Origin of the sequence: Loktanella sp. SALINAS62 (assembly GCF_018263905.1) — a bacterium.
Taxonomy (GTDB): Bacteria; Pseudomonadota; Alphaproteobacteria; order Rhodobacterales; family Rhodobacteraceae; genus Loktanella.
Genome location: NZ_JAAFZU010000001.1, coordinates 395,456 through 451,847 on the forward strand (window position 1 = coordinate 395,456; position 56,392 = coordinate 451,847).

Below are 56,392 nucleotides of genomic sequence, written 5' to 3' on the forward strand. Positions count from 1 at the left end.
ACGGCAGAGGTGCTGACCGGCGGCGCTGTTTTCAGACCTTCGAACATGGTGGCGAAATAAACGCTCATCAGTGCGGCCAGCACGAAATACCGCCAAGGCGCGCGAAATGCCGACCGCTCGATTTGCCCCGTCGCCGCGGACGCTGCCAGCAGCACCAGCCCTGCGACCCAGAACCGGGCGGCGGTCATCACGACGGGATCGATGTCGTTGGCCGCCAGACTGCCCAGCGCGAAACTGCCCGCCACCAACGCGGAAAAAGCAAGCATTGCCAGATGCCCGGCACGTCCGTCAGGTATCAAGCTTGGCGTCCTTGACCCAGTCTTTCAGAAAGGACACGAAGGCCTGCACCTTTTTGCTGCGGTGCAGGTCCACATGCGTCACGACCCAGACATCGACGGCCCATTCGTCGGGTGCCTCGATCACGGGCACCAGTTCGGGCATCGTCATCAGGTTAAGACTGGCCATGAAACCGATCCCTGCACCCGCCAAAATGCCCTCTCTGATGACGCGGTCGTCAGAGGAACGCAGGATGCGACGATCTTCGGGTACACGGTCGAACAGCCACCGGTAAAACGGCGCGCGATGGTCATTATCGACGTGGGTGACGAAATCATGGTGTGCCAGATCGGCCTCGGACGTGACCGTACCATTTTTTTCCAGATAGCCCTGGGTCGCCACAAGTGCAGGTTTGATGCGAAACAAGGGCTGTACGACGTTGTCGGGTTCGGATGGACGGTTGCCCGCGCGGATCGCGACATGCGCTTCGCCGTATTCAAGCCGGAACACGCGATGATCGGTCAGGATACGGGCACGAATGTCAGGATATTCGACACGGAAATCGGTCATGATCGACGCCAGCACCCCGCCGAAATCAGCCAGCGACGTGACGGTCAGATCGCCGGACACGCCTTCGCCCTGCCCCTTGATCCGGCCCGCAAGCTGCGTGAACTGATCGTCGGTTGTCTGCGCCACCTGCAACAGATCGGTGCCCGCATCCGTCGGCGTATAGCCACGTGCATGGCGCTGAAACAGTTTGACGCCCAGTCGCTGTTCCAGCGCATCAATATGCCGGATCACAGTCGCATGGTGGACCCCAAGTTTTTCTGCGGCACCACTGACTGTGCCCGCCCGCGCCACCTGAAAGGCCGTGCGGATTTCATCCCAACTGTCCATATCGCTCTTTCATTCGCCGTGACATTGCACGCACGCAGGGTCAGGTATTTCGCGGCTTTGCGCAATCACCAATGATCACCCCGCCTTGACCGCATGGCTGGTGTCGCACAGTTTAACGGACATGACGTCGTTCAAGCAACGTATCCTGCGCATTCACGCGTGGACGGTCCAGAAACCGGCGCTGGCCATTGTGCGTCACGTCGGCCTGTTGCGTCAGCTGTTCACGCTAAGCGCGATCATCGCAAACAAGACGCCCCCCGGCCTGTCTGTGACGCCACTCACGCTCGGGGGATGCCGGGCCTATGCCTGCGACACGGGGCACGCCACCCCGAACGGCACCACGCTGTATCTGCATGGCGGTGGATTCGTGATCGGCAACCTGCGGACCTATCAGCATCTTGTCGCGCGGCTGGGCAAGGCTGCGGGCACGCGGGCGATTTTTCTGGATTACAGGCTTGCGCCCGAACATCCGTTTCCAGCGGCCATTGACGATGCAGAAGCGGCTTGGCGCGCCTTGTCCGACGATCCCGACGCCGGGCCGTTGACCTTGGCCGGGGACAGTGCGGGCGGCAATCTGGCGCTGGCGCTGCTGCACCGCATTGTGGCAAACGGGCTGACCCGACCGTGCGCCGTCGCGGCCCTGTGTCCGGTCACGGACCTGCGTTTGCAGAACCCGTCACTGACAGCAAACCGCAAGACCGATCCGCTGGTTTCGGCCCGTTGGGGCCGCCGCAGCGTTGCGGCCTATCTGGCGGGGGCGGACCCGATGCGGCCCGATGCCTCGCCGATCATGGGGAATTTCACCGGTGCGCCACCGGTGCTGATCCATACCGACCGGTCAGAGATCCTGAACGATGATGCGCACCGGATGGCAGAAGTCCTGCGTGCGCAAGGCGTCGATGTCACATTGACCGAAACGGATGGTCTGTATCATGTATGGCACCTGAATGTCGGTCGCACGATAGAAGCAGACCAAAGCATCGCAGAGATCGGCGCGTTTCTGGCAGATGCGGTCAAAGGAGGCTGAATGACACTCTTGATCCTGATCCTGCGGATCGCCCTGACGGTGGCGTTTCTATATTATGGCTTGCGCAAACTTGTCGGCGGCACGGCTGATGTGGCGGTCTATGACGCGCTTGGGTTTGGCCAATGGCCGCGCCCGATCACCGGCAGCGTAGAGGTCATTTGCGCGATCGGGCTGTGGGTGGTGGGGTTTCAGGGCATTGCGGCGCTGGGGCTATTGGTGACGGTGCTGACCGGCACGGCAGCGTTAAGCCTGTTCACGACCCTGCCCCGCGCGCACATGTTTGCACTGATCGCAGGTGCGGCGGTGCTTGTGTGGTACGACATGGCCGATATCCTGCTGTTCCTGCCACAGACTTGACTCTGCGGTGCGACAGCCGTAATCCGCGACCAACACCCGGAAGTCTGATCTTCCGGTCCCCGCTTCAGGGGATCGCCCTCCGTCAGCGCGTTGCGCCCACGGGGGCGCTACCGCATTGAGCGTTCGTACCTATATGGTCCGCAACGCAACCGACGACAGGACGACCCATGTTCGAGAATCTTTCCGACCGGCTATCAAGCGTCTTTGACCGTCTGACAAAACAGGGCGCGCTGTCCGAAGACGATGTAAAAACCGCCCTGCGCGAAGTCCGCGTTGCCCTGCTGGAAGCCGACGTTTCGCTGCCCGTGGTCCGCGATTTCATCAAGGCGGTCGAAGCAAAGGCAACCGGTCAGGCGGTCACCAAATCGATCACACCCGGCCAGCAGGTCATCAAGATCGTCCATGACGAATTGCAGCACATGCTGTCCGGCGACGAAGACCCCGGCAAGCTGAAAATCGACAACCCGCCCGCGCCGATCCTGATGGTCGGACTTCAAGGGTCGGGTAAAACCACGACCACCGCCAAACTGGCGAAACGGTTGAAGGACCGCGAAGGCAAAAAGGTCCTGATGGCTTCGCTGGATACCAACCGCCCCGCCGCGATGGAACAGTTGGCGATCCTTGGCACGCAGATCGGCGTCGATACCCTGCCAATCATCATTGGTGAAACACCGGTTCAGATTGCCAAACGCGCCAAAACTCAGGCGTCACTGGGTGGCTACGATGTCTACATGCTGGATACGGCGGGACGTCTGCACATCGACGCCGAACTGATCGCCCAAGCGGCAGAGGTGCGCGACATCGCCAACCCGCGCGAAACGCTGCTGGTGGTCGATGGTCTGACAGGTCAGGACGCGGTCAACGTCGCAAAGGAATTCGACGACAAGATCGGCGTGTCCGGTGTCGTGCTGACCCGGATGGACGGCGACGGTCGCGGCGGTGCCGCCTTGTCGATGCGCGCCATCACCGGCAAGCCGATCCGGTTCGTGGGCCTTGGCGAAAAAATGGACGCCATCGAAACCTTTGAGCCGCAACGCATCGCGGGCCGTATCCTGGGCATGGGCGACATCGTGGCGCTGGTTGAAAAGGCGCAGGAAACGCTGGAAGCCGAACAGGCCGAACGCATGATGAAGCGGTTCCAGAAGGGCCGTTTCAACATGAACGACCTGAAGATGCAGCTGGACCAGATGCTGAAAATGGGCGGCATGGAAGGCATGATGGGAATGATGCCCGGCATGAACAAGATGAAGGGCCAGATGGACAAGGCCGGGATCGACGACCGCATCCTGAAACGCCAGATCGCGCTGATCAACTCCATGACCAAAAAGGAACGTGCCAACCCCGAACTGCTGGCCGCCAGCCGCAAGAAGCGGATCGCGCAGGGTGCCGGCCTAGAAGTGTCGGAACTGAACAAGCTGGTGAAACAGCACCGTCAGATGGCCGACATGATGAAAAAGATGGGCAAGGGCGGCATGCTGAAGCAGGCGATGAAACAGATGATGGGCAAGGGCGGCGCCATGCCCGACATGAACGATCCCGCCGCCATGCAGGAAGCTGCAAAAGCAATGCAGGGCCGGATGCCGCAGGGTGGCCTGCCCGGTCTGGGTGGCGGTTCGGCATTGCCCCCCGGTCTGTCCGGTTTCGGCAAGAAGAAATAAACCATGACCCCGTCGTCTGCCCTGCCCAGCCGTTTGCTAACCTGCGCCCCGGTGTTGACCACCGGGCGTCTGGTGTTGCGCGGCCCGCAGGACAGCGACCTTGATGCGCTGACCGACATGATGACGCAATCCAGCCGCATGGGCGCTGTTGGCGGCAATGGCACCCCGACCGAAGCGTGGCGCGCGTTCATTTCCGGCATCGGTCACTGGCAGATGCGCGATTTCGGGTTTTTCACGATCACCGACCGCGCGACGGGCAAGACCTATGGCCGCTGCGGCCTGCTGCGCCATGTGGGATGGCCCGAAACCGAACTGGCCTATCACCTGTTCGACGGTGCCGAAGGCCGCGGAATAGCATACGAGGCCGCTGTCGCCGTACGCCACTGGGCTGGCGAGGTACTGGGTCTTGGGCCGCTGGCGTCGTTCATTGGACCGACGAACGCGCGCAGCCGCGCGCTGGCCAGACGGCTGGGCGCCATCGAAGAAGACGTGCAGACCATCGACGGCGACGAAGCGCTTGTGCATCGCCATCTGGCGCATGATGCACCGCTGGCCCGTGCCCAATGGCTGGAGGTGTCGCAATGATCGACGACAATCTGCAGACCGCGCGCCTGATCCTGCGCCGCCCGAATGGGTCCGACTGGCCTGCGTTTCGTGATTTCATGCTGTCTGACCGTGGCGCGCGTTTCGGCCACACGACAGCAGGTGCGGCATGGCGCAGTTTTGCCGCCGAATTGGGACACTGGCAGATTTTTGGCCATGGCATGTGGGCCGTCACGCAGCGCGGGTCCGATGCCATCGTGGCACTGATCGGCCCCTGGACACCACCGGACTGGCCCGAACCCGAAATCGGTTGGATGGTGCTGGACCCCGCCATCGAAGGCCAGGGTATCGCCACAGAAGCGGCCAAGGCCGCGATCCTGCACGCGTTCTCGACGCTCGGCTGGACCACGGCAGTCAGCTATATCGCCACGGACAATTCCCGCTCTGCCGCACTTGCCGCGAAATTGGGCGCAACACCCGATCCATCCGCCACACCGCCCGCCGCTTATCCGGGTCAGGTCGTCTGGCGACACCCCCGGCCAAAGGAACTGACATGACACTACATCCCTGGGAAACACCGCCGCAAGGACAAGCCGCCGTCGCCGTCGAACGCATCGGGCAATCGCTGCCCCGCATCGCATCGGACCATTGCGTTCTGCGCGGCCCCTACATGGAAGATTTCGACGTCTTCGCCGATCTTGTGACGTCGGATCGGGGGCGCTATGTTTCTGGCCCGCTGACACGCGAAGGCGCGTGGGACGATTTCATCCAGTTGACCGCAAGCTGGATCCTGCGCGGGTGCGGGTTGTGGACCGTCGAACATCAGGACGACAAGCGCGTTTTGGGTTTTGTCCTGCTGGGTCACGAAACCGGCGACCCGGAACCCGAACTTGGCTTTTTGTTCACCGCAGAAGCCGAAGGCGCAGGCTATGCGTTTGAAGCGGCTGAAAAGGCGCGCAACAACGCGTGGAACGCACTGAGCTTTGAGACGCTGGTCAGCTATATCGACCCCGAAAACGACCGGGCGATCGCGCTGGCAAAACGTCTGGGCGCCGAAAAGGTGCAAGGCGAAATGCACGACGGCTGCGAAATCTGGCGCCACCCGCGGCCGGAGTATGACCTGTGACCCAAGACGCCGCCAGCCGTGCCGCAGAGCTTTTGAAGGACCACCGCGCCAGCATCGACCGGCTGGACGCGATCCTTGTCTATACGCTGGGCGAACGCTTCAAGCATACGCAGGCCGTGGGCCACCTGAAAGCGCAGCACGACCTGCCACCGTCCGACCCACAGCGCGAGGCGACGCAAATCGCCCGGCTTACCGATCTTGCGAAACGGGCCGATCTGGACCCGGAATTCGCCAAGAAATTCCTGAATTTCATCATTCAGGAAGTCATCCACCACCACGAACAACACAAATCCTGACGGCGCTGCCGTCGACAAAGCCAAGAAAAGGAAAACTCTCATGGCCATGAAAATTCGTCTCGCACGCGGCGGTTCCAAAAAGCGTCCGTATTATTCCATCGTTGCTGCCGACAGCCGCATGCCGCGTGACGGTCGTTTCAAGGAAAAGCTGGGCACCTATCAGCCGATGCTGTCCAAGGACGATGAAAACCGTGTCCGGATGGACATGGAACGCGTGCAGTACTGGCTGGGCCAGGGCGCAGAACCCACAGACCGCGTGGCCCGTATGCTGGAAGCCGCAGGCCACCTGCCCAAGAAAGACCGTGCCAACCTGAAAAAAGGTGAGCCGGGCAAGGCCGCCAAGGCACGCGCTGAAGAAAAAGCAGCCAAGCAGGCCGCCATCGACGAAGCTGTAAACGCCCCCGCCGAAGAAGCACCGGCAGAAGAAGCAGCCGCAGAAGAGTAAGCCGCTTTTCCGCGCTGGATCAGGGCCCGTCGTGCTGATGCACGGCGGGCCTTTTTCGTGGTGAAACCTATTCCGCAGGGTCGGGTGACGCGTTAGGGTGCGGTCGGCCCTTTGCGTGGGGTCGTGGTGCGTAATCGAAAGACCAGACATGACAGAAACGGTAATTGTGGGCCGGATCGGCGGCTCTTTCGGCGTCAAGGGCGAAGTGCGGATCAAATCGTTCTGCGCGGACCCGCAGGACATCGCGGATTATGCGCCGCTGACAACCGAAGATAACCGGGTCTTTGCCCAGATGGTTTTGACGGGGCAGACCAACGGCGGCTTTACCGCGCGGCTGGACGGCGTCATCACGAAAGAAGACGCCGACGCGCTGCGCAACGTCGATCTATATGCGCCACGCGACGCGCTGCCGACCTTGCCCGACGACGAATATTATTACACCGATCTGGTCGGCCTGACCGTGGTGGATACCGGCGGCGTAACGCTGGGCACCGTGGCCCGCGTGGTCGATCACGGCGCGGGGGATTTACTGGATATCGCGGTGTCGGGCAGGTCCGAAACGGTCTTGTTGCCGTTCACCCGTGCAGCCGTGCCGACTGTCGACCTGACAAGCCGCAGGATCGTGGCGGACCCGCCGGACGGCCTGTTCGACGCATGAGGCGGATTTTCGTCCACCCGGGTTTTCACAAGACAGGGACCAGTTCGATCCAACATTTCCTGTGGTTCAACCGCGAAACACTGGAACCTTTTGCCGCCCCCGTCATGCTGCGCCACATGAAACCGTTGCTACAGGTCATCGGTCGATTTTCACGCACGCTGAACCCGCTGGATTTGATGGATTACGTGGCGCGGCTGGACGACGCCTTTGCCGTGGCGGCCCCCCGCGACGATCAGAACATCATCGTGTCCTGCGAAGGCTTGCTGGGCAATCTGCCCGGCGGCCCCGGCGTCACGGGCTATGACGCAGCGCCGACGCTTGCAAGCTATCTGACAGGGTATCTGGCGGAACGGTTTCCAGACGCGGAACAACACATGATCCTGTCCACCCGCGATGCCGATGGCTGGCTGTTCAGCACCTATCGCCACCTTCTGCGCGGGCACCGTATGACGCTGGACCGTGCTGCATTCGCAACGCTTCTTTCCAGCACGGTCGATCTGGACGAAACCGTGGCAGAGGTGTCGGACGCCATCGCACCGATCCCGACGCTTACGCTGCCAATGGCGCAGGCGGCCATGCACCCGCTTGGCCCCGGCGGGGCATTTTGCGCGCGGATCGGCGTGCCGGACGACATCATGGACCGATTGCAGCCCGTCGGCGCAGGCAACGCCGGACCCGATGACGCGCTGTGGCAGCAATTCCTGACGCTGAACCGCAGCACGCTGTCCGACCGCGCCGTGAGCGCCGAAAAGGAACGTCTGGCGCAGGATGCGAACCTTGGGGGCTGGCGATTTGCATGATCCGGTGCGCGTCATCGTTCATCCCGGATTTCACAAGACCGGGACATCCAGCCTGCAAAGCTATCTGCACCGTCACCGTGCCGCACTGGCACCCTATGTCGCGTTTTACGGCAAGGACGATTTCCTGAAGGCGGGCAGCGCCGCGCGCATCTATGCGCAAAAGCCGTTTCCATGGCGGCTGCGTGCGTTCAGGCGGCGGCTGGACGCCTTTTTGACCAGCATCCCGGACGCCCCCGTCATCATGCTGAGCCGCGAGACATTCAGCGGTGCGATGCCGGGACATCGGCGGATGCTGGGCCGTACGATCACCGGCTATCACGGGGTCGCCGTGCCGCTGGGACGCCAGATTATCGCTGCATTGCAGGCGCGGTTCGGGCCACAGGTCCAGATCACATTCGTCTATACCCTGCGCGACCGCGAGGGTTGGATCAGATCCGTCTATGGCCATCTGCTGCGGTCGATCCATCTGACACAGGATTTCGACGCGTTCCGCGCGCGTTTTCCCGACCTGATGGACCCCGCGGCAGAGGCGCGCCGCATCGTGGCCACGCTGGGGGTTGCGGACGCGCATTATTTCGATCTGGCCGACATCGGGTCGCGGCGCGAGGGTCCGGCAAGCGCGATCCTTGATCTACTGGATGTGCCGTCAGCGGTCAGGGCCGCCCTGCCCCCTGCGGGCCGTGCGAACAGCGGCCAGACTGCCCCGATGGAACAGGTCTTTCTGGACATGAACCGGGCGGGCGGCCCAAAGGCCGATCTGAAACGACGCAAAGACGCCATGTTACGCGACGCACGCCGCCGCTGACGGAACCTGCATATCCCGAGCCGCGTTTTGTGTTCAACGAAACGTTATCCAAAGGAATGCATCATGATCGAACTGATCATCACCCTGCTTGTCATTGCTGCTATTGCCGCCCTGCTGGGATTTGGCCGAATCAGCGGGATCGCCCTGTCTGGCGCAAAAATCCTGATCCTTGTGGTTCTGGTCCTGTTCTTGCTGGTGTTGTTCGGCTTCATCGCGCTGGCATAAAGGGACGTGCCAATTGGCCCGCGCCGCGCTATAGCGCCGGCCATGACTGACACGCCCCGATCCGCTGGCCGCAAGACCATCCGCCCGACGCTGCAACCGCGCGAACTGATGACCGATGCGCCTGACCTGTCCGGCGTGTGGACGGCACAGGTGCTGACGCTGCTGCCCGAAGCCTTTCCCGGTATTCTGGGCGAAAGCCTGATCGGACGTGCGCTGAAAGACGATTTGTGGCAATTGCAGATCACCGATTTGCGCACCTATGGCGAAGGCAAGCATCGCAACGTCGATGACACCCCCGCAGGCGGCGGCGCAGGCATGGTGTTGCGCGCTGACATCCTGGACCGGGCGCTGCGCGATGTGCGGGCCGGGTCGCGGGGCCGCAATCCGTTGATTTACCTGACACCGCGCGGACGCGCCATGACACAGGCACTGATGCACAAGCTGGCAACCAGCGATGGCGTCACCCTGTTATGTGGCCGTTTCGAAGGTGTCGATGAACGCGTGATCGAAGCCCACGACGTGATAGAGGTCAGTCTGGGCGACTTTGTCATGACCGGCGGAGAGATCGCTGCAATGGCCTTGATAGATGCGACGGTCCGGCTTATACCCCGCGTGCTTGGGAATCAAGCATCGGTAGAGGAGGAATCCTTCTCTCACGGATTGCTTGAACATCCACAGTACACGAAACCTGCCGACTGGAACGGTCGCGCGATACCCGAAGTGCTTCTATCGGGACATCACGCGAAAATCACCGACTGGCGGCGGGCACAGGCCGAAAGGCTGACAAAGGAACGCAGACCTGACCTCTGGCGGGCTTATTGTGCGGTGCATGGTAGGGACCCGGATGAAGACCGAGAGCTCTGAGGTTCGCATAAACGTCGCGGGAAAACCCGTGCTATCATAGGAGCGCATGATATGGATATCATCGCACAGATCGAAGCGGAGCAAATTGCTGCGCTGGGGAAAACCATCCCCGATTTCAAAGCGGGTGACACCATCCGCGTCGGTTACAAAGTGACCGAAGGCACCCGCACACGGGTTCAGAATTACGAAGGCGTCTGCATCGCCCGCAAGAACGGCAAAGGCATTGCCGGATCGTTCACGGTCCGCAAGATTTCCTTTGGCGAAGGCGTGGAACGTGTGTTCCCGCTGCATTCGACCAACATCGACGAAATCACCGTCGTCCGCCGCGGCAAGGTCCGCCGGTCCAAGCTGTATTACTTGCGCGCACGTCGCGGCAAATCGGCGCGTATCGTGGAAATGTCGAACTACAAGCCCCGCAACGACGCATAAGGACGGACATCATGAAAAAAGACATCCATCCCGATTACCACACGATCGACGTCAAGATGACGGACGGCACCGTGGTTCAGATGAAATCCACCTGGGGCAAGGAAGGCGATCAGATGTCGCTGGATATCGACCCTTCGGTCCACCCCGCCTGGAACGGCGGCACATCCCGCCTGATGGATTCCGGCGGCCGCGTGTCCAAGTTCAAGAGCAAATACGCCGGTCTGGGCTTCTAAGCCAACCGCGCCAGACAAACGACAAACGCCGCCCCACGGGGCGGCGTTTTGCGTTCTGGGAGAGTTTTTTCTAAGGGTGCCTATATGGGGCCTTGCGGTAAAGATCGACCTGTGCCACAAAGCTATCAGCGCAAACGGCCTCAGTCGCAGCGCAAGCGACAAAAGTCGCAGGAAACCTCAATTAAGGAACTCAGCCATGGCAAATCCGATTAACTTTTCCCTTGAAGACCGACACTTGGAGCAGGATCCCAATCTGTCGAAATTCAACTTCGATCCGGGCAGTTTTCGTAACATCTACGAAAGTGAGACTGGCAGAGATATTGAGAAGGCGCTTACATCTCATGTTGGAATAGCCTGCCTGATAGGGGCGATTGCCGCCGCCCCAACAAGGCCAGCAGTAGTTTCCACCGAATGGATCGTCGAGCACAGATGCGATCATATCGCGTTTGAAGACGAGTACAAAAAAATGACAGGTCGTATGATCAGGCAAATCGTCGAACATATTGGTGGAAAATTTGTACGACGCGGCGTTCGGATCAATGTAGAGTCGCGCTATGGATCAGGAGCCATCTACCGGTTCGATTGAATAGGAAAGGATCGCCGCCGTATAACTGGCGGCGATCCATGACGTTACATCGTCCCCAGCGCTTTCCGGCAATCTTCTGCGGTCTCGCGGCACATCTTGGCACAGCGTTTGCAGTGGTCGTCCTCGTGTTGTTCGCACATGGCGGCGCAGGTTTCACAGGCCTGAATGCACAGTTCCAGCGTGGCCTTGATGATGGCTACGTTTTCACCGGTGCGGCGGGTGGCGACGCGGTAGGTGGCGGTGCAAATGTCGGAACAATCCATGCACAGGCGGATGCACTGGCGGCGATCCTCTTCTTCTGCCGAACAGGCATCGGCGCAGGAATTGCAGATCGCGGCGCAATACATGGCGTAACGCACGGCTTGCGTCAGCGGTTCGTTGTCGTGGCCTGCGACGTCGGGATGTTCGGCAATCATTTCCTTGATGGACATTCGATCTCTCCTGTCTGGGTTGTGTTATTCAACACGCCCATCGACAGAGTGTTCCCGAACGAAAAAGGCGCGCCACCGGGGCGCGCCTTGATCAATTATGCGGCAGAGGAACGACCGCCACCGCTGCGACGGCGACGCTGGCCGCCGCCCGGTTTGGCGTTGGTGTGACCCGGCTTGTTCTGGGTCTGGGTCTTGGGTTTGCCCGCACCAGCGGCGCGGGGTGCACCACGACCACGGCCACCGCCGCCACCGCCACCATTCGGGCGTTTTTTCTGGCCCGGCTGGATTTCCCAGCGACGGCCCGTAGCGGTCGGGATCGTGTCCTTCATCGCCTTTTCGATATCTTGCAGTTCGATCATCTCGTCCGGGGCGACCAAGGCGACGGCACTGCCGTCGGCTCCCGCGCGCGCCGTCCGCCCGATCCGGTGAACGTAGTTTTCCGCGACGTTCGGCAGATCGAAATTGTAGACATAAGCCACGTCGGGAATATCCAGACCGCGTGCGGCGACGTCCGTGGCGACCAGCACCCGAACCTTGCCCTGCTTGAACGATTCAAGCGCGCGGTCACGCTGGCCCTGGCTTTTGTTGCCGTGGATCGATGCTGCGGCGAAGCCCTTGTTTTCCAACTGCTTGTAGATTTTTTCACAGCCGTGCTTGGTCCGGCCAAACACGATGGCCAGCTCGTCGCGGTGTTTGTCCAACAGTTCGACCAGCAGGTCGAATTTCGCAGCCTGCGCCACAAAATGCACCGATTGTTCGATCTTCTTGACGGCCTGACCCGGCGGGTTGACCTGCACGCGGACCGCATCCTTGAGGTAGGTATCCGCCAGCTCGCTCATCAATTTGGGCATGGTTGCGCTGAACATCATGGTCTGGCGATCTTTTGCCAGCAACGGGGCGATCCGGCGCAACGCGTGAATGAACCCCATGTCCAGCATCTGATCGGCTTCGTCCAGAACCAGGTAAACCGTTTCGTCCAGACGCACGGCGCGACGGTCCAGCAGGTCAATCAACCGGCCGGGGGTCGCAACCAGCAGGTCGACACCATTTTGCAAACGCTTTGTCTGCGCGGTGATCCCGGCACCACCGACGACCAGCGCGACCTTCAGGTGCGTGCCTTGGGTGTAGTTGGTCAGATTGTCGGAAATCTGCTTTGCCAATTCGCGTGTCGGCGCAAGGATCAGGCCGCGCACGGTCTTGGGTGCGGGTTTGGTGCCCGTTTTCATCAATGCGTCGATCATCGGCAGACCAAAGGCTGCCGTCTTGCCGGTGCCGGTCTGGGCCAGGCCCATGACGTCGCGGCCCTGCATGGCGTAGGGGATCGCCTGTTTCTGAATGGGGGTGGGATCGGTGATGCCCTGTTCGGCAAGCTTTTCCACCAGACGGGGCGCGAGGCCCAACATGTCGAAATCCATAATAACTCTTTCCGGGACCGAACGGCCCCTTGCGGCACACGACGGACGTGTGCGGCGCAGATGGGTCGCTGCAAGAGTATCGTCCACGCCGAATTGCCCGGACGCCGCTTGCGGCGCTGGACCCCCTGCGTGACCGTGGGAACCTGAAAATACGACGGCGATCTTGCGGGGCATTGTGCGCCCGGCCCTGCTCACGCGGCAGGATCAACCGTCTGCATGCCACATGGCCTGTCGCACACGATATGTCAACAGCCACGACAAAAGCGGATGCGCCTGCCTGCTTGCGCTTTTATTGCATCGACACACAAGATAGGGTGCGATCAACCAACAGAAGGGCAGAGACGTGGCGCATATCATCGTGGTCGGCAACGAAAAGGGTGGTGCCGGCAAATCGACTGTCGCGATGCATGTCGCCACCGCGCTGGCGCGGATGGGGCACCGGGTCGGCACGCTGGATCTGGATATGCGGCAAAAGTCGCTGGGCCGCTACATGCTGAACCGGCAAACCTATCTCAAAGACGAAGGTCTGGACCTGCCGTCACCCACCTATGCCGAGCTGCCCGAAATTGATCAGGACAGCATCGGTCCGAACGAAAATATTTATGATCACCGCCTGTCAAAGGCCGTGGCGGCACTGGAACCCACATCGGATTTCATCCTGATCGACTGCCCCGGCAGCCATACCCGGCTAAGCCAGGTTGCGCATTCGCTGGCCGACACGCTGCTGACCCCGCTGAACGACAGCTTTGTTGATTTCGATCTGCTGGCGCATGTCGACACGGCGGGCGAGCAGATCACCGGGCCATCGGTCTATTCGGAAATGGTCTGGAACGCACGGCAGTTGCGGGCGCAGGCCGGGCTGTCACCGATCGACTGGGTCGTGGCGCGCAACCGCGTTGGCGCGCAGCAGATGGTCAACAAGGACAAGATGGAACGCGTGATCGAAAAACTGGCCCGTCGCATCGGGTTTCGCATCGCGCCCGGTTTCAACGAGCGCGTCATTTTTCGTGAACTGTTCCCGCGTGGCCTGACCCTGCTGGATTTGCGCGACATCGGCGTAAAGAACCTGAACATCTCGAACGTGGCGGCACGGCAGGAGTTGCGCGAATTGATCAAGGCGCTGAACCTGCCGGGCGTCACCGCCGATTTCTAGGCATCCAGAAACGCCGCAACATCCGACAACATGATCCGCGCCTCTGGCAGCGATCCCGGCCACAGATGCCACATGTGGAACAAATCCGGCACGGTGCGCAGGCAAACCTCTGCCCCTGCCAATGCGGCGGCGCGCGCCAGCAGCAAACTGTCGTCGAGCAGGATTTCCGTCAGGCTGGTATAGATCATCAGCGGCGGCAGCCCCGTGAGATCTCCCAGCAACGGCGACACTTCCGGATCGTCCGTGGCGCGATCGCCAAAGGCCAGTTTGGCCAGATGTGTGTCCTGCGCATCCTTGTTCATCAGGTCCGTGTCGCCGTTGCGGGTCCGGGACTGACTGGACCCGTTGCGATCGGTATTGGGCGACAACAGCACAAGCCGCCGGATGTCCGCCCCCCGTTGCGCCAGCACCAACGCCAGGTGCCCGCCCGCACTGTCACCCACGACCCGCGCGCCCGGCAGCGCCTTTAGCACCTGATCGACTGCGCAGTGAATTGTGGGCCAGCCGTGTTCCGGTGCCAGTGGATAATCCGGCACAAAAACGCGGCTATCCGCCAGATTTGCAAGGTAGTCTGCACAGGCCGCATGGCTGATCGACCCGCCAAAGACGTATCCGCCCCCGTGCAGCCAGACAATCACGTCATCCCCCTGCCCGAACCAGCGACCGGCACAGCCACCCACCGTTGCAAGCGGTGGCAGCTCTCGTGGGTCGGGCCAGCGGGTCAGCGTATCAAACGCCGCGCGCATGTCTTCGGGCGACCCGTCCACAGGGGTTCGCCGGATGTGCCGTTCCAATGCAGCGCGTGACATCAGACGTTAATGGACCCGACGGCCCCCCCATCGACGCGGTAATTCGAACCGGTGACGAATGATGCAAGTTCCGAACACAAGAATGCGACGACGGGTGCGACCTCTTCAACCTTGCCGCGCCGGTTCAGCACCAGATAGGGACGTTCCTCTTTCAAAAAGCTTGTGACCGCATCATCAAAACTGACGCCACGTTCTTTCGCCCGCTTTTCCATCATACCATCGGTCATCGGTGTTTCGATGAATGCGGGTGAAACGCAATTTACCAACAGCCCTTTGCCAGAATGCTGCATCGCCACGGATTTCGCAAAGCTGAGCAGGGCCGATTTAGAGGCGTTATAGACGGTTTCATCGGGATAGGGTTGGGCCACGTTTTCAGACGTCAGAAACACGACCCGGCCCCAGCCGCGTTCGATCATCGGCGGACACAGATGGCGCGCCAGCCGGACACCTGACAAAAAGTCGACGTTCAGCGCGTCGACCCAGTCTTCCTCGCTCATGGTCAGCGGGTCGCCTTTGCCACCCGTGACGCCTGTCGCGTGGACAACGATGTCAAACCCGGTGCCGACCTCATTGACCAGGGCGTGCACACCTTTGACACTGGATAGATCGGCGGTGACACCGGTGATACCCAGCGCGTCTGCGGTTTCGGCGACGCCGTCGGCATCCAGATCGGTCAGGGTGACAGCGACACCCGCTTCCATCAGCAGCTTGATCGTTTCCAGTCCGATGCCACCCGTGCCGCCAGTCACCAGCGCAGTCTTGCCTTTGATACCCAAGTCCATGGGTTGCTCCTAACAAATGATACCCATGCCAACAGGGCCAGTGGCCGATCTGTTCCATGCGATCACCATAGGTGCGACAAAGTGCGCCCTACGGACCAAGGGGGGGGCGTAGGTGACCTTGCCCGGGATCACGTCTTGATTAGGTAAGGTCGCGGGGTTGAGTGTTGACGCGATCTGGCTGTCACCGATCCACCTGTCGCCAATCGCGCATGATCCGCTGATTACCGCAGACGGCGCGGCGCGGGACGCGGCAGGCTGGTCCGGCGGCGTGTTGCCGCTGTAGCAGCCAGCGCCCCCAATCCGAATGCTGCCGCGACGATACCGCCCGCAACCAGTTTGCGGGCGGTATCGCCGTCGACCGTCAGGGCAGATGGCTTGATCGGTCCGCTGAAATCGCCATCGGCAGAGGCGTGGCGCGCCACCGGCGCGAACAGGTTGTCATCATCAGGCACAGCCCAGGCCGGCGTGTCGCTTTCCTGCATTTCTATTCCGTTGTCGGCCAGTGTGCGGTCGATGTAGTTCGGCAAAAGCATGTCACCGAACATCAGTTTCAGAACTGATTTGCCCACCAGCACCTCTCGCAGGTTGCCGTCGATGGCCTTGAGCACCGCTGTCGCCGCGACTTGCGGATCATAGACAGGGGCGGCAGGGCGGGGTTTGTAATTCAGCCGGTTACGCGCCCATTCGAACTGCGGTGTGTTCATCGCGGGCAGTTGCACCAGCGACAGATGCAGGCCGGGCCGATCTTGCATGACTTCTGACCGGATTGCCCCAACGAACCCGTTGATCGCATGTTTCGATGCGACATAGGCCGATTGGCCCGGCACCGGACGATAGGCCAGACCAGACCCGACATGGACGATGTTGCCATGCCACATGTGCTGCAACGCCAATCGCGTACCATTCACCTGACCCAGAAAGGTCGTCCGCACGATGCGTTCGAATTCGTCCACCTCCATGTCGGTAAAGCGCGAAAAGGCGGTGCTCATCGCGCAATTGACCCAGACCTTGGGCGCGCGGTCGGCGCATAATGTCTGCACAGCCGCAGAAAGCGCTGCGGCGTCGCCGACATCGGCGGCAGCGGTCTGGACGCGGCCCACCATATAATCACTGCGTAACTGGTCCAGCCGGTCCTGCCCGCGCGCCACGACACCGACGGTCATCCCACGCGACGCCAATGCGTCAACGATACTGCGTCCAACACCCGCTGTGCCGCCCAATACGATTGCATCGGTCATTCGAAACCCCTGTTGCTGCCGCACGCGACGTCGCGTGCATTGGAACAGAAGCGTTGTGCCGCGGCCGAAGTTCCCCTCAGCCCTTGCCTTTCCACGGGACAAGCAGCCGTTCCGCCCAGCGCATCAGCATGTCGATGCCGAAACCGATGATCCCGATCAGGATGATACCCAGCAGCACGATATCGGTATTCTGGAACTTGGACGCGACCATGATCATCATGCCAGCGCCCTTTTCCGCCGCGACCAATTCCGCCGCCACAACGGTGCCCCAACAGACGCCCATCGCCACGCGGGCTGCGGTAAAGATTTCCGGCAGCGAATTGGGGATGATGACGTGCCGCAGGATCTGCGCCTTGGACGCACCCAGCGAATAGGCGGCGTGGACCTTGCTGATGGCGACACCGGACACGCCCGACCGCGCGCCGATCGCCATGATCCAAAGGGCGGCAAGAAACAGCAAAATGACTTTGCCGACCTCTCCGATGCCGGCCCAGATGATGACCAGCGGGATCAGGGCCAACGGTGGCACCGGGCGCATGAATTCGACAATCGGATCGAACCAGCCGCGAAACCAGTTCGACAGGCCCATCGCATAGCCCAGTGGTATGCCCACGATGGCACCGCAGACGAACCCGGTCACGACCCGGAACAGCGACCAGCCCAGATGCCCCAGCAGTGATGTACCGCGAAATCCGTTGACCGCCACATCATAGGTGCGGGCCGCGACCTCTTCGGGGGCGGGCAGATAAAGCGATTCCATCTGCCAGCCTGCGGCGGGGGTAAAGTTCGGCGTGCCCTTGTCTGAAATGGTGACGCTGCCGCCCGCGACCTGCACCGTGCCACCGGGCGACACCGGCTGTCCGTCGACGGCTACAACCTGCGCGCCGTCGTCGCGGGTCAATTCATCGTTGCGGTCGACAGCGACCAGCACGTTGCGCCATTGCGCGACGGTGGCGCTGTCGTTCTTGGCAAACCCGTCACCGGGTTCGACATCCGGCGCGTCGGGGTTTTCGGATCGGGGGTGGACGACGACGGTGACCGTTGCATCATCGGTTTGCCCGTCCAGCGCCGCCGTATAGGTAAATGACGTCGTGCCCAGAAACGGGCCCGGCGCGTGCAGAAACTGCGGGATCAACGCAGAGCCCGTGAACATGCACCACAGCAAGAAAATCGTCAGGACAGAAATGACACCTGCAGCCCGGTTCGGGCGCACGGCGCTTTCGTCACCAAAGGTCACGGTTTTCAGCGCGGCATAATCCGATGTCGCCCGTGCGCCGGTCAACTTTGTCACGATGACATAGGCGGCCACGAAGATGCCGACGTAAAGTGCAAGGATGATCATGCCGCAGGCCCAGTCGTTCCCATGATCTCGGCTTCCATGTCCCAGATCATGTTCAGAATTTCCTCTCGCCGGGTGGCGAAATCGGGGTGTTTCTTGACCTCTCGCAGGTCGGCATCGACGCCCATTGCCGCAAACGGCAAATTGTATTCCTTGTGGATACGGCCCGGGCGCGGGGCCATCACGATCAGCCGTTCACCCAAAAGCAGCGCTTCTTCGACGGAATGGGTGATCAGAATGATCGTCTTGCCGGTTTCCTGCCACAGCTTCAGCACCAGGCTTTGCATTTTTTCGCGGGTCAGCGCATCCAGCGCGCCCAGCGGTTCATCCATCAAGATCACGTCAGGATCGTTGGCCAGACAACGGGCCAATGCCACACGTTGCTGCATCCCGCCCGACAATTCATAGACCATCTTTTCTTTGAAATCCTGCAAGCCTACGACGTTTAGCAGGTGATCGACCTCTGACCGGTAATCCTTGGCCTTGCGGCCCGCCATGCGGGGACCGAAACTGACGTTGTCGCGCACGCTCATCCATTCGAACAGCGCGCCCTGCTGAAACACCATGCCGCGTTCCGCGTCTGGTCCAGTGATCCGGTGGCCGTTCAGCGTCATCTGACCAGCGGTCGGCGCCAGAAAGCCCGCGACGATATTCAAAAGGGTGGTCTTGCCGCAGCCGGATGGGCCCAGCACGCTTAGCAATTCGCCCGCCTTCAGATCGAGGCTGACATCCTGCAAAGCCTGCACATGCCCGCCATCTGGCAGGTCAAAGCGCATCGATAGATTTTCGATATGAAGTCCCGACATGTCCTGCCTTGTCAGTGGTGTTGCGGCAGGTCGGACCAGCCGAAAGATGACGGGCCCGGGCACATGCCCCGGACCCGTCAGTGACGTTTACATGCCCTGCGCCTGCATCAGGGGTCCGGTGTTGACCGTGCCCGTGTAATCGTCAAGCGCGCTGTCGATCGATCCGGCTTCGACGAACACATCGGCCACGCCTTTCATAAAGCTTGCCGCATTGCTGCCCAGCCAGGCATCCGACAACTGCGCGTCGATGGACGGAAAGGTAAAGGTCGAAAGAGAGTTGCGTGTCGCTTCGACATCCATGCCGGATTGCTCTGCGATCACTTCCAGCATTTCATCGCTTTGGGTGTCGTTCCATGCGGCGTTCGCATCGGCCGTCACCTTTAGGAACTGGGCCACGACATCGCCATTTTCCGCCACATAGGATGCCGGGGCAGACGTCACGTCGAACACCAAGATCCCTAGCTCTTCTTTTTCGGCACCGGTTAGCAGGACGTTGCCGTATTCTTTCATCCGGGCCAGCGCACCGCCCCAGCCGCAGGCAAAGTCCACGTCACCCTGCCCGAGGGCCACAGCACCTTCGGCGGGGGCCATGTCGACGACCGTCAGGCTGTCCAGCGGCACACCGAAATGGTCCATCTGGCGCAGAAACCCGTAATGCGCAGCGGTGCCCAGCGGAACGGCAACCTTTTTCCCAGCCAACTCGTCGGCGGATTCCTTGTCGATTTCCAGATTGGCGCTGACGACGCAGTTGTCGTTGTCGGAATAGCTGACCGCCACATCGACCACCTGAATGTCCTGCCCGCCCGATGCGGCCACGACGAACGGTGGCACACCTTGACTGACGGACAGTTGCACGTCACCCGACGCCATCGCTGCCGACATTGCTGTACCGGTGTCAAAAGACACCCAGTTCACCGTCATACCCAATGCTTCATCATAGCTTCCGTCAGCCTTGGCCGCGAGGAACGGCATCGGCCATTCCAGAAAATAACCGACCGTCAGTTCGCTATGGGCTGCCGCCGTCGCAGCCTGACCGGTCATCGCCATCGCGGCGGCCGCCGCAAAGGCGCAAGTCGTTGTCTTGAACATCTCGTGCTCCCTATTGATTATTGCCCAACACCGCAGCGGCGCCCGGCCATATGTAAAGTCACCGCTTGCTGTCATCGACCATGGTGCCGCCCGCAGCTGACGTGCCCAGTCAAAGGCTAGGGTGACGCGGCAACAGGGGTCAATCCATTTTTAGGCGCGGGTCAGGACGCAGAACCGCTTCACAGACACCGCTGTCAGCGTTATCGAATGCCTGACACCCAAGGAGTTCGCCCATGAAACGCTCGCGGATCAATGCCATCATGGCCCGTGCAAACGACATGATCACAGCACAGGGGTTCACCCTGCCGCCGTTCGCCTATTGGTCACCCGATGAGTTTGTTGCCCAAAAAAGCGCCGCCCGCCATGTGATCGATTCCCGATGTGGCTGGGACATCACAGATTACGGTGCGGGCAACTTTGACGATATGGGGCTTTTCCTGTTCACGCTGCGCAACGGTTTGCTGCGCGACCTGCAGCGCGGCGGCGGCATGTGCTATGCCGAAAAGCTGCTGATCAGCAGATCGGACCAGCTTAGCCCGATGCATACCCATGCGCTCAAGGCCGAAGATATCATTAACCGCGGCGGGGCCACGCTGGTGGTGGAACTGTTCGGGTCGGACGCGGATGGGAATTTCGATGAAACCGCAGGCGGCACGGTGATGTGCGACGGGATCATGCGCGATTTCGCACCGGGCGAACGGCTGCATCTGGCCCCCGGCGAAAGCGTGACGCTGCAACCGGGCGACTGGCACGCGTTCTGGGGCAAAGACGGTGACGTCCTGATCGGAGAGGTCAGCACCGTCAACGACGACGAAACCGACAACATCTTTCGCGAACCCATCGGCCGGTTTTCCAAGATAGAGGAAGACGCGCCACCGACCCATCTGTTGGTCAGCGACTATGCGACATGGCTGGCCTGACAGACCCCCGCGCGTTGCTGACGGCGTTGTTCGACGCCGCTGTCGCGCGCGCTGATCCCATGCTGGTGGTGCCGCCGCATCTGCCGCCGCGCCCTGCCGGTCGGTTGCTGGTGATCGGCGCGGGCAAGGCCAGCGCCCGCATGGCTGAAGCCGCCGAACACCACTATGGCCCCTGTGACGGGCTGGTCCTGACACGCTACGGCTACGCCCGCCCCTGCGCCGGGATCACCGTGACAGAAGCGGCGCATCCGGTACCCGATCAGGCCGGGTTTGACGCGACACGGGCGCTGCTGGACCGGGTGGCGGGGCTGGGACCGGACGATCTGGTGGTGACACTGATATCGGGCGGGGGGTCGGCGCTGCTGTGCGCGCCCGACGGCGGTCTGACGCTGGCAGATAAACAGATCCTGAACCGGGCGCTGCTGGCGTCCGGTGCGCCGATTTCGGCAATGAACGTCATCCGCAAACGCGCAAGCGCAATCAAGGGCGGCAAACTGGCCGCCGCCTGCGCGCCCGCCCGCATCGTCAGTCTGATCATCTCTGACGTGCCCGGTGATGACCCGGCAGAAATCGCATCCGGCCCCACTGTCGGTGACGATACGGTGGCTGATGTCGCAGCACTGCTGGACCGCTACGCCATCGCGCTGCCCGACCATGTGCGGACGGCGTTGCTGGCCAATCCCGGCCCCCTACCTAGCACCGACCCGCGCCTGTCCCGAAACGTCGCACATGTGGTCGCGGCCCCGCGCCAGTCGCTGGACGCCGCCGCCGCACTGGCCCGCGCATCGGGGATCACCGTGCACCTGCTGGGCGACGCGCTGGAAGGCGAGGCGCGCACGCTGGCCGCTGACCATGCCCACAGGGCGCGGGCCATCGCAGACGACATGACCCCCGCATCGGCCCCGGTGTTGCTACTGTCTGGCGGGGAATGCACCGTGACGCGGCGCGGCGACGGGGTCGGCGGGCCGAATGCAGAATTTGCGCTGGCGGCGGCCATTGCCCTGAACGGTCACCCCCGTGTCCACCTGATTGCCTGCGATACCGACGGCGTCGACGGCGCGGCAGAGGTCGCAGGCGCCTACGTCGGCCCTGATACGCTAGACCGTGCCGCGTCCTGCGGCGTGGATGCAGGGGCGGCGCTGGACCGGAACGATGCCCATACATTTTTCGCCGCAGTGGCCGACCAGATCATCACTGGCCCCACGCTGACGAACGTGAACGATTTTCGCGCGCTGCTGATCCTGCCGCCGCATCCGTAAACATGCGAAAAGGGCGCGGTCCGCAAACCGCGCCCTCTGATGGCCCAAATGGCGCAGCTTACATCGCGGGCAGGATCGTGACGTCGCGGATGTCGCCATCCACGCCTTCGATCATGCCGACGCTGGTGGCGGCACCGGTTTCCAGATCGACGGAATACAGCGTGTTGCCGTTCACCAGCCACGCCATATTGTCCAGCGCGTCACTGGTTTGTACATCGAACGCATAGATCTCGCCCGGTGCATCCAGACCCAGCTTGCCAATGGCGGCCAGCGTGCCGTCGTTGGGCGATGTCTGCTGGATGACCGCCACGATGGTCGCGTCGATGTCATACATCGCAGTCGATTCCGGCTGGCCAAAGCTGTTGATGTAGGCGGCAGCGACGATGTCGGGGGTTTCACCGACGTGCATGTCGTCTTCGGCCCAGTCAAGGCTGCCGTCGACGGTGACCTCACCTGTATCGACGTTGACGCGGTGGTTCGTGGTGCCGGTCATGAAACGCAGACGGTCGGCGGCTGGGTTGAAATCCACGATAACAGGCGCATCGGCGACGGGCAGCGGGGTATCCATCGTCGACATTTCGGTCGCTTCGCCGGTGGCGGTGTCGATGCTGACGACTGTCATATCGGGCGTCACACCGACCAGCGTTTTGTTGGCAGGGCGCAGGTCGATACCCAGCAGGCTGTCCACACCGGCAACATCCATCGTGCCGGACACGGCCAGCGTTTCGGTGTCGAACATCACCAGCGTCTTTTCCCCGACAAGCCCGACGGCAGGTGCGGCCAGCGCCGCGGTCGCGGTCAGGGCAAGTGCGGACGTGGAAAGTGCTGCAATACGAAACATGGGTTGGTTCCTTTTTGGCTTCATGATGGACAGCAATTCCTGCCGTCCTTGCCCTGAAGACACGCCAAACCGGAAAACGGATGCAGCGGACCGCAACTTTTTCGGAATTATTCTGCCCGCCCTATGCCCCGCCCGAATAACAGGGCCGCGCGCGCTGTCTTTGCAGTCAGCCGCATCCAATCGGCGGTCCCGCGTGTCTTCTACTTGACGGGAGAGAACATGTTGCATCACGCCCTGAAAGCACCGACACCTTGCCAGACCATGATGACGCCCGGCGTCTGGATGAACAAAAGGACCGCCGTCGTGACAGACCACAACCAACAGCTTCACGATGCGCTGCACGATTGCAGGGCCGGGCGGCAGACCGGCGTGGAACGGATCATCGCACTGGAAGGTCCGCAACTGCTGGGCGTCGCGACGCGAATGCTGGGCCGCCGCGATCTGGCCGAAGAGGCGTTGCAGGACGCGATGGTGCAGGTCTGGCGCAAGGCGGCGCAGTTTTCCGACGCCAGCGGATCGGCACGCGGCTGGATCTATGCGATCCTGCGCAACCGCTGCCTGAACATTCTGCGCGACGGCAAGCGGATCAGCCTGCTGTCACCGGACGAACTGACCACCCTGCAAGAGGCGCGACAACGCAGCGTGCCCGCACAGGACTGGGAAATTCTGGCCGGTGCATCCAAACTGCAAACCTGTCTGCGCGGACTGGAAGATCAGGCCCGCACAGCGATCCTGCTGGCCTATGTCGGCGGCTATAGCCACGGCGAAATCGCAGCACGGCAGGATGTGCCACTGGGCACAACGAAATCATGGATCCGCCGTGGCCTTGCATTCCTGAAGGAGTGCCTGACATGACCGTGTTGCCCGATCATCTGACGGCGTTGTCCGACGATTACGTGCTGGGATTGCTGTCCGAATCTGAAACCATGCTGTTCGAGGAAGTGATGCAGCGCGACCCCGCCGTCGCGGCCTATGTCGGCGATCTGCGTGACCGATTGCTGCCGTTGGACTTGTCGGCATCTGTGCAGGATCTGCCTGCCGGGTTCGCGGACGCTGTGCAGGATCGGCTGGGGGCCGTAAAACAACTGCCGGCGGCGCCCCGGTCGCACCCGAAACCGGCCAACGATCCACATCGTCCACGTGCATGGCGCGGTGCGTTGGCGGCCAGTATCGTCGCGCTTGCCATAGGGTTCGGTGCGGGCTGGCAGCGGCCCCTGCCCGATCCCGTGGTCGTCGCTGTTCTGGTGGATGACGCAGGTGTGCCGCAGGCCGTGGTCGAAGATTACGGCAACGACACCGCCACGGTGCGTTTTGTGGCTGATATCGATGTGCCCGCAGATCGCAGCCTGCAGGCGTGGACCCTGCCGTCTGCCGAACTGGGTGCCACGTCGCTGGGGGTATTGGACGGTGCGCGATCTACCGTTCTGGATTTTGGGGATCTGCCTGATCCCGAAGCCCAGCAACTGTATGAGGTCACGCTGGAACCACTGGGCGGTTCACCCACCGGCAGGCCGACCGGTCCGATCATCGGCAAGGGGTTCGCTGCCCTGCAGGATAGCTGACGGACGCCAAAACGACGCCCGTCAGCAGTCGGCTTACATACGTTCTGCGATAACCTCGATCAGCTTTTGATGGTCAGCGTCGAAATTGCGGATGCCTTCGGCCAGCTTTTCCGCAGCCATCGGATCACCGTTCAGCTCCCAGCGGAATGTCGCCTCGTCCATTTCGATGCGGTCCATCTGCACAGCACTTTCGGGTGACAGCGCACGGGTCAGGGTGCTGGTGTCCTGCTTCATTTCGTCCAGCAACGCCGGAGAGATCGTCAGATTATCGCAGCCCGCCAGCGCCTTGATCTGGTCGGTGTTGCGGAACGATGCGCCCATGACGATCGTGTCGATGCCGTTGGATTTGTAGTAGTCATAGATGCGGCGGACGGATTTGACGCCCGGATCTTCGTCGGGGGCATAGCTGTCGCGGCCTTCGGCCTTTTTGTGCCAGTCGGTGATGCGCCCGACAAAGGGTGAAATCAGGAACGCGCCCGCATCCGCACAGGCCACGGCCTGCGCCATCGAAAACAGCAGCGTCAGATTGCAGTCGATTCCATCCTTTTGCAGGATTTCGGCAGCGCGGATACCTTCCCATGTCGACGCCAGCTTGATCAGCACCTTTTCCTTGCCGACGCCGCGCTTTTCATATTCAGCGATGATCTCGCGGGCGCGGGCGACGGATTTTTCGGTGTCGAAGGACAGGCGCGCGTCCACTTCGGTCGATACACGCCCCGGAACCAATGCGGACAGTTCGGCGCCCATCGCCACTGTCAGCACATCGACCAGTTGTGTGGCGGTCAGGCCCGCCTTGCAGCCTGCTTCCAATTCACGCTCCATCAGATCGCCCGATGCGGGGTCGGTCAGTGCCTTGAGAACAAGGGACGGATTGGTCGTGCAATCGACGGGTTCGTATTTCTTGACCGCCGCGACCTCTCCGGTGTCGGCGACCACGGTGGTCATTTCGCGTAGCTGGTCCAGCACGTTCGTCATGGTTTGCGTCCTTTTTTCCGGTCCTTGCAGCGGCCACGAAAGGCTTCGCGCGCCGTCACGGTGTCGTTACTTTATATAGCGGTCTTATCCCTTGTTCCAACCGACGGCGTCCATACCAAAGCAGGGGTCGGTCAGATTTCATGCACCATCGGCGGTGTATCGCAGACCTTGCGCGCCAGATCGACCACATGGCGATGATGCGTCAGATAGATCGCCTGCCCCGACCGTCCAATCTGTTCCATCACGCGGCAGGCCGCGCTGGTGCGGGTTTCATCGAAGGTTTCAAAGATGTCGTCGCAGAAGAACGGCAACCGTGTGCCCTGCGCCACCATCTGTTCATGCGCCGCAGCGCGCAGTGCCAGATACAGCTGGAATCGTGTGCCTTTGGACATGTCCAGCACGCCCTTCGTGGTGCCGTCGGCAGCAATGGCCAGCAAGGTTTCGGACGCGCCGTCGGCCTTTGTGGCCAACCGCGCATAGGCACCGTCGGTCAGCATGGCAAAACAGCGTTCAGTTGCGGACATCATCGCGCTGCGGTGGCTATCACGGTAACGGCGGATCGCCTCTTCGGCCAAGGTGTGTCCCAGCGACAGTTCCAGATGATCCAGTATCGCCGCTTCCAGTTCCAGTTCCAGCGTCGCGCGCTGTTCCGTCAACTGTGCGACCTCGGCACTTGCGGTAACCTGCGCCAGTGCGGCCTGTCCGGCAACGCGGGTTTCGACGGCACGGGTTACATCCTGTTCAGCCTGCTTCAGGGCATCGGCAGTTCGGTTTGCCCTTGCGTCCAGCGCTGCGGCAGTTGCGTCTGACAATCGGGCACGGGCCGACGTCAGATCGGGTTCGGCCAGCTCCGCTGTGACTTTGGCGATCAGGTCGGCTCGTTCCGCACGGTCTGCGATAACCTGTGCCGCCGCCATCGCGCTTTGCCGTAGATCGTCCAGCGTATTGGTGGGTACGCCGGACGGGAAAAGCCCGGCCATCGCCTGACGACGACTGTCCAGCTGCGCCTGCGCATCCTGCTGGTGGGCCAATTCCGCCCGCGCCGCAGTCAGCCTGTCGGTGTCACGTGCCGCTTTTTCTGCCAGCGCACGATCGGCGTCGGCCCGTTGCCGCAGGCGAGCAAAGGTCGCGGCAGCCGTATCCCCGCAACCGATACCACAGGTTTCCGCAAGCGCATTGATCGCCGCCCCGAACTGCGTCTGATCGGCGACCATCTTGTCCACGCGACCCGCCGCTTCGGCACGGCGATCTTCTTGCGCGCGAAGGCTGCGCAGTGCCGCCAAAGAGGTCATCAACCGATCGGGTGACAGCGCCTGCCCGAACAGATCGTCGATCAGGTCGCACCACCGCTTGTCCGCGGCATCCCGTTCGGCCTGCACCGTGGCGGCGCGCGCGTTGCGCCGCGCCAGATCGCCGTTCAGCGCGTGAAGGCTTGCGCGCGCCTGATCCAGCGCATTTTGCGCGTCGCGTTCTGCCCCGGCCAAACGACGCGCCACATCCAGCGCGCCATCGAACGTCGGTGCAACCAGATCCAGATGCGGTGCCAGATCGGCCATCAACGCATCGGCCTTGTCCAGTGTCGGCGCGTGCTGGTCGCGCAGGCGCGCCAACGCATCACGCGCCGCCTGTGCAGTTGCATGGGCCTGCACCCAGTCCAGCCAGCCCGTCGCGGTTTGCCCCGCTGGAAATCCGACCTGACGGGCCACTGCGTCGATGGCGTCTTGCAACGATGCCCGGTCTGCCTGCAGGGCTGCAAGACGTGCTTCTGTCGCGTCCGCGCGTGCGGTCGCTTCGGCATGGGACTGTTCCACCTGTCGCAACTGTCCCAGATCACCGGCCTGTGCCACCTGACGACGCAAGGCCGCGTCCACCGCCTGCATCGCGTCTGCGAATTGATCGGCACTGTCAGCGTCCAATGCCTGTCGGTGCTGGGTCCAGAAACGGTCACGCCGATCGGTCAAGTCACGCAGGTCTGCGTCCCGCAAAAGACCGCTGCTGCCGACCAATTGCGCGGCCTGTGCGGCCCGGGCGGCGATATCTTCGCGGTGTTGCGACAGTGTCGCGGTCGTCTGTTCGGTCTGAGTTTCCAGTGATGCATCACGCGCCACCCACGCTTGGGCCTGGGCCTGTGTCGTCGGACAAGGCGGCAGCGTGGCACCACAGCCCAGCGCATCGCGGGCGGCGTCGGCAGCCGTCACCGCACCTGCAATCGCGTCCTGCGCGCGCAAGACTGCGGGTGCCAGCCGGTCCACATCATAGCGCGACAGGATTGCGCCGATACCCTGCATCGGCAGGGCGCGTGCAATCATGGCATCCACAGCAGATTGTGCAGCGTCACGGCGGTCGGACAGGTCTGTGACTTCTTGCGCTGCAACGGCAGCGGCATCGCGGCAGGCGCGCAAAACCTGGCGCGTCTGATCCAGCGTTTCGATGCTTTCCGCGTCAATGACCAGCGCCTGCGGGTCTACGCCGTCGGCCGCGCCCAGATCGCGGGCGGCCTGCACCATGGCGCGCAATGCGTCTTGCGCTTGGGTGCGGCGGCGGTCGATATCCTGCGTGGCGGTCGCATCACGGCTGCGCAACCCGTCCAGCGCATCCAGTTGCGCGGTCAGGTCGGACGGATCGGACACCGGCCCAAGTTCGTCCAGTGCTGTCGTCACCGCAGCTATTTCAGCGGTCAACCGCGCAACATCGGCATCCAGTCGTGTGTGCTGTGCCAGCATGTCGACCAACGTTTCGGGATCGAAATCCAGCCGTGCAGGATAGTTTGAAAAGGGCGCGATCCGGGTGTCCAGCAGATCGATCCGACCCAGCATCGGCAGAACCCGCTGTTCTGCCGCGACCCGTGCCGCGTCATCATGCAGGCCGTCGCGGTTTTGGCGGGCCTCTGCCTCTGCCTGCTGAGCGTCGGCCAGCGATTTTTTCAGGCCACGCCATGCGCTGGCCGTCGTATCCAGATCACGGATCGCGCGTTCCACATCGATAAGCGCGCGCTTCAGCTCTGCCACCCGTGTCGTTGATCGCCGTTTGCGATAGATCGCGTCGGCATCGGTTTTCACCTTGTCCAGCACCGTGCTCAGGTCTGCGACACCGGCTGCGGCGGAAAACAGCAGGCGCCCGATATCGCCCTTGGCCTGCGCGATATCATCGCCACCACGTTCGATGGTTTCGTCATCAAGGCACAGAAGATTGCGGTAATCGTCCAGCGACAACCCTGCCAGATGTTGCGACAGCGCGGTTTCGGGCAGGACGTGGCCAGCGGCGTCCAGCAGCGATGACTTGGCCTGAGCCACGCGTGTCAGTTTGGTGATCTGACCATCCGTTTCCAAAAGGGCAGTCACCTGAAGATTGTCATGCTGGTGGCGAAATCCGTATCCGTCACGCTTTGGGAACCCATAAAACAGGCGCAAGGCCGCTTCCATCGTCGTGGTCTTGCCCGCCTCGTTCGGGCCATAGACGATGTGGAAATCAGGGCGCCCGGCGGCGTCCCCGAAATCATAGGTGCGGTCCGTGAAGTGACCGAACCGTTCCAGCATCAGGCTGCGCAGCCGCATCAGCTTTCCGACCCTTTCATCAGCGCCGTGACGCGCAGCGCCCCTTGACGTGCAAGACGGTCAGCCAACAGGGCCGGGGCATCGTCGTCGGGCAACAGACGCGCCCGCAGGCTGGGCGGCATGTCCGACAGCGTGTCCTGCACCTGCGCGCGGGCGGCGGCGATTGTCGCGGCATCGTCGCACAGCGTTGTCATGATCTGCGCAAGTTCTGCCGTGGCGCTGGTTGTGTCCGCGCTGTCAACGGGCGCATCCAGTTGCAGCACCAGCCGGTCCAGCCATAGCGCGCCGGTATCGCGCGCCATCGTGCGGACCAGTTCTGTCCAGACATCGCGGTCGCGCATGATATGCCAGTGCCGCAGCGGCGCACCCGTCAGCGTCAGCCGCACCACGCCAGCGTCAGCCGTCAAACCAGCCGCGATCGTGCGCAAACGATCACGCAGCAACGCGCGCAGGCTGTCATCATCGATGACATGGCTGATCGACAACTGGTCCGACACGAAAGCCACCACAGCGCTGGCCACAGGTTCAACCGTGATGGTGCCGTCTTCGACGGTCAGAAGGCTTGCGGATTTTTCGCCGGTCTCACCGATATCGCGGCCCTGCGGCATGCCGGGCATCACGACCCAAGGGTGTTCGGCATGCACGCAACGCTGATGCACATGGCCCAGCGCCCAATAATCAAACCCCGCCCCTGTCAGATCGGACAGCGCACAGGGCGCATACGGGTCATGCCCCGCAGCCCCCGCCAACGATGTGTGCAGCATCGCGATGTTGACGGCATCCGGGACCGGTGCGCCAAAACGCGGTACAAGGCTGTCGGGCGCGTGTTTGTCGGAAAAACTGACGCCATGCACCCAGACATCGCATCCCAGATCGACCTTGCCGCCGCGTGCGTCGAACACATGGACATTACCGGGCAAATCCAGCGCACCGGTGATGGGGTTTTCGGCGTCGTGGTTGCCCTTGATATAAAACACGCGAATACCCGCGCTTTGCAGCCGTTCCATCTGTGCGGTCAGGAATGCCGCCGTGCGCGCGCTGCGTTCCTTGCCGTCGAACAGATCACCGGCAATCAGCAACGCCGTGACCTGTTCCGACAGGGCGCAATCGACGATCCGTCCGAATGCCGTGCGGGTGGCAGCGGCGACCACATCACGCAGGCTTTCGTCCCGCAGTGCGAGCGATTTCAGCGGTGAATCGAGGTGGATGTCAGCCGTGTGCAGGATCTTGATCAAGTGATGCCTCCGGGCGTCACCTTGTCAGCAGGTTGGGGGAAGCTCAAGCGCGGGGTTGGTTCATGATCCCGCACGGGCGGCGCGTACCCATGCGACCAGCGTTTCGCGCGCAGCGGGGTCCATTTGCAATGCGTTGGGCGGTGGCATTGCGTGGCTGATCCCGGCCTGCAGATATATCTGACCGGCGTGCTGCGCCACATCGCCGGGGGTTTCCAGATAGACACCGTTGGGCGCCCATTGCATCCCGGCCCAGACCGGTTCGCGCGCGTGGCACATCGAACAATTGCCAATGACTGTGTTGTAGGCGGCGTCAAATCCGTCGGCAGCGGCATAACGCTGTGCCTGTGCAGTCATGGGCCGTGCTTCGGCCTGTTCATAGGTTTCGGTCGGGCGCACCGACGACAGCCATGCGATCAGGATCATCAGCATCACGGTCACGCCCCATGTCCAGTGCGGGCCGCTTCCCGTGGCATGCATCGTATTGAAATAATGCCGGATCGTGACGCCCGTCAGAAAGATCAGACTGGCGATGATCCAGGCATATGGCGTACCGAATGCAAGCGGGTAGTGGTTCGACAGCATCAGGAACACGACCGGCAGCGTCAGGTAATTGTTGTGGGTGGACCGCAGTTTGGCGATTTTGCCGTATTTCGCATCGGGCGTGCGCCCCGCTTTCAGGTCGGCGACGACGATCCGCTGGTTCGGCATGATCTGGAAAAATACGTTGGCCGTCATGATTGTGGCGGTAAACGCGCCCAGATGCAGAAGTGCTGCGCGCCCGGTGAAAATCTGATTGTAACCCCACGACATGACCACAAGGATCACGAACAGCAGCAGCATCAGCAGCGTCGGGCGTTCACCCAGCCGCGATTTGCACATCGCGTCATAGGCCAGCCAGCCGATTGTCAGTGACCCACCAGAAATCACGATGCCTTGCCACAGCGTCAGATCAGCCTTGGTCGGGTCCAGCAAAAACAGCTCGCCCCCGACCCAGTAGACGATCATCAGCAGCGCCGCGCCGGACACCCAAGTGATGTAGCTTTGCCATTTGTGCCAGATCAGGTGGGCAGGCATGTTGTCGGGGGCAACCATGTATTTCTGGATATGATAGAAGCCACCGCCGTGGACCTGCCATTCTTCGCCACTGACACCCTGTGGCATGTCGGCAGCTTTTTTCAGGCCAAGGTCCAGCGCGATGAAAAAAAACGACGCACCGATCCATGCCATCGCCGTAATGACGTGCAACCACCGGACCGAAAACGCGATCCAGTCCCAGATGACGGCAAAATCGTACATGGCGCGCTCCTGACAGGTCCGTGGATCAGACTAGGCGATCGTGGATTGTTCTGGTATCAATTTCAAACGCCAAACAGTATCAAAAATTGCAATAAGATGTCATACCTCGACAACGTGCGGACCTTTGTCAGGGTCTACGAACTGGGCAGCATGTCCGCCGCAGGACGTGACCTGCGGGTATCGCCTGCGGTGACGTCGTCGCGCATTTCACAACTGGAACAGCATCTGGGCGTGCGCCTGTTTCAGCGCACGACCCGCAGCCTGACGCCGACCGAACAGGGCAAGGCGTTTTATGGCGGGGCCTGCGAAATCCTGGAATCCGTCGACGCCGCAGAAGCGCAGGTGGTCGATATTACGGAAAATCCGCGCGGGTCGCTGTTCGTTGCCGCGCCCTTGGGTGTCGGGCGACGCCTGATCGCACCACAAATCGCGGGCTTTCTGGCGCTCTATCCCGACATCAGCCTGCGGCTTCGCCTGACCGACCGTAAGGTCGATCTGACGACCGAAGGGCTGGATCTGGCATTTTTTCTGGGTCAGCCAGAAGACAGCAATCTGCGCATTCGCAAGATTTCAGACGTGACCCGCGTTTTATGTGCGGCACCGGCCTATCTGGCGCAGCGCGGGCATCCCGATACTGCGCAGGACCTGATTGATGGCAAACATGAATGCCTGAACCTGCGGTTTCCCGGTGCCACGGAATTTCAATGGCGGCTGATGACACCCGACGGACCGCGAAAATTTCCCGTGTCAGGCAGGTTTGAAAGCGACGATGGCGACGTGCTGACAGACTGGGCCGTCGCGGGATGCGGGATCGCCATGAAACCCTTGTTCGAGGTTGCAGAGCATATCAAGGCGGGCCGATTGGTGCCGGTGGCAACGCAGAACCCGCCCGAACCGATCCAGATGGCCTGCCTGTTTGCGCACCGCAGACGCCAAGATCCCAAAACGCGGCTTTTCATGGAATACGTGATCGAACGGATCGGCAAGGCGATCCAGAACAGCGCCCTGCCCGACTAGCTGCCGCGATAGGTGGAATACCCGAACGGCGACAACAACAGCGGCACATGATAGTGCGATTGCTGTGACATGCCGAACCGGATCGGGATCACATCCAGAAACCGCGGCGTCTCTGCGGCTGCGCCGGTGGCATCCAGATAATCCCCGGCGTGAAACACCAGTTCAAATACGCCGATGCTGAAATCCGTGGCGGGCAGGATCTGGCGATCCGTGCGGCCGTCATCATTGGTGGTCAACGTCGTGACATGGATACGGTCATCGCCATCGATCCGGAACAGATCAATCCGCAGACCGGCGGCGGGTATGCCCCGCGCGGTATCCAGCACGTGCGTCGTCAAAAATCCTGCCATGTCCGCATCCCCTTGCATATCGCGCACTCTATAGCCGCCCCAGGCATCTTCGCACAAAGCGGCACACGGGATAGAGTCCTTCGCGAATTTTTTGAAAATGATCGGAATTGTTTTGCCGTAGCGTCGCCGGAACGATTTGGAAAGGACATACACTCCGCCGTGTCACCGGTGCAGGAACACCGCTTTGCAACGTGACGATCAGGCCGCTGACTTCGACCGGGGAGGGTTCTGTCAGCCGCATTTCAACAATGACGACATAGGGACGCACACCATGCCAGACAATTCCATCGGAACACCCGAACAACTGCGGGATCCCGATTACATGCCCGCGCTGCATCAGGCCATTCCATTGGGTATTCAGCACGTTCTGGCGATGTTCGTGTCGAACGTCACACCGGCGATCATCATTGCCGGTGCTGCCGGGTTCGGTTTTGGGTCCGATGCGGGCGCACAGGGCTTTCCGGACATGACCTATCTGATCCAGATGTCGATGCTGTTTGCAGGGATCGCCACACTGTTTCAAACCATCGGTCTTGGCCCCGTCGGCGCGCGTCTGCACATCGTGCAGGGCACGTCGTTTGCATTTATCCCGATCATGATTCCGCTGGTCGCGGGCAAAGGCGTGGAGGCGTTGCCCGCCCTGTTCGGTGGTGTCATCATCGGTGGCCTGTTTCACACGCTGATCGGCACGTTCATCGGTCGCGTCCGGTTCGCCCTGCCCCCGCTTGTCACAGGATTGGTCGTCATGTTGATCGGTCTGGCACTGATCAAGGTCGGTATCCAGTATGCGGCAGGCGGTGTGCCCGCCATCAACCAGCCCGAATACGGCAGCCTGCTGAACTGGTCCGCCGCACTGGTCGTCATCTTTGTGACGCTGGGGCTGAAATTTTACGCCCGTGGCATGCTGGCCGTTTCCGCCGTCGTCATCGGGATCATCGCCGGATATCTCTATGCCTTGGGAATGGGCATGATCACACTGGACGGTATCGCTGCAAGCTGGAACAGGGCGGCTGTCATCTCTTTTCCAATGCCGTTCAAATATGGATTCGAGCTGAGCATCGCGGCTGTCGTCGGGTTCTGCATGATGGCATTCGTGTCGGCTGTTGAAACGGTCGGTGACGTGTCCGCCATCACCAAGGGCGGCGCGGGGCGCGAGGCGACCACAGCCGAAATCACCGGTGCGACCTATGCCGACGGTGTCGGCACGGCTGTTGCGGGTGTGTTCGGCGGCCTGCCGAATACGTCGTTCAGCCAGAACGTCGGCTTGATCGCCATGACAGGCGTGATGTCGCGGCACGTGGTCACGATTGGCGCCATCTTTCTGATCGTGTGCGGTCTGGTGCCCAAGGTTGGCGCGGTCATCAACACGGTCCCGATCGAAGTGCTGGGCGGCGGCGTCATCGTGATGTTCGGCATGGTTGTCGCTTCTGGCGTGTCGATGTTGTCGGATGTGGACTGGAACAGACGCAACATGGTGATCTTTGCCATTTCACTGTCGATCGGTCTGGGTCTCCAGCTTGACCCGCTATCGGTGCAATATCTGCCCGATACGATCCGGGTGCTGGCCACCAGCGGGCTGCTGCCTGCTGCCGTGATCGCCATCGTGCTGAACCTTATCCTGCCCGAAGACCTGAACGCACCGGTCAAAACAGAAGTGTCGGGCGCCGCGGTCAAACCGATGAAGGATGGCCTGCCCGGCGTCTGAAAGATTTCCCCCGCCGGGATCATCGGCGGGGGCAATTGTGTCAGGTGGGGCGCGCATGCATCTGGCGCATCATGGCGATCATCCGCGCGGAAAACCCCCATTCGTTGTCGTACCAGCCAAAAACGCGCAGTTGCCCGTCGCCGGTCACCATGGTTTGCGGCAAAGCAAGTACCAACGACTCCGCCCGCGCCCGCATGTCGGTGGATACGCAAGGATCGTCTGTCAGGCCGATCACCGACACATCCGCGCAGATCGCCCGCAACAGATCGTTCGGATCACCATCCGGCAACGTTTCCATTTGCAATACCGCATCGATGGCAGACACGGAATGGACCGGTACACGGACGGCGGCCACTGTCAGCCGATCCATGAACTGCGGCAGAACCTGCGTAATCTGGCTGGCGGCACTTGTGGTCGTGGGCACCATGGACACCGCAGCAGCCCGGCTGCGTTCCGGGCTGGGACCGGGCAGATCGATTGTCGGCTGGCTGCCCGTGTAACAATGGATCGTCGTGACATGCGCGCGGACGATGCCCAGCCGGGTATCCAGCGCCATAAGCAACGGTGCAATGGCGTTCGTGGTGCACGACGCATTTGATACGATACGCGCATCCCCCAGCGCCGTATCATTCGCGCCCATCACCACGGTCACATCCGCGGCCGGCGAAGGGCCAGAAATCAGCACAGCTGCCGCGCCTGCGTCCAGACCTGCCTGTGCGACCGGACGTGCAGCGGCCCGGCCCGTGCATTCCAGCACCACATCCACCCCGGACAAATCCCTGACCCGCAAATCGGGGCAGGACCAGAAATCAAAGCTGCGATCACCCACATGCAAACGGCCATCCTGCGCCGTCACCGGGGCCGGAAACGGGCCAAATGCGCTGTCATAGCGGAACAGATAGGCGCAGGCGTCCAGCGGTGCGATATCGTTGATCGCAACGATCCGAATATCGCCATGGCAAGGATCTGTCAGCAACTGGCGCAAAACGGTGCGGCCAATCCGGCCAAAGCCGTTGATGACGATACGGATGGGTCGGGTCATGCCGTGGCACCGCCTGATAATTGACGACCGGGATCGGCGTCATACCCGCCGTTGCGCGCAAGCTGGACCAACATCAGGCAAACCGCAAGATGCCGTCGTCAGCGCCCGATCCCCATGGGGCGCAGCGGCATGTGGCGGTTCACGTCCTTGTATAACAGGTATCGGAACGGCCCCGGCCCGCCCGCGTAACAGGCCTGCGGGCAAAAGGCGCGCAGCCACATGAAATCGCCCGCCTCGACTTCGACCCAGTCGCTGTTCAGGCGATAGGCCGCTTTGCCCTGCAGGACATACAGCCCGTGTTCCATGACGTGGGTTTCCAAGAACGGAATCACAGCACCCGGCTGCAGCGTGACGATGGTGACATGCATATCGTGCCGCAAATCGGCGGGATCGACAAAGCGTGTCGTGGCCCACTTGCCGTCCGTGTCAGGCATCACGGTCGGGGCGATATTCTGTTCGTTTGCAATAATGACGTCAGGCGCATCCAACCCCGGCACCGCCGCATAATGTTTGCGAATCCAATGGAACCGCAGCATCGCATCACCGTCATTACGCAGGGTCCAGTCGGACCCGGCAGGCAAATAGGCATAACCGCCTTCGGTCAGATCGTGGGACGCGCCATTCACCGTCAGACGGGCGGTGCCATCCACCACGAACAGCACGCCCTGCGCCTCTGGGTCAGCCTCTGGCCGGGTGGACCCGCCGCCGGGTGCGACTTCCATGATGTATTGTGAAAAGGTTTCGGCAAAGCCTGACAGCGGGCGGGCAATGACCCACAACCGCGTGTCATCCCAGAACGGCAGGTAACTGGTGACAATATCGCGCATCGTGCCTTTTGGAATGACCGCATAGGCATCGGTGAACACCGCGCGGTCGGTCAGCAACTGGTCCTGCCCCGGATGGCCGCCGGTCGGGGCATAGTATTTTGCGGACATGGACTGTTCCTTGGCTGTTTTGCAAAAGGTCTGCGGGGGCGGATATGACCGCCCCCTGTCGATGGTCACTGCGCCTTGTATTCCAGACGGCGCGCATGCAGCACCGGTTCGGTATAGCCTGACGGCTGGTCGCGCCCCAGCAGCACCAGATCACAAGCCGCCTGAAACGCGATACCGTCGTAATCCGGCGCCATCGGCCTGTACTGGGGATCACCAGCGTTCTGCTTGTCCACGATTTCGGCCATCCGTTTCATCGTGTCGACGACCTGATCACGACTGACGACGCCGTGATGCAGCCAGTTCGCGATGTGCTGGGCAGAAATGCGGCAGGTGGCGCGGTCTTCCATCAGGCCCACGTCGTTGATGTCGGGCACTTTGGAACAGCCGATACCCTGATCGATCCAACGGACCACATAGCCAAGGATGCCTTGGGCGTTGTTTTCAACCTCTCGGACGATCTGATCGTCGGTCCATTTGCGATAGCGCGCCAGCGGAATATCCAGCAACGCATCGACATAGGCACGGCGACCGGCGCGCAACAGACGCGCCTGTACAGCGGCCACGTCGACCTTGTGGTAATGCAGCGCATGCAACGTTGCCGCCGTCGGGCTGGGCACCCATGCGCAGTTTGCACCGGCTTGCGGATGTTCGATCTTGGAATCCAGCATGGCGGCCATGTTGTCGGGGGCAGCCCACATCCCCTTGCCGATCTGCGCCTTGCCGGACAGGCCACATTCCAGCCCGATATCGACGTTCTGGTTTTCATAGGCCGTGATCCAGCCCTTGCGCTTGATGAAATCCTTGCGGCTGAATGGCCCCGCTTCCATCGAGGTGTGAATTTCATCGCCGGTCCGGTCCAGAAAGCCCGTGTTGATGAAACAGACACGGTGACGGGCGGCGCGGATGCATTCTTTCAGGTTCACGGACGTGCGGCGTTCTTCATCCATGATCCCCAGCTTGACCGTATATTGCGGCAGACCCAGCACGGTTTCCACGTGGCTGAAAATGTCGTTGGCAAACGCCACTTCGGCAGGGCCATGCATCTTTGGTTTCACGACATAGACCGACCCGGTGGTCGAATTTCGCAACCCTGCCTGTTTTTTCAGGTCGTGCATGGCGATCAGGGTTGTAACCATCGCGTCCAGCAACCCTTCGAACGCGGGGTTTCCGTCGGCATCCAGCACGGTGGGGTTTGTCATCAGGTGGCCGACGTTACGCACCAGCAGCAGCGCGCGGCCCTTCAGCGTCAAGTCCGATCCATCCGGCGCGGTGAATGTCTGGTCGCCGTGCAGGTCGCGGGTGATCGTTTTGCCATTTTTGTCGAACGTTTCCGACAGATCGCCCTGCATCAGGCCCAGCCAGTTGCCATAGGCCAGCACCTTGTCTTCGGCATCGACGCAGGCCACGGAATCTTCGCAATCGATGATGGCGGAAATGGCCGATTCAAGGGTGACATCGGCAAGGCCGGACGCCGTGGTTTTGCCAATCGGGTGGCTGCGGTCGAACACCAGTTTGACGTGCAGATTGTTGTTGCGCAGCAGGATCGCGTCGGGCGCATCGGCGCTACCCTGATAGCCTGCAAACTTTTCCGGCTGCATCAGACCTGTGCCATCGACCTGCAACTGTCCATCCACGATGCAATACGATTCCGCCTGCGCGTGGCTGGTGCCAGTGATCGGGAACGCTTCGTCCAGAAACACGGCGGACCGGGACACCACACGCGCACCCCGCCCTGTGTCGAACGGGCCAGGTGCAGGCGGCGCGCCCATCGCATCAGTCCCGTAGAATGCATCATACAGGCTGCCCCACCGCGCATTGGCCGCATTCAGCACGAAACGCGCGTTTGTCACGGGCACCACAAGCTGAGGCCCGGCGATGGTGGCGAATTCAGGATCGGTGTTTTCGGTTTCGATATGGAAATCGTCGCCTTCGGGAACGATGTAGCCGATATTTTCCAAGAACGCCTTATAGACGTCCGGGTCATGCGGCGTGTTCGATTGTGACCGATGCCAATCGTCGATCTGGGACTGAAGCGATGCGCGTTCGTCCAGCAGCGCACGATTGCGCGGCCCGAAATCGTTGATCAGCGTCGCAAACCCTGCCCATAGGTCCGCCGCATCGACGCCGGTGCCCGGCAAGGCGCGGTTTTCGATAAAGGATGCGAATACACCGGCGACCTGCAAGCCTGCGCGATCCACGTATTGGTTATCTGATCGATCTGTCATCTGTCATCCCTGCGGTTATTGGCGCAACCGGATCGCATCGCACCGGTCGGTTTACGGCAATCTAGGGCGAACACCGGCCACGTGGCACCCCAAATCCGCTGATATTGTCAGACAGGACTTTCAATATAATCAGAACGAACGCCCACGATTTACTGTTTTTCCGCGATATGCATTTTCAGGATATGACGATACAGCCCGATCCCCAGCCGCGACAACTGCCCCGATTGTTCGGTTCCGTCCAGCGCACCAAAGCCACGAATATCGCGGTCACGTCGCGCGATCCGGAACCCGGCCCCCACTTCGGACATCTGCACGAACGCCCGCAACCGATGGGCAGCTTCGGAATCCCCGGCGCGGTCCACGTCGGTCAGCAACAGCATATGTGCAGGCCGCTTGCTGCGTCCGATCCGCCCGCGCAGCTGATGCAATTGCGACAGGCCGAACATATCGGCGTTCCAGACAACCATCGTGTTGGCGCGGGCGTTGTCCAGACCGTTTTCAATGATCGACGTACAAAGCAAGACGTCCACGTCCTTGTTCATAAAGCCCAGCATCGCCGCCGACATATCGTCATCCGCCATCCGGCCATGCGCAACCGCATAGGTGAAATCGACACCCGCTTGCCTGAGCTTTGTGTCAAGTTCCTCGACCCCCGCAATACGGGGCGACACAACGTAGCATTGCCCGCCGCGCGCAATTTCGGTGGCAATCGCCCTTAACAGGTGTGCCTCGTCGCATTCGGCCACATGGGTTTCTACGGGCTTGCGGGCCTTTGGCGGTGTCGCCAGCACGGATACGTCCACTAAACCGACCTCTGCCGCTGCGAGCGAGCGGGGGATCGGCGTCGCGGTCATGCTCAGGATATGCGCGCCCGGGGCCAGATCGCGCAGCGCAGCTTTTTGTTCCTGCCCGAATTTCTGTTCCTCGTCGATCACGACCAGCGCCAGATGGCCGAACCGCAAATCAACACCCAGCAGCGTCTGTGTGCCGACCACGATGCAGACCTTGCCTGCCGCGATCCGGTCCGTCGCCGCGGCACGGTCGGCATCGGGGGTCAGGCGCGACAGTTCGATCACGTCAACGCCAAGCGGCGCGAAACGTGTGCGAAACGTGTCAAAGTGCTGCCGCGCCAGCACCGTTGTCGGGGCCGCGATCACAACCTGATGGCCCGACAGGACGGCGGCGGCGGCAGCCCGCATCGCCACTTCTGTTTTACCGAAACCGACGTCACCCACCAGCAGGCGGTTCATCGGCTCGGTCGCCGCCAGATCATCGGCGACGACGGCAAAGGTATGGTCCTGATCGACGGTCGGTTCATGTGCGAACGCCTGCACAAATGCGGCAAAGCGTTCGGCATCGGGGGTCAAGGATTGCGCTTTTGCTGACCGACGGCGCTTGTCCTCTTCCAGCATATGCTCGGCGCTTTGCCGCAATTCCACGATCATTGCGTCACGGTGGCGGATCCAATCGCCAGCTTTCAGTCGGTCCAGACTTAGATCTTCTGCCGGGGCACCGTAGCGCCAGAAATCCCGGCCTTCCTCTGCGGGCAGGGTCAGTTTACCGCCCTCGCGATAAATCAGCGTGGTCAGGGTCTGTGTCGTGTCACCCAGATCGTATTTTTCCTGCCCGTCATATTTCGCGAGACCGTGTTCAAAATGGACAACCGCATCGCCGCGTTCCAGCGCGTCGTCGCCGAACAGCAGGTCATGGTCGCGGTCGGTCATGGTGTGGTGGGTCATGTCAGGGCTTTCGATCTGTCGCCCGCCCCAACCCCGTCACACCGATTTCGTTGCCACTGATCTGGCAAAAAGTCGCGCCCGGACCTGCATCGCCCGGGCGCGCTGTGATCAGGCCGCGTTGGACTGATCGGGCAGGTAGTCGGCAATGGCGCGCCCCCGCCCTGTGGCATAATCCTGTGCCACGGCGATCCAGTCGATCTGTGCGGCACGCGACCAATCCGGCTGACCGCCAGACACAGCAGTCGCGGCCTGTCCATAGTGGACTACGCGCTGGCCTTCGGTGAAATCGTCAATCGCCTGATCCCAACGGTCGCCCGCGATTGTCAGACCAAGCCTGCGCGTCAGCGGGGCATATTCCGCCGTGAACAAGGTGCCGAAACCTTCGGCATAGCGGTTTTGCAGCAGGGGCGGTTTCAGAAAGGCCGCGTTCACGTCGGCTGGTCGCAGGCGGGTGGATTTCAGGAAATCGTGCCGTTCGAAACTGCGGGTAAAATCCGGCCGGTCAGCGGGTTCCGGTCCGCTTTGATGGTTGGTGGCGATGGCCTGCGGCATCAGCCGCGCGCCCCCGCCCGGCGCCATTTCGACGCTGGCGGTCCGACCATCGGCATCGGCCAGCACGATATTATAGGCCATGTGCGACGGGATACGTCGCAGGGCTGCAATACCCTGCGCAACCGTATCGCAGGTTTCCAGCACGTAGCGCAGGATCGTCGTGATCCCGAAACCGCGCCCGGTTTGAGACCGCCCGCCAAAGGCAAGTGCCACACTAAGTCCCGCGTCGTTGATCCCGTCGGACAGGCCCCACAGAAATTCCACCATGCCCATGACCCCACGTCCGGTCCACGCGCTGTGCAGCAAAAGACCTTCGTTCAGATCGGGCGACAGATCATAGTTCCGGACCAACCGCACATCGGTCGCATCCGCGACAGCCGCCAGCGAACAGCCGCCCAGATAAGCGGGCGGGCACCATGTCGACAGGAACCGCGCCGCACGGTCGGTCCCCCCCGCCAGCGCGGTCAGTCGGTCATGCACGGGGGTCAGTTCCGGCATATACTGCGTGATGGCGTCGCGGCAGGCGGCGGCCGACGGTCCGTTGTCACCGCCACGGGCGATAAACCACGCTTCGTACGCGGGCCAGGACCGCGCCCAGCGGGCGGTCCATTTGGGGCCGGGCGTCGCTTCGTGAACGGCGTCGATGGTCAATGTCATGCTCATATCGGTTAGCCTTTCGGGCTGATCTGTTGGAAAAAGCGGACCATTTCGGTGCTGGCGTCCGGTCCGCTGGTGTCGGTATAGCTTCCGCCTGCCTGCCCGCCGGACCACGCATGACCCAGACCATCGATGCGCCAGTCTTCGGACAAGGGGCGGCCGTCGGTGTCGGTCACGGTCGTCTGCTGGTAGCTGCGGCCCCCGATGCTGCCCGTCTGCGACGTTTCGATTGTCTGGGCGGGACCGTGGGTGGCGGTGTCACGCATAATGCTGTCGGCATTGGTCGGGTGGACTGTGGCGTCGGCAGTGCCGTGGAACTGGATGGTGGGCACGGCGGCCCGTGCGGCAAAGCCGCTGGCCCCAGCGTCCGACCGCCCCGCCATCGCGGCAAAGGCGGACGGCACGTCCTTGGCGGCGCCATATGGCAGGCCCGCATGCACACCGATTGCGGCAAAGACGTCCGGATAGCTTTGCCCCAGTATGACGGCCATCGCGGCCCCCGCCGACAGACCCGCCGCATAGACACGGTCATGCGGCACCCCATGTTCCGCAGCGACGCGGCGCGCGATCCCGGCCAGAATGGCGGGTTCGCCCCGGTCGCGCATCTGGTCGCCGCGCCGGAACCAGTTCCAGCAGGACTGGGCGTTGTCGCCGCGTGACTGCTGGGGATAGACGATGACCAGCCGGTGCGTTTCTGCCAGCGCGTTCATGCCCGTCCCGGTCGCAAAATCCTGCGGCGTCTGCGTGCAGCCATGCAGCATCACGATGACACCGGTGATCCCGTCGGGCGCTGTCGCGGGCACATAGGTCCAGTAACGGCGGCTGCCGTCGGACCCTGCATAATCGCGCGCGGCGAAACCGGCACCGGCGGGCAGATCTGCCATTGCAGGCGCATCGCCAAAGACCGGCGTGCGGCGCGCCTGTGGCCCGGCAGGCAAGGCATCGGGCATCAATCCGTGCTGCGCCAGCGTGCGGCGCACAAGGTCGTTGGCGTCCGTGATGCGCGCAGCATCCGTCGCCCGGCGCATGGCGCCAAGGTTCAGTTTCAACATCTGTTGTCCTTTTAGGGGTTAGGTCCGCGTCTACTGGATGCGGTCGGCAAGCGCCTTTTTCAGTTCTGGACTAGCCTGCAACGCACCCAACACCGTGATCGACCCGATGGTCGCGCGGGCAAGGTCCGGCGTGATGTCGGTATCGAACCGCACCAGACCAACCACTTTGATGTGCAAGATTTCGCCAGCGGATTTCAGCGATTCAAGATCGGCCCGCGCATAGTCGCGCAGGCCCAGTTCCATCGTATGGCGTTCAATCGAACGGCTGACGCTTTCGCCATGCGTATCCAGTTGCTTGCGGATCGCGGTGCGGATGAAATCGCTGCGGTTGGAATAGAAACCTTCCTGCACCAGCAGGTCGATACGGCCAAGGTCGACGTAACCCAGATTAATCGTGATCTTTTCGCTGTCGGGGGTCTTGTCCCGTAACTGTCGTACGTTGCTCATAAGGTTTCTCCATCCATGTGGATGGTATATGGATTTCATTAGGTGGTGCGCAACCCCTAGATGCATCTTCATCACAAGGATGTGCCCCGCATGAACAGGGCCGGATCATCACTGACCCGGCCCTGTTTGTTCCAATATTTGCTTGGCCGTAGCTATTCGGCTGGCACGGCGTCAGGCGGGACCGCCCGTTTGGCACGTTTTTCACCCAGCATCAGCATGGCCGGTGTCACGATCAATGTCAGAACCGTTGCAACCACCAAGCCACCGGCGATGGCGGACGACAGTTCGGTCCACCACTGCGTTGACGGTGCACCAAAGACGATTTCGCGGGTGAAAAAGTTAAGGTTCACCCCGATCACCATCGGCATCAGACCCAACGCCGTGGTGATGGACGTCAGGAACACCGGGCGAAGACGCTGCGCGCCCGTCCGCAAAGCTGCTTCCATCGGGGATTGGCCGATACGTTTGAGGTCATTGTAGGTGTCGATCAACACGATGTTGTTGTTCACCACGATCCCCGCCAGCGCGATCACACCGATCCCGCCCATGACGACCCCGAATGGACGCCCCGTTATCAACAGGCCCAACAGAACCCCCGCCACCGAAAAGACAATCGCGCTCATCACGACGAAGGCCTGAAAGAAGTTGTTGAACTGGATCACAAGGATCACGAACATCAGGAAAATCGCGGTCAGGAACGCCGTTGCCAGAAACGCCATGCTTTCGGCCTGATCCTCTGCTTCGCCGGCAAAAGAAAACTCCACGCCTTCGGGCAATTCCGCGTCATTCAAGGCCGCCGTCAGTTCGGTCACCTGATCGTTCACCAGCACGCCGGGGCCGACGTTGGCTTCGATCGTGGTCACGCGCTTTTCGTCGATCCGGCGGATAATGCCGGTGCGGTCGGACGGCGCAAAAGTGACAAAGTTCGAAATCGGCACCAGTCCCGATGTGGTCGGAACGCGCAGGCTGGCCAGTTCCGACAGGGAACGTTCTTCGCGTGGGAAACGCACCCGAATGTCCAACGATCCGTCCACGTCCTCTGGCCGGTAATCGGCGACCGTGATTCCCTGGGTCAAAAGCTGAACCGCCTGTCCCAACAGGCTGACATCGGCACCAAAGCGCGCCGCCTCTGCCCGGTTCACCAAAATCGACACCTCGACCCCCGGCACGGGGCGTGTATCGGTGACGTCGGTAAAGCCACCGATCCGGTCCATGATATCGCGGATCTGCTGCACGGCTGCGGCCTGCGTATCCGGATTGCGCGCCGTCACCTGCAGGTTGACCGGCTTACCGGCAGTCGGTCCGCCGCTTTCGGTCTGCACCTGCACGTCGATCCCGGCGATGTCAGACACGCTTTCGCGGATGTCCTCGCCGATTTCGGCGGCGGTGCGTCGGGTATCCCACGGCGTCAGATCCAGTTGCAGCGTGCCAATGGTTTCTTCGTCGCCCTGCCCCGCGCTCATCATGGAACGGGCGTAGATGCTTGCGATCTCATCGTATTCGACCAGACGGTCTTCGACGGCGCGGACCAATGCATCACGTTCAAAGATGGAAAAGTTATCGCGCGCGCGGACTTGCACCTGCATGAAATCGGGTTCGACGGACGGAAAGAAAGTGATCCCCTTGCCAAATTGACCATACAGGCCAAAGCCACCCAGCAGCAGCGCCACGGCCAGCAGGACGGTCGCACCGGGGCGCAGGATGGCCCATTGCAGGAACCGAACGTAGGCGCCGGTAAAACCGCCCATGTCGCGCGGATCACCGAATTCTGCCGCGTGAAGTGCGGCTTTGGCCCGTGCGGATTGTGGCTGGCGTTTGCCGATCAGGCCGCCCACAACAGGAATGAAAATCAAAGCCATGAACAGCGATGCCGTCAGGGTCAGAATCACCGTGATGGGCAGAAATTTCATGAATTGCCCGACCAGCCCGCTCCAGAACAGAAGCGGGAAGAACACGCAAAGCGTGGTCGCCGTCGACGCGATGATGGGCCATGCCATACGCTTTGCCGCATAGCTGTAGGCCTCTTTCGGCGATGCGCCTTCCTGTAACTTGCGGTCGGCCAACTCGGTCGTCACGATTGCACCATCGACCAGCATTCCGACTACTAGGATCAGCGAAAACAGGACCACGATGTTCATCGTGTAGCCCAGCGTCCACAGGGCGATGACACCGACCAGAAACGCGCCCGGAATGGACAGACCCACAAGGATCGATGACCGCAGGCCCAGTGCCAAGACGATGACGATCATGACCAGAATGACCGCGGCGATGACGTTGGCTTCCAGATCGCTGAGCAGATCCTCGACCTGTTTGGATTGATCCTGCAAATACGTCACTTCGACGCTGTCGGGCCAATCGACGCGCAGGTCTTCGACCACAGCCTTGGCGGCGGCGACCGTTTCGATGATGTTGGCGCCCGACCGCTTCTTGATTTCCAGCGCCAGCGCAGGCTGACCGTTGATCCGCGCGAACGAGTCCGGATCTTCGAACGTGCGGCGGATCGTGGCGACATCGCCAAAGGTCACGACGGCATCGTCGCGCACCTTGATCGGCATCGCCATCACGTCATCAAGATCCTGAATAAGCCCGGGCACCTTGAGCACGATCCGGCCAGACCCCGTTTCGATTGCCCCCGCAGCGACCAGCAGATTGTTACGCTGGATCTGCCCGATCAATTCGTCGAACGACAGATTGTAGGTCTGGAATACCGTGGGGTCGATCAGCACTTCTAGAAATTCGAACCGCTGGCCGCCGATATCGACTTCCAGCACGCCTTCGAGACCTTCAAGCTCTTCCTGCAGGTTTTCGGCCAGATCGTTCAGCGTCCGTTCCGGCACCGGGCCGGACAGGATCGCGGTGATGATCGGAAACAGCGCGGTGTTGATTTCAGTGATGGTAATTTCATAGGCATCGTCGGGCAGTTCGTTTTGCGCCCGGTCAGCCGCGACGCGCACCTTATCCAGCGCTTCCTGATTGTCGCCGCCGGGCGAAAATTCCAGCTGCACACTGGCAAATCCTTCGGCCGCTTCGGAATTCATGCTGTCCAGCCCGGTGATGGATGCGAATTCAGTCTCCATCGGTTCCAGCAGCAGGCGTTCGGCGTCGGACGGGCTGATTCCGTCCAGCCCGGTCGAAACGTAGAACAGGGGCAGCGGCACCTCTGGGTTCGCTTCTTTTGGAATCGCGGTATAGGCATAGGCGCCGACGGCCATGATGACCATCAATGTCATGACCACGACACGGGATCGGGAAAATGCGGCGTCAATCAAACCGTTCATTGCGCGTCATCCTGCAAGCTGGGTGCCACGGTTTCGCCTGCGTTCACAAAGCCCTGTCCGATGGTGATGACGTTGGCGGTGTCAGGCAATCCTGCGACCCACAGCCCGTCGACCTGCGCCTTGACGATTTCGATGGGATAAAAAGCGACCGTGTCGTCGTCCGCCACGGTTTTGACGCCAAGGGTGCCGTCGGTGTCCAATGACACGATGGATGCGGGCAGGAAATGCGCCGTTGTTTCCCCCGTGGGGATCACCACCTCTGCCGAAATGCCGGCGGGGATCGCACCGTCATCGTTCGGCACCTCTATTTCGACCAGAAACGTACGTGTTTCACTGGCAGCCGATGTGCCGACAAAACTGACGATGCCTTCGCGCTCTTCGCCGGTGATGAATCGGACATTGGCGGTTTGTCCGACAGACAAACGGGTCAGCGATTGCTGCGGCACCTGAATGGATACGGTTAGCGGGGTAATATCGACCAGCCGTCCGATGTCGGCCCCGGCAGACACAAAGACGCCTTCGTCCAGATCCAGCGTTTCGATGCGCCCATCGAACGGGGCTGTAATCGTCAGGGACAGCGCCGCCTGACTGGCGGCGGTCACCTGCGCCTGTGCGGCAGCAAGCTGTGCGCGCGCCTGCGTCACACGGTCGGTCGTGGCGACACCACGATCCAGTAATTGTTCCGCATTCTGCAATTCACGTTCGGCAATTGCCAGGTCTTCGGCGGCACGGTTGATATCCGCCTCGTTATTTGTCGAATCCAGCCGTGCAATCACCGTTCCTGCGGTGACGGTCTGGCCTTTTTCCACCAGCACTTGCGCCACGTCACCAGATGTTTCGGCGCGCAGCATCGTATCACGGTCAGGCAGCGCCTGACCTTCTGCCTGATAAAACTGGGTGACAGTTTCTGCCGACGACGGGGCCACGGCCACAGCCACAGGCGCAATCGATTCGCGCACCGGGGCTTCTGTAGGTGGTGCAGCGGACAGAAAAAATCCACTGCCCATCCAGCCAACGATGGCCAACACCAGCGCACCCGCAATCCAGGATGACCGGGACGCGCCCTTGTCATCGCGGAATTCCAGCGGCTTGCGGCCATCGGTGTTGGCGGACGGGACCGGCACCAGGGTCGGCGCATTCGATCCGGGCACATTGGTCTGTTCTACATATTGATTCATGGTCTATTCCCCGGGCTTAACAGGCTGTTGCCCGACATATGTTTCTTCGGATGCGTTCAACTGGGCCAACGCCACCCCCATCGCGGCGTCGATAGAGGCATAGAACTGCGCGTGTGCGCGCAGACGGCCGATTGCATCAGATTCTTCAGGTAGCAGGTTGATGGTCTTTGCGATTTCGTCGCGGCGGCTGCGTTGGCGTTGTTGGATCCCCGCCAGCATGGTCGCATAGGGGTTATCGGCCAGCTGAAAAAAATCCTGACGCACCCCCGGTTCGGTCGTGCGTTTGACCAGACCCCGTTCTTCAAGAAGACGGATGCTGCTGCTGATGCTGCCCCGACTGACCTGAAGCTGCGTCGCCAGATCGCCGAACGCGACACGCTCTCCGTCAAAGATCAGCATGCCCAGAACACGTCCGGCAATGCGCGGCAGACCTTCTGCCTGAAGGCTTAGCCCGGTCTGTTCGATAAATCGGGTCCGTAAGGCGTCTGTCGTGTGTGTATCTGGCAAGCGCTGCTCCTGTGGCTGGTCACCACATGGGTCAGCCCACGGCAATTCGCAAGTCTGTTCAGTCCTAACTGAACAATTTTTTCCAAGCCGGGCAAGCCGCGCCCGATCTCATAAAATGCAAACAGCCACCCCAAGGTGGCTGTCGCTGTCTTTGCATTTGGCGTTTGTCAGATCACCGGGGGTCAGCCCAGACGTTCGGACGCGTAACCGCCGGGGCTGGCAGGGAACACCACCGTTTTATTGCCGTTCAGGAAAACCCGGTTGTGGATATGTGCGTGGATGGCACGGGCCAGCACCTGCGCTTCGACATCACGGCCCAGCGTGACATAGTCAGCCGAACTTTGCGCATGGGTGACGCGGCAGGTGTCCTGTTCGATGATCGGGCCTTCGTCCAGATCGGCAGTCACGTAATGTGCGGTCGCCCCGATCAGTTTCACGCCACGTTCAAACGCCTGTTTATAGGGGTTTGCCCCCTTGAAGCTGGGCAGGAATGAATGGTGGATGTTGATGATCCGGCCCGACATCTTCTGGCACATTTGGTCCGACAGAATCTGCATGTAGCGCGCAAGAACGATCAGGTCGGCACCTGTTTCCTCGACGATGTCCATGATCTCTGCTTCGGCCTTGGGTTTGTTCTGGGCCGTGACCTTGATGCAGTAGAATGGGATGTCGTGATTCACGACGACCTTTTGATAATCGGTGTGGTTCGAAATAACGGCAACGATATCGATCGGCAACGCACCGATGCGCCAACGATACAAAAGGTCATTCAGGCAGTGCCCGAAGCGCGACACCATCACGACAACCTTCATCCGGACCGCTTCATCATGGATGAACCAGTCCAGACCCAGTGGCTTCGCAACTTCGACGAAGTCTTCGCGCATCGTGTCCAGCGTGATGGAATCCGGCGTGGTAAAGCTGACGCGGGTGAAAAACTTGCCGGTGTCGGGGTCATCGAACTGGGCACTGTCGGTAATGTTGCAACCATTGTCGGCCAGAAAAGTCGAGATGGCTGACACAATACCAATCTGCGACTCGCAGGCGGCTGTTAGTGCGTATTTCGGCATGGTGCTCTTTCAGTAGGATCGGTGGCGGTAAAGTGGACCTTAGCGATCGGCCAAGGCGGCGACGAATGCAGCCAGTTCCTGATCCGGGATCGTCACGCTGTGTTCCGGCCCCGGATAGGACTGACGGTCCACATCTGCCTTAAATTCTGCAAACGCCGCAATCCGTTCGCGCTGCAATCGGGCGAATTCCGACCTAAAGTCACGGTAGCTTTTGCCATGACGCGGTTTGTGGCCCTCGGTCGCGCCCAACACGTCGCTGGCGAACAGATATTGCGCGTCCGCATATGGACCCGCACCCATCCCCAAAAGCACAAGGGTCGTGCGTTTTGAAATCTCGGCGGCGACACGGTCCGGCACGACTTCCAGTTCGACGCCGAAACAGCCGATCCTTTCCAGCGCCTGCACGTGGTCCATGACTGCAAGTGCGCTCTGGGCGGTTTTGCCAACAGCCTTGAATCCGCCTGTCCATGTCGCTTTGGATGGAATCAATCCGACATGGCTGACCACGGGAATCCCGTCGTCGGCCAGCGCCTTGATCGTGGTCATGGACGACGCGCAGTAGACGCAATCGCCGCCCGTCTGCATCGCACGGTGGGCCGCGCGCTGATAATCCTCTGCCGTGACAAGCTGACCGTAAAGCAATCCGACCTGCACAAAACAGTCGCCTGCCGCCACGCGCATGTCGGGCGTCCACAGCGGGTCGATGATTGACAGCATGTCGATGCCTGCGGCCGCTGCGGCAGCCGCTTCCTCTGGTGTTTCGACATACAGCATCGACAGCTGACGCGTGCCTTTCAGCGCGCGGATGTCCGCGACGGTCGGGCGGTTGTGATATAGGGTCATGCCGGATCAGACTTGTATCAATACGCGGTCACCATCCAACCGGACCGGATAGGTGCCAAGGTTCACGCAGACGGGCGCGCGTTTCGCGGCCCCGGTGCGATAATCGAACTGGCCGTTATGTTTGGGGCATTCGATGGTGTAATCCATCACCAGCCCATCCGACAGATGCACATTTTCATGGGTGCACAGCCCGTCGGTGCAAAAGAATTCGTCGTCGGGGCTGCGGTAGATGGCAAAGGTCCGCCCGTCGTGGTCAAAACGGATCAGGTCTTCTTCCTCGATGTCGTCCTTGGCGCAGGCGTCGATCCAGTCGGCCATGTTAGTCTCCTCCGGTTTAGGTTATTCTGCGGGCACTGCCGTCGTCACGTTCTCGGCCATGCCCAGTGCCGTCCGGTGCAGGTCAACCCGGTAGGGCGCTGCGCCATGTGGCAGATCGCGTTGCAGAAAATCGTCGTGATAGCGCAACTGGTGGCGCAGGATCGGCAACACCTCGCAATAGGCGTGCCACATCGACGGGTTCGGCGCGGGCAGGTCGTGTTTGATACGCTGATGCAGGTCGGGCAGCCGGTGGTAGGGGACCATCGGGAACATATGGTGTTCGCAGTGATAGTTCATGTTCCAGTAAATGAACCGCGACACCGGGTTCATATAGACAGTCCGACTGTTCAGTCGGTGGTCAATCACGTTTTCAGCCAGTCCTGCATGTTGCAGCAGGCCCGTCAGCACATGATGCCAAGCGCCATACAGACGCGGCAGCCCGATCACCATCAGCGGCAGGATCGATCCGGTTGCGACCGCAAGTGTGATGACGGCAGCATAGATCACGACCCAGATACGGGCGACCCGCACGACCTTGGGCTGTTCGCTTTCGGGAATATAACTCGCTTCTTCGGCGTCCAGACGGCCGGTGGCGTTCACCAGCATCCGTTTCCACCCGCTGAACGCATCAAGGATGCCGAAAAAGTTCAGCGCGATCCGGAACAGCGCGGGCGGGCGCATCGCGACGATTTCGGGATCGCGTCCGACGATGACGGTATCGGTGTGGTGGCGCGCGTGGCCCCAGCGCCATGTGACCGGGTTGCGGACCATGCAGAACGACGCAATCTGATACAGCGCATTGTTCATCCACGGCGTCTTGAACGCCGTGCCGTGGCCGCATTCGTGCCAGCGACTGTCCATTGCGGACCCGTACAGCACGCCGTAGCCCAACCAGAAGGGAACCGACCACCACGTCGGCCACAGGGCGATCCCGATCCCGGCAAGGATGATCATACTGCCGAACAGGATGATCGCGTCGCGGATTGCCGGGCCATCCTTGCGCTGCATCAGCGCCTTCATGTCCTTGCGCGGGATGTCGGTCAGATACCAATCGGCAGCGGACAGGCCGGTTTCGACGGCTTTGCGGGCGTTGGCGCCCAACAGGGAATAATCGCGTTTGTTCATCGTCAGCTCCGTCATCAACAGATGATCAGGGCTTAACAGCAACAGAACGGCAGGTCTTGCGCGCCGCGTAAATTCACATCAAATTAAATCACCGACACCCCTGATAATTGATGTAATTACATCGGAACACCGCATGACAAAACGTCCGACGATCAAGGATTTGGCCCGCGCCGCAGGGGTTGGCGTGGCAACGGTGGATCGTGCCCTGAACGGGCGGTCGCATGTCCGGCCCGATACGCTGGACCGCGTGCGACTGGCGGCAGAACAGATCGGCTACCCCACCCGTGGGCTGGCCCTTCGGCAACAGGCGGCGGACCGTCCGCAGGTCCGGTTCGGGTTCGTGCTGCATAAGGGCGCGCAGGAATTCTATCGGAACTTCGCGCTAGCCCTGCAACGCGCGGTGGACGCGCGCACCGACATCAGGGGGCGCGCTGTCATCCGGTTCGCGGCGTCGCAGTCCCCCGGCGATTTCGCGCACGAGATTGCCGATGTCGCATCCCAGACCGACGCCATAGCCACATCCGCGATCAATCATCCGACCCTGTCAGATCTGGTGGGCGACCTGACGGCCAACGGCACGCCGGTCTTTGCCCTGCTCAATGATTTCGCCCAAGGCATCCGCCAGAATTATATGGGTCTGAACAACGTCAAGGTCGGACGTCTGGCCGCATGGATGATGACCACCCAGATCCGCGACCCCGGCAAGCTGGCGGTGTTTGTCGGTGGCAATCGCTGGCACGGTCACCTGCTGCGTGAAACCGGGTTCCAAAGCTACCTGCGCGAATGTGCGCCCGACTTTTCCATGCTGGATACTGTCGTTAATCTGGAGACCCGGCAGGTCACATACGAAGCGACGCTTGACCTGCTGGACCGTCAACCCGACCTGCGCGGCATCTACGTCGCGGGCGGCGGGATGGAGGGCGCGATCGCCGCCATTCGCGAACAGCGACCGCCCGGCAAGATCGCGTTGATCGTCAACGAGCTAACCGACGACAGCCGCAAGGCGCTGGTGGATCGCTACGCCACCATGGTGATCGCGACCCCACTGGATGATCTGTGCCGCATCCTGATCCAATCGATGATCGACGCCGTGCGCGACGGCACAAATACAGGGGGCAGCCAGCATTTTCTGACGCCGCAGCTATATCTGCCAGAATCGTTCTAGGCGTCGCGATCCATGATCCACTGCACCTCTGGCGCGGCCACGAAACGCCATTTTCGCAGCGGCCCGGCCATGACGTTCAGGTAATACATCTCGAACCCATAGGGTGCGCCGCAGGGGTGATGGCCGCGCGGCACGCAGACCACGTCATGATCCTTGACCGCCATGGTTTCATCCAGCAGGCCGTCGTCGGTATAGACCCGCTGCACACCGAAACCACTGGCCGGATTCAGACGGTGGTAATAGGTTTCTTCCAGATAGGTGATGCGCGGAAAATCATCTTCGTCATGCCGGTGACTGGGATAGGACGACCAGTGACCCGCGGGGGTGAACACCTCTGTCACCAGCAGGCGGTCGGCGACGGGGCGGTCTTCCATTGCGATGTTGTTGATGTGGCGGGTGTTGGTACCGCGTCCGCGTTCTGTCAGCGTAATGCCGTCGGGGCCAAGGCGCTGGGCGGTGTAACCGCCATCCGCATCGGCGGGGGCGGAACAGACGGCGATGACGCAATCGGTTTGCGTGACCGCGTCCCAACCGGAATCGCGGGGCACATACAGGCAATGCGGCGGGGTCTTTTCGAACACATCCATCCGGTCGCCCAAAACGCCCCAATCGTGTCCGGCGGCGGTGATCGCGGCCTTGCCTTCGACGATCACAAGGATGACTTCGCGGTCCAGCGTCGGTTCGTGCGCGCTGTCGCCGGCGCGCAGCCGATACAGTGAGAACCCAACGTAACGCCAGCCTGCGCTTTCGGGCGTGATCTGATGCACCTTGCCGCGCGTGCCGAAGGGCTTTTTCAAAAGATCAGCCATCGTCAGGCTCCTTGTAGTTGTCGGGATCGAAGACCACGAAGAATTCATAGGTGCACCACGCAGCGGCCGCCGCAGAAACCGCCGCCCACAGGAAATTTCCGGTCGCCAGTTCGAACACCGTCCAGCCCCACAGGACGATGCAAACCGTCATCCGTCGTCCGCGCGGCGCAAAGAATGGCGCGCGGACATTGATTACGTCTTTCAGGGCCATCGTCTGTGATCCATGTCCTTTAATGCCGTATCGAACCTATCAGCATCCCAGCGCTCTGCCAGTGCCTGCCGCATCAGATCGGCCTGCGACGGCGGTGCGTTGCCGCCCACGGGTGGATCGGTGTCCAGATTGGTCGGAAACGGATAACCTTCGGCGCTAGCCGCGATCACGGCGTCAGCCTGCGCCGCCGTCAGATCGGTGTCGGCCAGAATCGGGAACAGCTCCCGGACCATCGCACCCCGGTCGACGGATTCCATCGCCCGGCCAAAGGCGGACGAGACCTGCAGCAGGTTTACCATGCGCGCAATGTCCGCGCTGCGGTTATCGCCAGCCCCATGAAACAGCGCCGGGTTAAAGAACACAGCATCGCCTTTGGCCAACGGCAGTTGGATGCAGCGGTCCTCGAACATCGCGCGATGATCGGGATCGTGGAACGCGATATAGCCTGCATCGTAAAGCTGCGAGAACGGCAGCAGTTTCGTCGGACCGCTTTCCACCGGCATGTCGCAATGGGCGATGGCCCCCTGCAAGGTCAGCGCCGCCGTCAGATCATGGGCATGGACGGGATAACGGGCGGCCTGTTGTGCCGTCTGAAAACCCAGATGATAATCACGGTGCGCCTGCTGCGCCTTGCCACCCGGCCGCACCTGATTGACCTGCGCGGTCATCTGATACGCCGGGCCCAACCATGCCTCTGCCACGGCAGCGATGGCGGTGTTGCCGTAGTAGCGGGCGAACCCGGCGGCGTCGTGCAGACAATGTTTCTGTAGCGAATTCCAGATCCGATCATTCGCACCGGATGCCGCGAAATGGTCGCCCTTACCCGCCCCGTCATGGCGTTCGTCAACAATGATCGCGTTGAAAACTCCTGTCGCGCGGTCGATGGGTGCTGTGTCGGCATAGGCCGCTTTTAACACGATCACCCCTGCGGTGTTGCGCAACACATCGGCCCATTCTGCCATCAGCACCCGTCGTTTTTGCGGATCGTCCAGCGCGGGGGCCAGTGCGCCCATATCATAGATCGGTACATTCTTTTCGATGCTGGCAGCCTGCGGCACCGATGCAGGGTCCAGGGTGCGGTCGATCAGGACGCGAAAGGCGTCGATATCGCCATCATCCGCTGTGTAGTAGCCCGCCGATTTGTTCCATTCGTCCCGCATGCCGTGCTCCCTATGTTATGTTTTGTAAACCTTCAGTCCCGCCCGGTCGCAGACCGCATGGATGTGGTCAAAACCGATTTTAGAGAATGCAAAAGGCGGTGCCTTGGCCGGGTCCTGTTCGGCCTCGACCACGATCCATCCGTCGTAACCCATCGTCTTGAGTTCGTTCGTGATGGCCTGAAAATCGATGCAGCCGTCGGGGTCGCCGGGGACGGAAAAGACGCCTTCGCGCACGCCATCCAGAAAGCTGCGGTCGCCGTCACGGACCCATGACAGCGTATCGGGCCGCACGTCCTTGAAATGCACATGGTGCACCCGGTCGCCCCATTTTTGCAGCACCGCCAGCGGATCGGCGCCCGCCATCAGCAGGTGGCCGGTATCATACAGCAGCGTGACCTCAGGACCGGACCCGTCCATCAGCCAGTCGATGTCGTCCGCGTCTTCGATCATGCTGCCCATGTGGTGATGATAGGACAGGGTCATACCGTCGTCTTTGACCCGCTTGGCCAGTTCGGTCAGTTTGGCGGCATAGGCGGTCACGTCGGCGCGGGACAGTTTGGGCCGCTGGCTGACAGGCGTGTTCACCATGCCCTGTACGGTATTGGAACATTCCGCATAGACGATGCAGGGCGCGTTCAGGGCGGTGAACTGCGCGACCTGCTGGCGGATGGCGGCATATTCTTCATCCACCGACGTCACGTGCAGATTGCCCGAACACCAACCACCGCACAGCGCGACGCCGTAACGGTCAAGGTATTCGCGCAACCCTTCGGTATCGGCAGGCATCCGGCGACCGCGTTCGACACCCTGATATCCAATCGCCCCTGCGTCTTCCATCGCGCCTTCGGTGGTGAAATCCGCCGTCAGATCGGGCAGGTCGTCGTTCTGCCACGCGATCAGCGAGATACCTATTTTGACAGCCATCAATCGGCCCTTTGCTTTGTCTTGTTGGTTTCATAGGCGGCACGGGCGGCATTCACCTGTTCGCGGTCGGATACTTCGGGCACGCCGACATCCCACCATGTCCCGCCCGGTTCCGTGCTGGCATAGGGATCAGTGTCGATGACGATGACAAAGGGGC

General features: G+C 61.3%; 59 protein-coding genes (2 of these 59 cut by a window edge). 24 read left to right on the forward strand and 35 right to left on the reverse strand.

Annotated features, from left to right (window positions below; genetic code table 11):
• Positions 1 to 296, reverse strand: the 5' portion of a protein-coding gene (locus GZH79_RS01940) for a DMT family transporter (protein ID WP_349291147.1). The gene continues 634 nt to the left of window position 1, outside the view; the window shows 296 of its 930 coding nt (coding positions 1-296); the start codon lies at positions 294 to 296; the stop codon falls past the left edge of the window.
• Positions 289 to 1,173 carry a LysR family transcriptional regulator gene (locus GZH79_RS01945; protein ID WP_211641443.1) on the reverse strand — a complete coding sequence of 295 codons (885 nt, stop codon included), beginning with the start codon at positions 1,171 to 1,173 and terminating at the stop codon, positions 289 to 291. The genes GZH79_RS01940 and GZH79_RS01945 overlap by 8 nt, the downstream gene beginning before the upstream one ends.
• A gap of 121 nt (positions 1,174 to 1,294) precedes the next feature.
• Here GZH79_RS01945 and GZH79_RS01950 point away from each other — a divergent pair, with 121 nt between their 5' ends.
• From GZH79_RS01950 to GZH79_RS02025, 16 genes are all read left to right on the forward strand, one after another.
• Positions 1,295 to 2,200, forward strand: a complete 906-nt coding sequence (locus GZH79_RS01950) for an alpha/beta hydrolase (protein ID WP_211641444.1) — start codon at positions 1,295 to 1,297, stop codon at positions 2,198 to 2,200.
• Positions 2,201 to 2,557 (forward strand): DoxX family protein, encoded by a 357-nt coding sequence (locus GZH79_RS01955; protein WP_211641445.1) that lies wholly within the window; start codon positions 2,201 to 2,203, stop codon positions 2,555 to 2,557.
• A gap of 167 nt (positions 2,558 to 2,724) precedes the next feature.
• Positions 2,725 to 4,215, forward strand: coding sequence for a signal recognition particle protein (gene ffh, locus GZH79_RS01960; protein WP_211641446.1), 1,491 nt, complete (start codon positions 2,725 to 2,727; stop codon positions 4,213 to 4,215).
• A gap of 3 nt (positions 4,216 to 4,218) precedes the next feature.
• Positions 4,219 to 4,800: a GNAT family N-acetyltransferase gene (locus tag GZH79_RS01965; RefSeq protein WP_211641447.1), complete on the forward strand. Its 582-nt coding sequence runs from the start codon at positions 4,219 to 4,221 to the stop codon at positions 4,798 to 4,800.
• Positions 4,797 to 5,315, forward strand: a complete 519-nt coding sequence (locus GZH79_RS01970; protein WP_211641448.1) for a GNAT family N-acetyltransferase — start codon at positions 4,797 to 4,799, stop codon at positions 5,313 to 5,315. Before GZH79_RS01965 ends, GZH79_RS01970 begins: the two co-directional genes overlap by 4 nt.
• Entirely contained in the window at positions 5,312 to 5,884 is a 573-nt protein-coding gene (locus tag GZH79_RS01975; RefSeq protein WP_211641449.1) for a GNAT family N-acetyltransferase, read from the forward strand. The genes GZH79_RS01970 and GZH79_RS01975 overlap by 4 nt, the downstream gene beginning before the upstream one ends.
• Positions 5,881 to 6,180, forward strand: a complete 300-nt coding sequence (locus tag GZH79_RS01980) for a chorismate mutase (RefSeq protein WP_211641450.1) — start codon at positions 5,881 to 5,883, stop codon at positions 6,178 to 6,180. Before GZH79_RS01975 ends, GZH79_RS01980 begins: the two co-directional genes overlap by 4 nt.
• 40 nt (positions 6,181 to 6,220) lie before the next feature.
• Positions 6,221 to 6,625, forward strand: a complete 405-nt coding sequence (gene rpsP / locus GZH79_RS01985; protein WP_211641451.1) for a 30S ribosomal protein S16 — start codon at positions 6,221 to 6,223, stop codon at positions 6,623 to 6,625.
• Positions 6,626 to 6,773: 148 nt separating this feature from the next.
• Positions 6,774 to 7,283 carry a ribosome maturation factor RimM gene (gene rimM / locus GZH79_RS01990; RefSeq protein WP_211641452.1) on the forward strand — a complete coding sequence of 170 codons (510 nt, stop codon included), beginning with the start codon at positions 6,774 to 6,776 and terminating at the stop codon, positions 7,281 to 7,283.
• Positions 7,280 to 8,083 (forward strand): hypothetical protein, encoded by an 804-nt coding sequence (locus GZH79_RS01995; protein WP_211641453.1) that lies wholly within the window; start codon positions 7,280 to 7,282, stop codon positions 8,081 to 8,083. The genes rimM and GZH79_RS01995 overlap by 4 nt, the downstream gene beginning before the upstream one ends.
• Positions 8,061 to 8,888 (forward strand): hypothetical protein, encoded by an 828-nt coding sequence (locus tag GZH79_RS02000; protein ID WP_211641454.1) that lies wholly within the window; start codon positions 8,061 to 8,063, stop codon positions 8,886 to 8,888. The genes GZH79_RS01995 and GZH79_RS02000 overlap by 23 nt, the downstream gene beginning before the upstream one ends.
• Positions 8,889 to 8,951: 63 nt before the next feature.
• On the forward strand, positions 8,952 to 9,113 hold the full coding sequence (locus tag GZH79_RS02005) for a DUF1328 family protein (protein ID WP_211641455.1): 162 nt from the start codon (positions 8,952 to 8,954) through the stop codon (positions 9,111 to 9,113).
• A gap of 42 nt (positions 9,114 to 9,155) precedes the next feature.
• Positions 9,156 to 9,977 carry a tRNA (guanosine(37)-N1)-methyltransferase TrmD gene (trmD, locus tag GZH79_RS02010; RefSeq protein ID WP_211641456.1) on the forward strand — a complete coding sequence of 274 codons (822 nt, stop codon included), beginning with the start codon at positions 9,156 to 9,158 and terminating at the stop codon, positions 9,975 to 9,977.
• Positions 9,978 to 10,028: 51 nt separating this feature from the next.
• Positions 10,029 to 10,406: a 50S ribosomal protein L19 gene (gene rplS / locus GZH79_RS02015; RefSeq protein WP_211641457.1), complete on the forward strand. Its 378-nt coding sequence runs from the start codon at positions 10,029 to 10,031 to the stop codon at positions 10,404 to 10,406.
• A gap of 11 nt (positions 10,407 to 10,417) precedes the next feature.
• Positions 10,418 to 10,639, forward strand: coding sequence for a 50S ribosomal protein L31 (gene rpmE / locus GZH79_RS02020; RefSeq protein ID WP_211641458.1), 222 nt, complete (start codon positions 10,418 to 10,420; stop codon positions 10,637 to 10,639).
• Between the two features lie 196 nt (positions 10,640 to 10,835).
• A complete protein-coding gene (locus tag GZH79_RS02025; protein ID WP_211641459.1) occupies positions 10,836 to 11,225 on the forward strand; it encodes a hypothetical protein in 390 nt (129 codons plus the stop codon).
• Between the two features lie 44 nt (positions 11,226 to 11,269).
• On the opposite strand, the gene GZH79_RS02030 is transcribed toward GZH79_RS02025, so the two are convergent.
• Positions 11,270 to 11,656: a four-helix bundle copper-binding protein gene (locus GZH79_RS02030; RefSeq protein WP_211641460.1), complete on the reverse strand. Its 387-nt coding sequence runs from the start codon at positions 11,654 to 11,656 to the stop codon at positions 11,270 to 11,272.
• Between the two features lie 95 nt (positions 11,657 to 11,751).
• Positions 11,752 to 13,071: a DEAD/DEAH box helicase gene (locus GZH79_RS02035; RefSeq protein ID WP_211641461.1), complete on the reverse strand. Its 1,320-nt coding sequence runs from the start codon at positions 13,069 to 13,071 to the stop codon at positions 11,752 to 11,754.
• A 343-nt stretch (positions 13,072 to 13,414) separates the two neighbouring features.
• Here GZH79_RS02035 and GZH79_RS02040 point away from each other — a divergent pair, with 343 nt between their 5' ends.
• Positions 13,415 to 14,224, forward strand: a complete 810-nt coding sequence (locus GZH79_RS02040) for a division plane positioning ATPase MipZ (protein WP_211641462.1) — start codon at positions 13,415 to 13,417, stop codon at positions 14,222 to 14,224.
• Here the strand turns inward: GZH79_RS02040 and GZH79_RS02045 are convergent.
• From GZH79_RS02045 to GZH79_RS02070, 6 genes are all read right to left on the reverse strand, one after another.
• Positions 14,221 to 15,033, reverse strand: a complete 813-nt coding sequence (locus tag GZH79_RS02045) for an alpha/beta hydrolase fold domain-containing protein (protein WP_211641463.1) — start codon at positions 15,031 to 15,033, stop codon at positions 14,221 to 14,223. The genes GZH79_RS02040 and GZH79_RS02045 overlap by 4 nt on opposite strands.
• Complete coding sequence (locus GZH79_RS02050; RefSeq protein WP_211641464.1) at positions 15,033 to 15,815, reverse strand: SDR family oxidoreductase; 783 nt, start codon at positions 15,813 to 15,815, stop codon at positions 15,033 to 15,035. The genes GZH79_RS02045 and GZH79_RS02050 overlap by 1 nt, the downstream gene beginning before the upstream one ends.
• 221 nt (positions 15,816 to 16,036) lie before the next feature.
• On the reverse strand, positions 16,037 to 17,053 hold the full coding sequence (locus GZH79_RS02055) for an SDR family oxidoreductase (RefSeq protein ID WP_211641465.1): 1,017 nt from the start codon (positions 17,051 to 17,053) through the stop codon (positions 16,037 to 16,039).
• Between the two features lie 76 nt (positions 17,054 to 17,129).
• Positions 17,130 to 18,395 (reverse strand): ABC transporter permease subunit, encoded by a 1,266-nt coding sequence (locus GZH79_RS02060; RefSeq protein WP_211641466.1) that lies wholly within the window; start codon positions 18,393 to 18,395, stop codon positions 17,130 to 17,132.
• Positions 18,392 to 19,198 (reverse strand): ABC transporter ATP-binding protein, encoded by an 807-nt coding sequence (locus GZH79_RS02065; protein WP_211641467.1) that lies wholly within the window; start codon positions 19,196 to 19,198, stop codon positions 18,392 to 18,394. Before GZH79_RS02065 ends, GZH79_RS02060 begins: the two co-directional genes overlap by 4 nt.
• A gap of 87 nt (positions 19,199 to 19,285) precedes the next feature.
• Positions 19,286 to 20,287: an ABC transporter substrate-binding protein gene (locus GZH79_RS02070; protein WP_211641468.1), complete on the reverse strand. Its 1,002-nt coding sequence runs from the start codon at positions 20,285 to 20,287 to the stop codon at positions 19,286 to 19,288.
• Positions 20,288 to 20,520: 233 nt separating this feature from the next.
• Here GZH79_RS02070 and GZH79_RS02075 point away from each other — a divergent pair, with 233 nt between their 5' ends.
• Entirely contained in the window at positions 20,521 to 21,207 is a 687-nt protein-coding gene (locus GZH79_RS02075; RefSeq protein ID WP_211641469.1) for a D-lyxose/D-mannose family sugar isomerase, read from the forward strand.
• Entirely contained in the window at positions 21,195 to 22,466 is a 1,272-nt protein-coding gene (locus GZH79_RS02080; protein WP_211641470.1) for a glycerate kinase, read from the forward strand. The genes GZH79_RS02075 and GZH79_RS02080 overlap by 13 nt, the downstream gene beginning before the upstream one ends.
• A 58-nt stretch (positions 22,467 to 22,524) precedes the next feature.
• On the opposite strand, the gene GZH79_RS02085 is transcribed toward GZH79_RS02080, so the two are convergent.
• Entirely contained in the window at positions 22,525 to 23,307 is a 783-nt protein-coding gene (locus GZH79_RS02085) for a DUF4394 domain-containing protein (RefSeq protein ID WP_211641471.1), read from the reverse strand.
• A 219-nt stretch (positions 23,308 to 23,526) separates the two neighbouring features.
• Between GZH79_RS02085 and GZH79_RS02090 the strand changes: the two genes are divergently transcribed.
• Complete coding sequence (locus GZH79_RS02090) at positions 23,527 to 24,162, forward strand: sigma-70 family RNA polymerase sigma factor (RefSeq protein ID WP_249218920.1); 636 nt, start codon at positions 23,527 to 23,529, stop codon at positions 24,160 to 24,162.
• Positions 24,159 to 24,869, forward strand: coding sequence for an anti-sigma factor (locus GZH79_RS02095; RefSeq protein ID WP_211641472.1), 711 nt, complete (start codon positions 24,159 to 24,161; stop codon positions 24,867 to 24,869). Before GZH79_RS02090 ends, GZH79_RS02095 begins: the two co-directional genes overlap by 4 nt.
• A 33-nt stretch (positions 24,870 to 24,902) precedes the next feature.
• Here GZH79_RS02095 and tal read toward each other — a convergent pair whose 3' ends face one another.
• The 4 genes from tal to GZH79_RS02115 all read right to left on the reverse strand — a co-directional run bounded on the left by tal (position 24,903) and on the right by GZH79_RS02115 (position 31,929).
• Positions 24,903 to 25,844, reverse strand: coding sequence for a transaldolase (gene tal / locus GZH79_RS02100; protein ID WP_211641473.1), 942 nt, complete (start codon positions 25,842 to 25,844; stop codon positions 24,903 to 24,905).
• Positions 25,845 to 25,975: 131 nt separating this feature from the next.
• Positions 25,976 to 29,398, reverse strand: a complete 3,423-nt coding sequence (locus tag GZH79_RS02105) for a YhaN family protein (protein WP_211641474.1) — start codon at positions 29,396 to 29,398, stop codon at positions 25,976 to 25,978.
• Complete coding sequence (locus GZH79_RS02110) at positions 29,398 to 30,633, reverse strand: DNA repair exonuclease (protein ID WP_211641475.1); 1,236 nt, start codon at positions 30,631 to 30,633, stop codon at positions 29,398 to 29,400. Before GZH79_RS02110 ends, GZH79_RS02105 begins: the two co-directional genes overlap by 1 nt.
• A gap of 60 nt (positions 30,634 to 30,693) precedes the next feature.
• The gene (locus GZH79_RS02115) at positions 30,694 to 31,929 is read right to left on the reverse strand and encodes a urate hydroxylase PuuD (RefSeq protein WP_211641476.1); all 1,236 of its coding nucleotides are present in this window, start codon (positions 31,927 to 31,929) and stop codon (positions 30,694 to 30,696) included.
• Positions 31,930 to 32,025: 96 nt separating this feature from the next.
• Here GZH79_RS02115 and GZH79_RS02120 point away from each other — a divergent pair, with 96 nt between their 5' ends.
• Positions 32,026 to 32,946 carry a LysR family transcriptional regulator gene (locus GZH79_RS02120; RefSeq protein ID WP_211641477.1) on the forward strand — a complete coding sequence of 307 codons (921 nt, stop codon included), beginning with the start codon at positions 32,026 to 32,028 and terminating at the stop codon, positions 32,944 to 32,946.
• On the opposite strand, the gene uraH is transcribed toward GZH79_RS02120, so the two are convergent.
• Positions 32,943 to 33,296, reverse strand: coding sequence for a hydroxyisourate hydrolase (uraH, locus tag GZH79_RS02125; RefSeq protein WP_211641478.1), 354 nt, complete (start codon positions 33,294 to 33,296; stop codon positions 32,943 to 32,945). The two genes, GZH79_RS02120 and uraH, sit on opposite strands and share 4 nt — an antisense overlap.
• A gap of 271 nt (positions 33,297 to 33,567) precedes the next feature.
• Here uraH and GZH79_RS02130 point away from each other — a divergent pair, with 271 nt between their 5' ends.
• Entirely contained in the window at positions 33,568 to 35,001 is a 1,434-nt protein-coding gene (locus GZH79_RS02130) for a nucleobase:cation symporter-2 family protein (RefSeq protein WP_211641479.1), read from the forward strand.
• 40 nt (positions 35,002 to 35,041) lie between these two features.
• Here GZH79_RS02130 and GZH79_RS02135 read toward each other — a convergent pair whose 3' ends face one another.
• The 14 genes from GZH79_RS02135 to GZH79_RS02200 form a co-directional block, all read right to left on the reverse strand.
• Positions 35,042 to 36,043, reverse strand: coding sequence for a glyceraldehyde 3-phosphate dehydrogenase NAD-binding domain-containing protein (locus tag GZH79_RS02135; RefSeq protein WP_211641480.1), 1,002 nt, complete (start codon positions 36,041 to 36,043; stop codon positions 35,042 to 35,044).
• Positions 36,044 to 36,141: 98 nt separating this feature from the next.
• Complete coding sequence (locus GZH79_RS02140) at positions 36,142 to 36,978, reverse strand: bifunctional allantoicase/(S)-ureidoglycine aminohydrolase (protein WP_211641481.1); 837 nt, start codon at positions 36,976 to 36,978, stop codon at positions 36,142 to 36,144.
• Positions 36,979 to 37,043: 65 nt separating this feature from the next.
• Positions 37,044 to 39,203 (reverse strand): malate synthase G, encoded by a 2,160-nt coding sequence (locus tag GZH79_RS02145; protein WP_211641482.1) that lies wholly within the window; start codon positions 39,201 to 39,203, stop codon positions 37,044 to 37,046.
• A gap of 149 nt (positions 39,204 to 39,352) precedes the next feature.
• Entirely contained in the window at positions 39,353 to 40,942 is a 1,590-nt protein-coding gene (locus tag GZH79_RS02150; RefSeq protein WP_211641483.1) for a DEAD/DEAH box helicase, read from the reverse strand.
• A 108-nt stretch (positions 40,943 to 41,050) separates the two neighbouring features.
• Positions 41,051 to 42,157, reverse strand: coding sequence for a C45 family peptidase (locus GZH79_RS02155; protein ID WP_211641484.1), 1,107 nt, complete (start codon positions 42,155 to 42,157; stop codon positions 41,051 to 41,053).
• Between the two features lie 5 nt (positions 42,158 to 42,162).
• Entirely contained in the window at positions 42,163 to 43,203 is a 1,041-nt protein-coding gene (locus tag GZH79_RS02160) for a PHB depolymerase family esterase (RefSeq protein ID WP_211641485.1), read from the reverse strand.
• 30 nt (positions 43,204 to 43,233) lie between these two features.
• Positions 43,234 to 43,650, reverse strand: coding sequence for a CopG family transcriptional regulator (locus tag GZH79_RS02165; protein WP_211641486.1), 417 nt, complete (start codon positions 43,648 to 43,650; stop codon positions 43,234 to 43,236).
• A 152-nt stretch (positions 43,651 to 43,802) separates the two neighbouring features.
• Positions 43,803 to 46,928: an efflux RND transporter permease subunit gene (locus GZH79_RS02170; RefSeq protein ID WP_211641487.1), complete on the reverse strand. Its 3,126-nt coding sequence runs from the start codon at positions 46,926 to 46,928 to the stop codon at positions 43,803 to 43,805.
• Positions 46,925 to 48,106, reverse strand: a complete 1,182-nt coding sequence (locus GZH79_RS02175) for an efflux RND transporter periplasmic adaptor subunit (RefSeq protein ID WP_211641488.1) — start codon at positions 48,104 to 48,106, stop codon at positions 46,925 to 46,927. Before GZH79_RS02175 ends, GZH79_RS02170 begins: the two co-directional genes overlap by 4 nt.
• A 3-nt stretch (positions 48,107 to 48,109) precedes the next feature.
• The gene (locus GZH79_RS02180; protein ID WP_211641489.1) at positions 48,110 to 48,613 is read right to left on the reverse strand and encodes a MarR family transcriptional regulator; all 504 of its coding nucleotides are present in this window, start codon (positions 48,611 to 48,613) and stop codon (positions 48,110 to 48,112) included.
• A 182-nt stretch (positions 48,614 to 48,795) separates the two neighbouring features.
• Positions 48,796 to 49,680, reverse strand: coding sequence for a formyltetrahydrofolate deformylase (gene purU, locus GZH79_RS02185; protein WP_211641490.1), 885 nt, complete (start codon positions 49,678 to 49,680; stop codon positions 48,796 to 48,798).
• A 39-nt stretch (positions 49,681 to 49,719) separates the two neighbouring features.
• Positions 49,720 to 50,523, reverse strand: coding sequence for a 3-methyl-2-oxobutanoate hydroxymethyltransferase (locus GZH79_RS02190; RefSeq protein ID WP_211641491.1), 804 nt, complete (start codon positions 50,521 to 50,523; stop codon positions 49,720 to 49,722).
• A 6-nt stretch (positions 50,524 to 50,529) separates the two neighbouring features.
• Entirely contained in the window at positions 50,530 to 50,841 is a 312-nt protein-coding gene (locus tag GZH79_RS02195; protein WP_211641492.1) for a MocE family 2Fe-2S type ferredoxin, read from the reverse strand.
• A 21-nt stretch (positions 50,842 to 50,862) separates the two neighbouring features.
• Complete coding sequence (locus GZH79_RS02200) at positions 50,863 to 51,966, reverse strand: fatty acid desaturase family protein (protein WP_249218921.1); 1,104 nt, start codon at positions 51,964 to 51,966, stop codon at positions 50,863 to 50,865.
• Positions 51,967 to 52,099: 133 nt separating this feature from the next.
• On the opposite strand from GZH79_RS02200, the gene GZH79_RS02205 reads away from it, so the two are divergent.
• Positions 52,100 to 53,131, forward strand: coding sequence for a LacI family DNA-binding transcriptional regulator (locus GZH79_RS02205; protein ID WP_211641494.1), 1,032 nt, complete (start codon positions 52,100 to 52,102; stop codon positions 53,129 to 53,131).
• Here GZH79_RS02205 and iolB read toward each other — a convergent pair.
• The 5 genes in view from iolB to iolD are tightly spaced (at most 15 nt apart) and all read right to left on the reverse strand, a layout consistent with a single transcriptional unit that may run on beyond the window.
• Positions 53,128 to 53,940, reverse strand: a complete 813-nt coding sequence (gene iolB, locus GZH79_RS02210; RefSeq protein WP_211641495.1) for a 5-deoxy-glucuronate isomerase — start codon at positions 53,938 to 53,940, stop codon at positions 53,128 to 53,130. The two genes, GZH79_RS02205 and iolB, sit on opposite strands and share 4 nt — an antisense overlap.
• Positions 53,933 to 54,151, reverse strand: a complete 219-nt coding sequence (locus GZH79_RS02215; protein ID WP_211641496.1) for a hypothetical protein — start codon at positions 54,149 to 54,151, stop codon at positions 53,933 to 53,935. The genes iolB and GZH79_RS02215 overlap by 8 nt, the downstream gene beginning before the upstream one ends.
• On the reverse strand, positions 54,142 to 55,311 hold the full coding sequence (locus GZH79_RS02220) for a phytanoyl-CoA dioxygenase family protein (RefSeq protein WP_211641497.1): 1,170 nt from the start codon (positions 55,309 to 55,311) through the stop codon (positions 54,142 to 54,144). Before GZH79_RS02220 ends, GZH79_RS02215 begins: the two co-directional genes overlap by 10 nt.
• A gap of 15 nt (positions 55,312 to 55,326) precedes the next feature.
• Entirely contained in the window at positions 55,327 to 56,235 is a 909-nt protein-coding gene (gene iolE, locus GZH79_RS02225) for a myo-inosose-2 dehydratase (protein ID WP_211641498.1), read from the reverse strand.
• Positions 56,235 to 56,392, reverse strand: the 3' end of a protein-coding gene (gene iolD / locus GZH79_RS02230; protein WP_211641499.1) for a 3D-(3,5/4)-trihydroxycyclohexane-1,2-dione acylhydrolase (decyclizing). The gene runs 1,675 nt beyond the window's last position; 158 of the gene's 1,833 nt are visible here — the last part of the coding sequence; the start codon falls outside the window, past its right edge — the gene reads right to left on this strand; the stop codon is at positions 56,235 to 56,237. The genes iolE and iolD overlap by 1 nt, the downstream gene beginning before the upstream one ends.

Bases quoted from the DNA above. Each gene is read 5' to 3' on its own strand.
- GZH79_RS02050 (WP_211641464.1), bottom strand. From the start codon at position 15,815: ATGGACTTGGGTATCAAAGGCAAGACTGCGCTGGTGACTGGCGGCACG.
- GZH79_RS01950 (WP_211641444.1), top strand. From the start codon at position 1,295: ATGACGTCGTTCAAGCAACGTATCCTGCGCATTCACGCGTGGACGGTC.
- GZH79_RS02220 (WP_211641497.1), bottom strand. From the start codon at position 55,311: ATGCGGGACGAATGGAACAAATCGGCGGGCTACTACACAGCGGATGAT.
- GZH79_RS02070 (WP_211641468.1), bottom strand. From the start codon at position 20,287: ATGTTCAAGACAACGACTTGCGCCTTTGCGGCGGCCGCCGCGATGGCG.
- trmD (WP_211641456.1), top strand. From the start codon at position 9,156: ATGACTGACACGCCCCGATCCGCTGGCCGCAAGACCATCCGCCCGACG.
- iolB (WP_211641495.1), bottom strand. From the start codon at position 53,940: ATGGCTGATCTTTTGAAAAAGCCCTTCGGCACGCGCGGCAAGGTGCAT.
- GZH79_RS01945 (WP_211641443.1), bottom strand. From the start codon at position 1,173: ATGGACAGTTGGGATGAAATCCGCACGGCCTTTCAGGTGGCGCGGGCG.
- GZH79_RS02215 (WP_211641496.1), bottom strand. From the start codon at position 54,151: ATGGCCCTGAAAGACGTAATCAATGTCCGCGCGCCATTCTTTGCGCCG.
- GZH79_RS02115 (WP_211641476.1), bottom strand. From the start codon at position 31,929: ATGTACGATTTTGCCGTCATCTGGGACTGGATCGCGTTTTCGGTCCGG.
- GZH79_RS02085 (WP_211641471.1), bottom strand. From the start codon at position 23,307: ATGTTTCGTATTGCAGCACTTTCCACGTCCGCACTTGCCCTGACCGCG.
- GZH79_RS01970 (WP_211641448.1), top strand. From the start codon at position 4,797: ATGATCGACGACAATCTGCAGACCGCGCGCCTGATCCTGCGCCGCCCG.
- GZH79_RS02035 (WP_211641461.1), bottom strand. From the start codon at position 13,071: ATGGATTTCGACATGTTGGGCCTCGCGCCCCGTCTGGTGGAAAAGCTT.
- GZH79_RS02165 (WP_211641486.1), bottom strand. From the start codon at position 43,650: ATGAGCAACGTACGACAGTTACGGGACAAGACCCCCGACAGCGAAAAG.
- GZH79_RS02135 (WP_211641480.1), bottom strand. From the start codon at position 36,043: ATGACCCGACCCATCCGTATCGTCATCAACGGCTTTGGCCGGATTGGC.
- GZH79_RS02160 (WP_211641485.1), bottom strand. From the start codon at position 43,203: ATGTTGAAACTGAACCTTGGCGCCATGCGCCGGGCGACGGATGCTGCG.
- GZH79_RS02120 (WP_211641477.1), top strand. From the start codon at position 32,026: ATGTCATACCTCGACAACGTGCGGACCTTTGTCAGGGTCTACGAACTG.
- GZH79_RS02005 (WP_211641455.1), top strand. From the start codon at position 8,952: ATGATCGAACTGATCATCACCCTGCTTGTCATTGCTGCTATTGCCGCC.
- GZH79_RS02105 (WP_211641474.1), bottom strand. From the start codon at position 29,398: ATGCGGCTGCGCAGCCTGATGCTGGAACGGTTCGGTCACTTCACGGAC.
- iolE (WP_211641498.1), bottom strand. From the start codon at position 56,235: ATGGCTGTCAAAATAGGTATCTCGCTGATCGCGTGGCAGAACGACGAC.
- GZH79_RS02150 (WP_211641483.1), bottom strand. From the start codon at position 40,942: ATGACCCACCACACCATGACCGACCGCGACCATGACCTGCTGTTCGGC.
- GZH79_RS02130 (WP_211641479.1), top strand. From the start codon at position 33,568: ATGCCAGACAATTCCATCGGAACACCCGAACAACTGCGGGATCCCGAT.
- GZH79_RS02025 (WP_211641459.1), top strand. From the start codon at position 10,836: ATGGCAAATCCGATTAACTTTTCCCTTGAAGACCGACACTTGGAGCAG.
- ffh (WP_211641446.1), top strand. From the start codon at position 2,725: ATGTTCGAGAATCTTTCCGACCGGCTATCAAGCGTCTTTGACCGTCTG.
- rimM (WP_211641452.1), top strand. From the start codon at position 6,774: ATGACAGAAACGGTAATTGTGGGCCGGATCGGCGGCTCTTTCGGCGTC.
- uraH (WP_211641478.1), bottom strand. From the start codon at position 33,296: ATGGCAGGATTTTTGACGACGCACGTGCTGGATACCGCGCGGGGCATA.
- rpmE (WP_211641458.1), top strand. From the start codon at position 10,418: ATGAAAAAAGACATCCATCCCGATTACCACACGATCGACGTCAAGATG.
- GZH79_RS01995 (WP_211641453.1), top strand. From the start codon at position 7,280: ATGAGGCGGATTTTCGTCCACCCGGGTTTTCACAAGACAGGGACCAGT.
- GZH79_RS02045 (WP_211641463.1), bottom strand. From the start codon at position 15,033: ATGTCACGCGCTGCATTGGAACGGCACATCCGGCGAACCCCTGTGGAC.
- GZH79_RS02030 (WP_211641460.1), bottom strand. From the start codon at position 11,656: ATGTCCATCAAGGAAATGATTGCCGAACATCCCGACGTCGCAGGCCAC.
- tal (WP_211641473.1), bottom strand. From the start codon at position 25,844: ATGACGAACGTGCTGGACCAGCTACGCGAAATGACCACCGTGGTCGCC.
- rpsP (WP_211641451.1), top strand. From the start codon at position 6,221: ATGGCCATGAAAATTCGTCTCGCACGCGGCGGTTCCAAAAAGCGTCCG.
- GZH79_RS02090 (WP_249218920.1), top strand. From the start codon at position 23,527: ATGTTGCATCACGCCCTGAAAGCACCGACACCTTGCCAGACCATGATG.
- GZH79_RS02095 (WP_211641472.1), top strand. From the start codon at position 24,159: ATGACCGTGTTGCCCGATCATCTGACGGCGTTGTCCGACGATTACGTG.
- GZH79_RS02190 (WP_211641491.1), bottom strand. From the start codon at position 50,523: ATGACCCTATATCACAACCGCCCGACCGTCGCGGACATCCGCGCGCTG.
- GZH79_RS01965 (WP_211641447.1), top strand. From the start codon at position 4,219: ATGACCCCGTCGTCTGCCCTGCCCAGCCGTTTGCTAACCTGCGCCCCG.
- GZH79_RS02065 (WP_211641467.1), bottom strand. From the start codon at position 19,198: ATGTCGGGACTTCATATCGAAAATCTATCGATGCGCTTTGACCTGCCA.
- GZH79_RS02075 (WP_211641469.1), top strand. From the start codon at position 20,521: ATGAAACGCTCGCGGATCAATGCCATCATGGCCCGTGCAAACGACATG.
- rplS (WP_211641457.1), top strand. From the start codon at position 10,029: ATGGATATCATCGCACAGATCGAAGCGGAGCAAATTGCTGCGCTGGGG.
- GZH79_RS02200 (WP_249218921.1), bottom strand. From the start codon at position 51,966: ATGAACAAACGCGATTATTCCCTGTTGGGCGCCAACGCCCGCAAAGCC.
- GZH79_RS02080 (WP_211641470.1), top strand. From the start codon at position 21,195: ATGGCTGGCCTGACAGACCCCCGCGCGTTGCTGACGGCGTTGTTCGAC.
- GZH79_RS02145 (WP_211641482.1), bottom strand. From the start codon at position 39,203: ATGACAGATCGATCAGATAACCAATACGTGGATCGCGCAGGCTTGCAG.
- GZH79_RS02195 (WP_211641492.1), bottom strand. From the start codon at position 50,841: ATGGCCGACTGGATCGACGCCTGCGCCAAGGACGACATCGAGGAAGAA.
- GZH79_RS02140 (WP_211641481.1), bottom strand. From the start codon at position 36,978: ATGTCCGCAAAATACTATGCCCCGACCGGCGGCCATCCGGGGCAGGAC.
- GZH79_RS02055 (WP_211641465.1), bottom strand. From the start codon at position 17,053: ATGACCGATGCAATCGTATTGGGCGGCACAGCGGGTGTTGGACGCAGT.
- GZH79_RS02060 (WP_211641466.1), bottom strand. From the start codon at position 18,395: ATGATCATCCTTGCACTTTACGTCGGCATCTTCGTGGCCGCCTATGTC.
- GZH79_RS01975 (WP_211641449.1), top strand. From the start codon at position 5,312: ATGACACTACATCCCTGGGAAACACCGCCGCAAGGACAAGCCGCCGTC.
- GZH79_RS02175 (WP_211641488.1), bottom strand. From the start codon at position 48,106: ATGAATCAATATGTAGAACAGACCAATGTGCCCGGATCGAATGCGCCG.
- GZH79_RS02170 (WP_211641487.1), bottom strand. From the start codon at position 46,928: ATGAACGGTTTGATTGACGCCGCATTTTCCCGATCCCGTGTCGTGGTC.
- purU (WP_211641490.1), bottom strand. From the start codon at position 49,680: ATGCCGAAATACGCACTAACAGCCGCCTGCGAGTCGCAGATTGGTATT.
- GZH79_RS02205 (WP_211641494.1), top strand. From the start codon at position 52,100: ATGACAAAACGTCCGACGATCAAGGATTTGGCCCGCGCCGCAGGGGTT.
- GZH79_RS02155 (WP_211641484.1), bottom strand. From the start codon at position 42,157: ATGAGCATGACATTGACCATCGACGCCGTTCACGAAGCGACGCCCGGC.
- GZH79_RS01955 (WP_211641445.1), top strand. From the start codon at position 2,201: ATGACACTCTTGATCCTGATCCTGCGGATCGCCCTGACGGTGGCGTTT.